General features: G+C 48.6%; 59 protein-coding genes (2 of these 59 cut by a window edge). 53 read left to right on the plus strand and 6 right to left on the minus strand.

What is annotated here, in order from left to right; genetic code table 11:
- The 11 genes from MUB35_RS21445 to MUB35_RS21495 form a co-directional block, all read left to right on the plus strand.
- Window positions 1-888, plus strand: partial view of an anti-sigma factor family protein gene (locus MUB35_RS21445; RefSeq protein ID WP_244806813.1) — the 3' portion only. It extends 72 nt beyond the left edge of the window; 888 of the gene's 960 nt are visible here — the last part of the coding sequence; its start codon lies beyond the left edge, outside the window; it ends in the stop codon at window positions 886-888.
- Between the two features lie 156 nt (window positions 889-1,044).
- Window positions 1,045-1,296, plus strand: a complete 252-nt coding sequence (locus MUB35_RS21450) for a hypothetical protein (protein WP_156120809.1) — start codon at window positions 1,045-1,047, stop codon at window positions 1,294-1,296.
- Window positions 1,293-1,784 (plus strand): DUF3990 domain-containing protein, encoded by a 492-nt coding sequence (locus tag MUB35_RS21455; RefSeq protein ID WP_033139915.1) that lies wholly within the window; start codon window positions 1,293-1,295, stop codon window positions 1,782-1,784. Before MUB35_RS21450 ends, MUB35_RS21455 begins: the two co-directional genes overlap by 4 nt.
- Window positions 1,784-2,023 (plus strand): hypothetical protein, encoded by a 240-nt coding sequence (locus MUB35_RS21460; RefSeq protein ID WP_033139914.1) that lies wholly within the window; start codon window positions 1,784-1,786, stop codon window positions 2,021-2,023. Before MUB35_RS21455 ends, MUB35_RS21460 begins: the two co-directional genes overlap by 1 nt.
- Before the next feature lie 2 nt (window positions 2,024-2,025).
- Complete coding sequence (locus MUB35_RS21465) at window positions 2,026-2,238, plus strand: DUF3791 domain-containing protein (protein ID WP_033139913.1); 213 nt, start codon at window positions 2,026-2,028, stop codon at window positions 2,236-2,238.
- 189 nt (window positions 2,239-2,427) lie between these two features.
- Entirely contained in the window at window positions 2,428-2,724 is a 297-nt protein-coding gene (locus tag MUB35_RS21470) for a hypothetical protein (protein ID WP_033139912.1), read from the plus strand.
- A gap of 10 nt (window positions 2,725-2,734) precedes the next feature.
- Complete coding sequence (locus tag MUB35_RS21475) at window positions 2,735-3,517, plus strand: TatD family hydrolase (RefSeq protein WP_158587277.1); 783 nt, start codon at window positions 2,735-2,737, stop codon at window positions 3,515-3,517.
- 83 nt (window positions 3,518-3,600) lie between these two features.
- Window positions 3,601-4,188 carry a DNA-3-methyladenine glycosylase I gene (locus tag MUB35_RS21480; protein WP_033139910.1) on the plus strand — a complete coding sequence of 196 codons (588 nt, stop codon included), beginning with the start codon at window positions 3,601-3,603 and terminating at the stop codon, window positions 4,186-4,188.
- A 634-nt stretch (window positions 4,189-4,822) separates the two neighbouring features.
- Window positions 4,823-6,121, plus strand: coding sequence for an ABC transporter substrate-binding protein (locus MUB35_RS21485; RefSeq protein WP_103731004.1), 1,299 nt, complete (start codon window positions 4,823-4,825; stop codon window positions 6,119-6,121).
- 17 nt (window positions 6,122-6,138) lie between these two features.
- A complete protein-coding gene (locus MUB35_RS21490) occupies window positions 6,139-8,670 on the plus strand; it encodes a hybrid sensor histidine kinase/response regulator (protein WP_244806814.1) in 2,532 nt (843 codons plus the stop codon).
- The gene (locus MUB35_RS21495) at window positions 8,651-9,298 is read left to right on the plus strand and encodes a hypothetical protein (protein WP_244806815.1); all 648 of its coding nucleotides are present in this window, start codon (window positions 8,651-8,653) and stop codon (window positions 9,296-9,298) included. Before MUB35_RS21490 ends, MUB35_RS21495 begins: the two co-directional genes overlap by 20 nt.
- Window positions 9,299-9,339: 41 nt before the next feature.
- Here MUB35_RS21495 and MUB35_RS21500 read toward each other — a convergent pair whose 3' ends face one another.
- Both MUB35_RS21500 and MUB35_RS21505 read right to left on the minus strand, forming a co-directional pair.
- Window positions 9,340-10,656, minus strand: coding sequence for a sensor histidine kinase (locus tag MUB35_RS21500; protein ID WP_244806816.1), 1,317 nt, complete (start codon window positions 10,654-10,656; stop codon window positions 9,340-9,342).
- A complete protein-coding gene (locus MUB35_RS21505) occupies window positions 10,650-11,330 on the minus strand; it encodes a response regulator transcription factor (RefSeq protein ID WP_103732589.1) in 681 nt (226 codons plus the stop codon). The genes MUB35_RS21500 and MUB35_RS21505 overlap by 7 nt, the downstream gene beginning before the upstream one ends.
- A gap of 185 nt (window positions 11,331-11,515) precedes the next feature.
- On the opposite strand from MUB35_RS21505, the gene MUB35_RS21510 reads away from it, so the two are divergent.
- Genes MUB35_RS21510 through MUB35_RS21530 form a run of 5 tightly spaced genes read left to right on the plus strand, consistent with a single transcriptional unit; the run spans window position 11,516 to window position 17,977 of the window.
- Window positions 11,516-13,765, plus strand: coding sequence for an ABC transporter substrate-binding protein (locus tag MUB35_RS21510; RefSeq protein ID WP_244806817.1), 2,250 nt, complete (start codon window positions 11,516-11,518; stop codon window positions 13,763-13,765).
- Window positions 13,692-14,597 (plus strand): carbohydrate ABC transporter permease, encoded by a 906-nt coding sequence (locus tag MUB35_RS21515; RefSeq protein WP_227209726.1) that lies wholly within the window; start codon window positions 13,692-13,694, stop codon window positions 14,595-14,597. Before MUB35_RS21510 ends, MUB35_RS21515 begins: the two co-directional genes overlap by 74 nt.
- 31 nt (window positions 14,598-14,628) lie before the next feature.
- Window positions 14,629-15,435 carry a carbohydrate ABC transporter permease gene (locus tag MUB35_RS21520; RefSeq protein ID WP_052099068.1) on the plus strand — a complete coding sequence of 269 codons (807 nt, stop codon included), beginning with the start codon at window positions 14,629-14,631 and terminating at the stop codon, window positions 15,433-15,435.
- A gap of 2 nt (window positions 15,436-15,437) precedes the next feature.
- Window positions 15,438-16,937 carry a hypothetical protein gene (locus MUB35_RS21525; RefSeq protein WP_244806818.1) on the plus strand — a complete coding sequence of 500 codons (1,500 nt, stop codon included), beginning with the start codon at window positions 15,438-15,440 and terminating at the stop codon, window positions 16,935-16,937.
- Complete coding sequence (locus MUB35_RS21530) at window positions 16,934-17,977, plus strand: hypothetical protein (protein ID WP_227245785.1); 1,044 nt, start codon at window positions 16,934-16,936, stop codon at window positions 17,975-17,977. Before MUB35_RS21525 ends, MUB35_RS21530 begins: the two co-directional genes overlap by 4 nt.
- Here the strand turns inward: MUB35_RS21530 and MUB35_RS30905 are convergent.
- Complete coding sequence (locus MUB35_RS30905; RefSeq protein WP_244806819.1) at window positions 17,913-18,521, minus strand: maltose acetyltransferase domain-containing protein; 609 nt, start codon at window positions 18,519-18,521, stop codon at window positions 17,913-17,915. The two genes, MUB35_RS21530 and MUB35_RS30905, sit on opposite strands and share 65 nt — an antisense overlap.
- A gap of 21 nt (window positions 18,522-18,542) precedes the next feature.
- Entirely contained in the window at window positions 18,543-19,883 is a 1,341-nt protein-coding gene (locus MUB35_RS21540) for an MATE family efflux transporter (RefSeq protein WP_033139900.1), read from the minus strand.
- Between the two features lie 116 nt (window positions 19,884-19,999).
- Here MUB35_RS21540 and MUB35_RS21545 point away from each other — a divergent pair, with 116 nt between their 5' ends.
- The 22 genes from MUB35_RS21545 to MUB35_RS21650 all read left to right on the plus strand — a co-directional run bounded on the left by MUB35_RS21545 (window position 20,000) and on the right by MUB35_RS21650 (window position 41,983).
- A complete protein-coding gene (locus MUB35_RS21545) occupies window positions 20,000-20,950 on the plus strand; it encodes an AraC family transcriptional regulator (RefSeq protein WP_052099034.1) in 951 nt (316 codons plus the stop codon).
- A 155-nt stretch (window positions 20,951-21,105) separates the two neighbouring features.
- Window positions 21,106-21,297 (plus strand): hypothetical protein, encoded by a 192-nt coding sequence (locus tag MUB35_RS21550; RefSeq protein WP_033139899.1) that lies wholly within the window; start codon window positions 21,106-21,108, stop codon window positions 21,295-21,297.
- Window positions 21,298-21,345: 48 nt separating this feature from the next.
- Window positions 21,346-21,696: a PadR family transcriptional regulator gene (locus tag MUB35_RS21555; protein ID WP_033139898.1), complete on the plus strand. Its 351-nt coding sequence runs from the start codon at window positions 21,346-21,348 to the stop codon at window positions 21,694-21,696.
- Window positions 21,683-22,912, plus strand: coding sequence for a permease prefix domain 1-containing protein (locus MUB35_RS21560; RefSeq protein ID WP_244806820.1), 1,230 nt, complete (start codon window positions 21,683-21,685; stop codon window positions 22,910-22,912). Before MUB35_RS21555 ends, MUB35_RS21560 begins: the two co-directional genes overlap by 14 nt.
- Window positions 22,913-23,029: 117 nt before the next feature.
- A complete protein-coding gene (locus tag MUB35_RS21565; RefSeq protein WP_244806821.1) occupies window positions 23,030-23,248 on the plus strand; it encodes a hypothetical protein in 219 nt (72 codons plus the stop codon).
- Between the two features lie 115 nt (window positions 23,249-23,363).
- A complete protein-coding gene (locus MUB35_RS21570; RefSeq protein WP_033139895.1) occupies window positions 23,364-23,708 on the plus strand; it encodes a PadR family transcriptional regulator in 345 nt (114 codons plus the stop codon).
- The gene (locus tag MUB35_RS21575; protein ID WP_244806822.1) at window positions 23,705-24,406 is read left to right on the plus strand and encodes a sodium ion-translocating decarboxylase subunit beta; all 702 of its coding nucleotides are present in this window, start codon (window positions 23,705-23,707) and stop codon (window positions 24,404-24,406) included. Before MUB35_RS21570 ends, MUB35_RS21575 begins: the two co-directional genes overlap by 4 nt.
- A 278-nt stretch (window positions 24,407-24,684) precedes the next feature.
- Window positions 24,685-25,419, plus strand: coding sequence for a GntR family transcriptional regulator (locus MUB35_RS21580; protein WP_244806823.1), 735 nt, complete (start codon window positions 24,685-24,687; stop codon window positions 25,417-25,419).
- Window positions 25,397-26,176, plus strand: a complete 780-nt coding sequence (frlD, locus tag MUB35_RS21585) for a fructoselysine 6-kinase (RefSeq protein ID WP_244806824.1) — start codon at window positions 25,397-25,399, stop codon at window positions 26,174-26,176. The genes MUB35_RS21580 and frlD overlap by 23 nt, the downstream gene beginning before the upstream one ends.
- 1 nt (window position 26,177) lies before the next feature.
- A complete protein-coding gene (locus MUB35_RS21590) occupies window positions 26,178-26,894 on the plus strand; it encodes a GntR family transcriptional regulator (protein ID WP_244806825.1) in 717 nt (238 codons plus the stop codon).
- A 20-nt stretch (window positions 26,895-26,914) separates the two neighbouring features.
- Window positions 26,915-27,940 (plus strand): SIS domain-containing protein, encoded by a 1,026-nt coding sequence (locus MUB35_RS21595; protein WP_103731316.1) that lies wholly within the window; start codon window positions 26,915-26,917, stop codon window positions 27,938-27,940.
- Between the two features lie 281 nt (window positions 27,941-28,221).
- Window positions 28,222-29,247, plus strand: coding sequence for a LacI family DNA-binding transcriptional regulator (locus tag MUB35_RS21600; protein ID WP_033139889.1), 1,026 nt, complete (start codon window positions 28,222-28,224; stop codon window positions 29,245-29,247).
- 15 nt (window positions 29,248-29,262) lie between these two features.
- A complete protein-coding gene (locus tag MUB35_RS21605; protein WP_244806826.1) occupies window positions 29,263-32,379 on the plus strand; it encodes a glycoside hydrolase family 2 TIM barrel-domain containing protein in 3,117 nt (1,038 codons plus the stop codon).
- A 15-nt stretch (window positions 32,380-32,394) separates the two neighbouring features.
- A complete protein-coding gene (locus MUB35_RS21610) occupies window positions 32,395-33,288 on the plus strand; it encodes a carbohydrate ABC transporter permease (protein ID WP_103731314.1) in 894 nt (297 codons plus the stop codon).
- Window positions 33,285-34,124 carry a carbohydrate ABC transporter permease gene (locus tag MUB35_RS21615; RefSeq protein WP_081960153.1) on the plus strand — a complete coding sequence of 280 codons (840 nt, stop codon included), beginning with the start codon at window positions 33,285-33,287 and terminating at the stop codon, window positions 34,122-34,124. Before MUB35_RS21610 ends, MUB35_RS21615 begins: the two co-directional genes overlap by 4 nt.
- Window positions 34,125-34,165: 41 nt before the next feature.
- A complete protein-coding gene (locus MUB35_RS21620; protein ID WP_033139886.1) occupies window positions 34,166-35,461 on the plus strand; it encodes an ABC transporter substrate-binding protein in 1,296 nt (431 codons plus the stop codon).
- Between the two features lie 70 nt (window positions 35,462-35,531).
- Complete coding sequence (locus MUB35_RS21625; RefSeq protein ID WP_158587275.1) at window positions 35,532-36,890, plus strand: MATE family efflux transporter; 1,359 nt, start codon at window positions 35,532-35,534, stop codon at window positions 36,888-36,890.
- Between the two features lie 16 nt (window positions 36,891-36,906).
- The gene (locus MUB35_RS21630; protein ID WP_244806827.1) at window positions 36,907-37,947 is read left to right on the plus strand and encodes a M20/M25/M40 family metallo-hydrolase; all 1,041 of its coding nucleotides are present in this window, start codon (window positions 36,907-36,909) and stop codon (window positions 37,945-37,947) included.
- Window positions 37,948-37,954: 7 nt separating this feature from the next.
- A complete protein-coding gene (locus MUB35_RS21635) occupies window positions 37,955-38,833 on the plus strand; it encodes a DMT family transporter (RefSeq protein ID WP_033139884.1) in 879 nt (292 codons plus the stop codon).
- A 130-nt stretch (window positions 38,834-38,963) separates the two neighbouring features.
- Window positions 38,964-39,956 carry a LacI family DNA-binding transcriptional regulator gene (locus MUB35_RS21640; protein ID WP_244806828.1) on the plus strand — a complete coding sequence of 331 codons (993 nt, stop codon included), beginning with the start codon at window positions 38,964-38,966 and terminating at the stop codon, window positions 39,954-39,956.
- A 150-nt stretch (window positions 39,957-40,106) separates the two neighbouring features.
- Window positions 40,107-41,186, plus strand: coding sequence for a uroporphyrinogen decarboxylase family protein (locus MUB35_RS21645; protein WP_244806829.1), 1,080 nt, complete (start codon window positions 40,107-40,109; stop codon window positions 41,184-41,186).
- A gap of 311 nt (window positions 41,187-41,497) precedes the next feature.
- Complete coding sequence (locus tag MUB35_RS21650; protein ID WP_033139881.1) at window positions 41,498-41,983, plus strand: CarD family transcriptional regulator; 486 nt, start codon at window positions 41,498-41,500, stop codon at window positions 41,981-41,983.
- A 67-nt stretch (window positions 41,984-42,050) separates the two neighbouring features.
- Here the strand turns inward: MUB35_RS21650 and MUB35_RS21655 are convergent, their stop codons facing one another.
- Entirely contained in the window at window positions 42,051-43,049 is a 999-nt protein-coding gene (locus MUB35_RS21655; RefSeq protein ID WP_244806830.1) for a hypothetical protein, read from the minus strand.
- Window positions 43,050-43,190: 141 nt separating this feature from the next.
- On the opposite strand from MUB35_RS21655, the gene MUB35_RS21660 reads away from it, so the two are divergent.
- The 4 genes from MUB35_RS21660 to MUB35_RS21675 all read left to right on the plus strand — a co-directional run bounded on the left by MUB35_RS21660 (window position 43,191) and on the right by MUB35_RS21675 (window position 46,110).
- Complete coding sequence (locus MUB35_RS21660; protein ID WP_244806831.1) at window positions 43,191-43,682, plus strand: GNAT family N-acetyltransferase; 492 nt, start codon at window positions 43,191-43,193, stop codon at window positions 43,680-43,682.
- Between the two features lie 252 nt (window positions 43,683-43,934).
- Window positions 43,935-44,417: a DUF2975 domain-containing protein gene (locus MUB35_RS21665; protein ID WP_244806832.1), complete on the plus strand. Its 483-nt coding sequence runs from the start codon at window positions 43,935-43,937 to the stop codon at window positions 44,415-44,417.
- A 12-nt stretch (window positions 44,418-44,429) separates the two neighbouring features.
- Complete coding sequence (locus MUB35_RS21670; RefSeq protein ID WP_033139879.1) at window positions 44,430-44,636, plus strand: helix-turn-helix domain-containing protein; 207 nt, start codon at window positions 44,430-44,432, stop codon at window positions 44,634-44,636.
- A gap of 73 nt (window positions 44,637-44,709) precedes the next feature.
- Window positions 44,710-46,110: a DUF4153 domain-containing protein gene (locus MUB35_RS21675; protein ID WP_244806833.1), complete on the plus strand. Its 1,401-nt coding sequence runs from the start codon at window positions 44,710-44,712 to the stop codon at window positions 46,108-46,110.
- An 18-nt stretch (window positions 46,111-46,128) separates the two neighbouring features.
- Here the strand turns inward: MUB35_RS21675 and MUB35_RS21680 are convergent, their stop codons facing one another.
- Window positions 46,129-46,590 carry a hypothetical protein gene (locus MUB35_RS21680; RefSeq protein WP_244806834.1) on the minus strand — a complete coding sequence of 154 codons (462 nt, stop codon included), beginning with the start codon at window positions 46,588-46,590 and terminating at the stop codon, window positions 46,129-46,131.
- Between the two features lie 438 nt (window positions 46,591-47,028).
- Here MUB35_RS21680 and MUB35_RS21685 point away from each other — a divergent pair, with 438 nt between their 5' ends.
- The 11 genes from MUB35_RS21685 to MUB35_RS21735 all read left to right on the plus strand — a co-directional run.
- Window positions 47,029-47,697, plus strand: coding sequence for a response regulator transcription factor (locus MUB35_RS21685; RefSeq protein WP_244806835.1), 669 nt, complete (start codon window positions 47,029-47,031; stop codon window positions 47,695-47,697).
- Between the two features lie 3 nt (window positions 47,698-47,700).
- Window positions 47,701-48,681 carry a sensor histidine kinase gene (locus MUB35_RS21690; protein ID WP_103732577.1) on the plus strand — a complete coding sequence of 327 codons (981 nt, stop codon included), beginning with the start codon at window positions 47,701-47,703 and terminating at the stop codon, window positions 48,679-48,681.
- A 155-nt stretch (window positions 48,682-48,836) separates the two neighbouring features.
- On the plus strand, window positions 48,837-49,511 hold the full coding sequence (locus MUB35_RS21695; RefSeq protein ID WP_033139981.1) for an ABC transporter ATP-binding protein: 675 nt from the start codon (window positions 48,837-48,839) through the stop codon (window positions 49,509-49,511).
- 2 nt (window positions 49,512-49,513) lie between these two features.
- Window positions 49,514-52,198, plus strand: a complete 2,685-nt coding sequence (locus MUB35_RS21700) for an ABC transporter permease (RefSeq protein WP_244806836.1) — start codon at window positions 49,514-49,516, stop codon at window positions 52,196-52,198.
- 405 nt (window positions 52,199-52,603) lie between these two features.
- Window positions 52,604-53,092 (plus strand): RNA polymerase sigma factor, encoded by a 489-nt coding sequence (locus tag MUB35_RS21705; protein WP_033139874.1) that lies wholly within the window; start codon window positions 52,604-52,606, stop codon window positions 53,090-53,092.
- Window positions 53,082-53,711 carry a zf-HC2 domain-containing protein gene (locus tag MUB35_RS21710; protein WP_227209762.1) on the plus strand — a complete coding sequence of 210 codons (630 nt, stop codon included), beginning with the start codon at window positions 53,082-53,084 and terminating at the stop codon, window positions 53,709-53,711. Before MUB35_RS21705 ends, MUB35_RS21710 begins: the two co-directional genes overlap by 11 nt.
- A 209-nt stretch (window positions 53,712-53,920) precedes the next feature.
- Complete coding sequence (locus tag MUB35_RS21715) at window positions 53,921-54,961, plus strand: DctP family TRAP transporter solute-binding subunit (protein ID WP_244806837.1); 1,041 nt, start codon at window positions 53,921-53,923, stop codon at window positions 54,959-54,961.
- Window positions 54,962-54,978: 17 nt separating this feature from the next.
- Window positions 54,979-55,458, plus strand: a complete 480-nt coding sequence (locus tag MUB35_RS21720; protein WP_244806838.1) for a TRAP transporter small permease — start codon at window positions 54,979-54,981, stop codon at window positions 55,456-55,458.
- Entirely contained in the window at window positions 55,458-56,741 is a 1,284-nt protein-coding gene (locus tag MUB35_RS21725; RefSeq protein WP_054351468.1) for a TRAP transporter large permease, read from the plus strand. The genes MUB35_RS21720 and MUB35_RS21725 overlap by 1 nt, the downstream gene beginning before the upstream one ends.
- A 15-nt stretch (window positions 56,742-56,756) precedes the next feature.
- Window positions 56,757-57,614: a transketolase gene (locus MUB35_RS21730; RefSeq protein ID WP_103732612.1), complete on the plus strand. Its 858-nt coding sequence runs from the start codon at window positions 56,757-56,759 to the stop codon at window positions 57,612-57,614.
- 19 nt (window positions 57,615-57,633) lie between these two features.
- Window positions 57,634-57,671, plus strand: the start of a protein-coding gene (locus MUB35_RS21735; RefSeq protein ID WP_103732611.1) for a transketolase family protein. Its footprint extends 898 nt past the window's final position; only the first 38 of its 936 coding nucleotides appear in the window; the start codon lies at window positions 57,634-57,636; its stop codon lies off the right edge, out of view.

Genomic DNA, 57,671 nt, shown 5'->3' on the forward strand with positions numbered 1-57,671 from the left:
GCGATTGAGGAGCATTTGAAGGACTGCAGGGAATGCAGGGCGTATCTGGACGAGATGAAACAGGAAGTGCAGAAACCGGAAATGACAGAAGCGAATAAGAAGGCAATCCGACCGTTTAAGAAGGTAAAAAGGATAATCTGGAAGGCCGTCGGACTGACGGTTCTCATATGCGCGCTGATATTCGGCGGACTCAGTTACTATTACGGAAAGAGCTGGAATGTAAAGTCCGGGGACGTGAACCTTTCAAAAGAGTATGTTGGAAAAATTGTGACGATCAAGTTTGCGCCAAAGGATAAAAATATACGTCTTTATGCGGAGACAGAATCGGGAGATACCAATGTGATAACCGTCAGGGCTTCCCGAATAAACCCACTGAATAAATCCAATCACAGAAATGCATACTGCGGTTATACCTTTATAGATGAGGAGACAGTTCTTACACCGGAGGGAAAGGCAGAACAGATTTCAGAGGACGATGTTCTGCGGATAGAGTATGGGGATAAAACAGAAGAACTCAGCCTGAAAGAAATGGCAGAGGAGGCCTGCAGGGAGAAGCTGGCATCTTCTGAAGACGTGGAAATGACATACAATAAGATGGAGAATGGCATGGTGTCCATTGACTTCCAGCCAAAACTGATGGGGCTTACCCTGACAGCAGAAAAGAAAGGGGAATATGAAATAGCGATCATAGAGCACTATGATGATACCGGAAATCTTCCGGATAACAGAGGCGTATCCTGCAGCTATACATTTACGGATGGCAATACGATTCTGGGAGCAGACGGTGAGGAAATAAAGCTGACCGGACAGGAAGTGCTCACAGTGAAATACAGAGATAAGACAGAGGAGATTTCCATTAAGAAACTGGCAGAGGAAAATGCGCAGTAACATTCAGTGAACTGCAACTCAGGTGCTGCGGCTGTATAATTATATTTACACAACATCCATTGATATTCTGAGAAATGTTGGGTATAATATAGATGGGTGAAAAGAATGAATTTAATTATAAGTACATTGCTGCAGGAAAAGCAGCGGATTGATTATATGCTTGCAAAATACCAGGAGGCTCTTGCGGAATTGCCCAAGGGCACAATTTCTGAAAAGCAGGTCAAAGGTAATACTTACTACTACCTGAAATACCGGGATGGAAAAAAGATTATTTCCAAGTACGTTGGGAAGAAGGAAATTGAAACACTTAAACAGCAGATTGACAGGCGTCATCATATTGAGGCAATGATTAAATCACTGCTGGAAGAACAAAAACTTGCAGCAAAGGTATTGGAGGGGAATTTATGATTTTGTATCATGGAAGTAATGTGGTCGTTTCCGAACCGAAGCTGATTCAGCAGAACCGGTTTCTGGATTTTGGTTTTGGTTTCTATACCACCACAAACAAAAAGCAGGCCATAGGCTTTGCGGACAAGGTTTACAGGCGTAGAAAAAATGGACGCAGGATTGTCAATATCTATGAGATTGATGAACAGAAAGCCTTTGCAGAATGTTCCATTTTACGGTTTGATACTGCTGATGAGGCATGGCTTGATTTCGTATCGGATAACAGATCAGGCAGCTATGAGGGCGAAACATTTGAATTTATCTTTGGTCCTGTTGCTAATGATGATGTTTATACCACATTTACCCTTTATACTGCGGGAGTATTAACTAAGGAGCAGACATTGGAGGCTCTTAAAATCAAAAAGTTATATAACCAGTTAGTGCTTACCTCAGAAAAGGCGTTAAACTACTTAAAGTTTATCGGCACAGTGCCGGAGGGGGAATTTTAATGGAAAAGCAGAAATTTGAAGCTATGCTTATGCTTCTTGTACCGCAGGTGATTCACTTGATCACTGAGAATTATCCGTATGATGAAGTGTCTGCCACTAAAGAATTTTATGATTCTGAGGTATATTCCTTTCTGGAGCAGGAAGATACGAAGCTGTGGCATTTGAGCGCTCTAACCCTGTTTAATATGTTTGATGAAGAAAAAAAGACAGGTACATTTATATTTCCGGAGGAGGCATGATTATGAGTAAAGAAGGTAATTTTTTAATCTATTGTACCGAGCAGTATAAATCAGCAAAAGGCCTGACCGGAAGACAGATTTCTGAACTATTCACAAAATACCGAGTATGGGATTATATCTTTTCCTGTTTTGAAGCTCTGCATACAACCGGAGAAAAGTATATTGTGGAAGATATTGACCTGTATATCGAGGCAAGACAATCGACCATGATTTAATTGCCGGCGGAACTGCATTATTAGTAACCGGCAGAGAAAAATGCGCAGTAACATTCAGCAGGACAGAGAATATCACCGGTGGGATTTTGGCCGGTGATATTTTGCTGTTTAGAATCTGTAAATCTTTACATCAGATACAGCAAAATGTGATAGAATACTTGTAACAGAATATGAATGAGGAGGGGCAGCATGAACGATAACAGGATCACATTTGAGGAGGAGCAGACAGAACTTCTCAGAAAACAGTTGTTTGTATCAAGGATGATCGCTGTACTGCTTGGAATCATAGCAGTGGTGCTGATCACCGTGGGCGTGGTACTGGTCATCAATATATCGGGGCTTGTGACAGATCTGCGGCAGACCTTGAAGACCTTTAATGACTCTGTAGTACCCGCTCTGGAAAACCTGGATATAGACAGCCTGAACCAGGCAATCGAGAATCTGGGAGAGGCTTTGAAACCACTTTCCGGGCTGTTTGGAAGATAGGTGAGAAATATTGATTGATACGCACGTACATTATGATCATAAGAGGTTCGACTGCGGGAGATACAGTCTGCTGGAGGAAATAGTTTCTTCAGGGGTGAAAAAGGTTGTAAATCCTGCCATAACATTTGATTCCAATCATATGATGCGGAAATTTTTTGATGACTGTCCATGGATTTATTATGCCGTGGGAATCCATCCCAACTGTATCGGTGAAGAAAATGCAGAGCAGGATACAAAGTGGGAAACGGAACTCAGGGAACTGGCAGAAGATAGTAAGACAGTTGCCATTGGTGAAACCGGGCTGGATTATTATCGCGTTCAGGGCACAGAAATGAGAGCCAGGCAGAGAGTCTGGTTTCATAAACAGCTTGAAATTGCCCAGGAGATAAAGCTTCCGGTGATTCTTCATATCAGAGATGCGGATGACGAGGCTGTTCAGATATTAAAGGAACATCCTCTGCAGCATTCTGGTGTGGTACACTGCTTTGGCGGCGACATTGCCAGAGCGGCGGAATATATGGATATGGGACTTTTTCTCGGAATCGGAGGCAGAATTACATATCCGCAGGAGGAAGCAGTAAGAAATGCAGTCAGGCAGATACCTATGGAGGCGATTTTGCTTGAAACGGATTCCCCCTATGTAAAACCCAAAGAAGCCCCCGGGAGCAGAAATACTTCCCTGAATCTTATGGAAGTCGTAAAAGCAATTTCGGATTTGAAACAGTTAACTTATGAGGAAGTCATAACTATTACAACCGGGAATGCAGAAAGACTGTTTGATTTTCAAGATTAGCCCTCAAAATGCCGCAGGAGCAGATGTGGGAAAAAGGGAGAGCGGAACAGATACAGAATAAAAAGCACATATAAGGAGAAGGCATGAGCGAGAGATGTGATTGGTGTAAGGACAATGGGATTTTACAAAAATACCATGACGAGGAGTGGGGAATTCCCCTCCACGATGACAGGAAACAGTTTGAGTTTCTGATGATGGAGGTCATGCAGTGCGGGCTGAACTGGAATATGATGTTGAAAAAACGCCATATATTCCGCCAGTGTTTTGATGACTTCGATTACAGGAAGATTGCTGTATATGATGAGGGAAAAATACAGGAAATTATGGAGACACCCGGAATGATCCGTTCCCTCCGTAAAATTCAGGCAGTCATTAATAATGCGTGCAGGTTCCTGCAGATAATCGAAGAGTTTGGCAGCTTTGACACCTATCTGTGGTCCTGGACAGGGGGAAAGACACTTGTTTACAGAAGCCATCAGACTGAGGGTGTCGCGAAAAATGAATTATCCGACGCGGTGAGTGCTGATCTGAAGAAGAGGGGTTTTAAATATCTGGGCTCTATTACCGTGTACTCCCATCTGCAGGCATGCGGGATGATAAATGACCATGATGAGAATTGCTTTTTGTATGATGAGATATGTAGGAGATATCCGGTGGAATACAGGGAGTAAAATATTTACCATAGGGGAAATAGATACACATATTTCCATGCAATTAAGTACATATGATAATTAAATATTTGCAATAACAAAGAGAAAATAAAGATTAGTCTCTTGACATAAAAACTGCATTTGTATATAATAATAGTTAGAAGAAAAGCGTGCTTTTCTAGTGGGCTAACACTTAAATCTGAAATATTTGTCAATCATGTTCATATGATTGGCCGTTGGCGGACAACACTAAAATCCGATATGTTTACCAGTCTTTTACTGGTCGTTGGCAGACAACACTAAAATTAGCCATGAAAAGAGGGTATGTAACACAGTGGTGTTATTACTCTCTTTTTAAGTTTATGTGGCAAAAGGCCTGAATCTTAATCATATTATTCTGCCGGATAAGATAAAGGCGAAAATATGCCTTAATGATTATATTTATAAAGGCAATGAATTATAACGCAATCGATTCAAGCGGACCGGAAACGTTCCTGCAGTCACCTTTCTTCATTCTATAAAGAAACTTTATATTCTTCACTCATATCGACATATCCCCCCATAAATGTTAAAATAAATATAAATGGTTTAGTGTCCTCACAGTTACAAATAAATACAGATTAAAAAGCAGTCCAAAGGCGGGGTGAAAAGGTATATGAAAAAGGGAGTCCGAGTCCTGGCAGTTATGGGACTGGCCATGGTTTTATCAGGCTGTGCGCAGAGCAGGCAGGCTCACACAGAAAGCGCAGCAGCCTTTGACGAGCCCCAGTATGACTGGGGCAGCATCAGCGGCGAAAAGCTGGTGATCTGGGGAATCTACCCGGAGATGGAGCGCAGTTACATAACAAAAGCCTTTGACCGCTATCAGGAATTCACGGACAATGAGCTGGAAATTGTCCAGATACCAAAGGAAGAATTTGAACAGCAGGTTCTGGCAAGCGTGGCGGGGGAGATTGAGAAGCCGGATATTCTTTTAAGTTACGGCGGAACCAATATTGAAGCCTTTCAGCCGGATGAGAACTTTTACGACTTTTCCGATGCCGTCTGGGTGGATGACCTGACCGATACCTCCATTAACCAGACAGTATACAACGGGAAGATCATCGGTCTTCCCCACTGGGAGGCGTCGGTTTCCGGCACCTTATACAATAAAGAAATCTTTGAAAAATATAACCTGGAAGTCCCCGGTACGCAGGAAGCGTTCCTGCAGGTCTGCGAGACCCTTATGCAGAACGGAATTACCCCTCTGTATATGCCCGGAAAAGAGATTTCCATGCTTCTCTACCAATTTCCTATGGATTGTCTGGTGGAGGATACGGACATACTGAATGGCCTGAACGACGGCACTCTGGGCTATGACGATCTGCCTCAGATGAGAGAGGTGGCAGACTGGTACAAAAACATGGCGCAGAAGGGTTATCTGGGAGAGACTTACCGGACAGATGACTGGAACGGAATGAGCGAAGCCATGGACAGCGGAAAATACGCCATGATGCTGTGCTGGGATACCTGGCTGTATACGGATTTTACAGGGGATGCCTCCCAATTCGGAATCATGCCTGCTTTTGTAGGGATACCGGAGGAGGGAACCTTTGAGGGACCGAATCTTGGCCTTTTTATTGTAAATAAGAACAGTGAACGGCTGGATGCCGCATTGGATTTTATCACATTTCTTGCGGACCCTTATAATTACAATGCTGTATTCGAGGGAATATACACAGCGCCTGTGTTCAAAAATCAGGTGGCCAGTATTTCCACGCCGCAGTATTTGGAGGCGGAGCGCCTAATCGAGCGGCATTACCGGGATTCAACCGCATGGCTGCGCATACGCGGGTTCTCCCAGATGGATGCCTCCTGTATTCTGGAATATATGGATGCGGATGGGAAGGAAACCGCGGAGGAATGCCTGGCAAAGATGGAGGCGCTTAGGCAGGAACGGCTGAAATGTAAATGAAGTGAGGGGGAAATCCCGTGGGAAAGAAAAAGACAGAGGCCCGGAAACGGATGCCGTTTGTGGCTGTATTGGCAGCTTTGCTGGCAGTGATTCTGCTATTTGCAGCATTTGCCGCAAGCTATATCAGAAAATTTGACAGTACCATCAAAGAAGAGAACCGGGCACATCTGGCAGAGACGGCGGACCACATTGTCTCCTACATACAAAACGTGGTGCAGGATACTCAGGTTTCCCTGGAGACCGCCGGGAACGCACTGCCTGCCATACCGGAGGAAAAACGGCTCCCTTATCTGCAGGATATTGCCAGGAGACATAAGTTTGCCTATGTGGGGTACGCGGAGGCAGACGGTATGCTGAAGGCCACGGAATCTTCCAGGGATGGGGACGTATCCGGAGAAGCCTATTTTCAGGCAGCCATGGAAGGGGAGAGCCAGATCAGCGGTCTTGTCAGGCATATCCTAACGAACCGGGCTGTATCCGGTATTATAATGAGTGTTCCTTTGAAGGACGAAGCAGGAAAACCGGCAGGCGTTCTGGCCGCCATGCTGGAGGCCTCAAAGCTTCAGGAGGTGCTGGGCATAGAGAGCTACGGCGGGGAAGGCTATTCCTACATCATAGACACGGACGGCAGTCTGGTTCTGCATAATAAGAGCATGGATTACAATAACTTCTTCCGGGTCCTGCAGAATGCGGAGATCAGGGAGGGTGCAGACCTCTCCCGGACGGAAGCAGATATAAAGGCAGGAAAATCCGGCATGATCCTCTATGAACAGTTTGGAAGCAGTCGGTATGCATATTACTGTCCCCTGGGAATACATGACTGGACGGTTGTGAATATTGTCTCCAAAGAGGCTATCACCGCCAAGACAGATCTTTTGACAAAGGAGCTTGCCACGATCAGCATCACGGCGGGAGTGGTCTTTCTGGCGCTTCTGGCTGCTGCGGCTGTGCTGTGGGCGCTCTCCCAGAGCCAGAGACATGCGGCGCAGGCCAAGTCAGAATTTCTTGCCAACATCAGCCATGAGATACGGACTCCCATGAATGCCATTGTGGGAATGGGGGAACTTCTGATGCGCACTGCCCTGGACGGCAAGCAGAGGGAGTATGTGCGCAGTATCCTGAACTCCGGTAAAGGTCTGCTGGCGATCATCAACGATGTACTGGATTTTTCAAAAATAGAGTCCGGAAAATTTATAATCCGGAATGAGGAATATGAGCTGGAGGATATTCTTTACGACCTGATCTATATGGCTGCCATTAAAATAGATGAAAAGCCTGTCCGCTTTTTTATGGATGTGGATGAATCCGTTCCGGCCCGTCTGACCGGTGATGCCGCACGTGTCCGGCAGATCCTGGTGAACCTTGTGGGAAATGCCGTGAAATTTACGGAAGAGGGACATATCCGCCTGACTCTTTGCTGCCGGCAGGAGGGAGAAAATGCGTTCCTGACCATGCGTGTGGAGGATACCGGCGTGGGTATCAGAAAACAGGATATGGACAAACTGTTTGTGAGTTTCAGCCAGGTGGACAGCAAATACAGTCATAATGGGGAAGGAACCGGATTGGGTCTTGTCATAACCAGTGCTCTGTGCAGAATGATGAACGGTCATATTTCTGTGGAGAGTGAATATGGAAAAGGTTCCGTGTTCACAGCCTGCATTACGCAGAGGGCAGAGAAGAAGGGGACCTCCCTTCTGGAACCGGGGTTTCCCCAAAAGAGAAGTGTGCTGATACTGGAACCGGACTCCCTGATGAGGGAGTATTATGAAGAATGCCTGAAACGTATGAACATGTCTTACAGAATCTGCACAGATCATGAAACGTTTGTGCAGGAGCTGCGGGCGGGGGAATACAGATATGCCATGGCAGACAGAGAGACCATACAAAATCTGGACCGAAAGGAAGTGCCGGCCCAGGTGTCCCTGATCACTTTGCTGAAAATGAAGGAACATACTCTGATGTCAGTACAGGCACAGGATCTGACCATATTTGTGCCTCTTTTCAGTATACAGGCTGCAGCTCTGCTGAAAAAACTGGAAGCATCCGGTCCTGCAGCCGGAACCGCATTATCCACGGAGACGGCCCCGGACTATGCGTATACCAGGGTGCTGCTGGTGGATGACAATGATTTAAATCTGCAGATCGCAGAGGAGCTTATGAAACCCTACGGCATGCAGGTGGACTGTGTACACTCCGGTCAGGAGGCAGTGGATGCGGTCAAAAAGGAAAGGTATGATCTGGTCTTCATGGACCACATGATGCCCGGAATGGATGGTGTGGAGGCGCTGAAAAAGATACGCGCGCTGCCGGACAAGAACTGCTGCAGCATTCCCGTAGTAGTGCTTACAGCAAATGCGTCCGGCAGTGCACAGGCCATGTATCTGGCAGAAGGATTCAGCGACTTTCTGGCAAAACCCATTATGCTCCAGAAGCTGAGTGAGATTTTGAAAAAATGGCTGGCACCTGTGGACGAGAAGAGAAGGAGAGAATATAGAAACCGCCGGAACCAGAAAGCAGATGGAGGACAGGATGAGAAACCGGGGAAGTGAAACGAAACGTAAACCGCGTGCTTTAAAGTCATATATTCTTATGGCAGGGCTGGGATGTCTGGCAGGAATCCTGACCAGACTTACGGATTTTTTTCCGTATGACAGTTTATGGAGCCTGAGTTCCATCGCAACGTTGTTTGGCTTCTGGATGGTAACGGTTACCCTTGTGGTGCTTTTCAGCCGTTCCAATCGGAATGCCGCGGTGAATGTGATGCTGTACCTCACGGCTATGAATATCAGCTTCTATTTACTGAAATATATACTGGGTCTGTTTCTTCCCATGTTTGACAATGAGGGATTCCATTGGAATCTGCTGGTACTTTATACGGCGCTGGCGTGCCTCTGCAGTATAGGGGGATTTGTACTGTACTTCTGGAATAAAGGGGGAAGCCCCGGCAGTTTTCTGTACGGCCTGCCCATTGGAGGGCTTGGAGCTGAGACTGTGGCGGTGGGAATATATCTGTTCCATAATAAGACATTTCTTTTTCAGTTCCTTTTTGATTTGGCCGGGATGGCTGCTATCGGGTATGTATTTTGGAAAAAGGCGGAAAACAAAATTCTTTATACAGGAACTGCAGTTGTTGTGGCTGCAGCAGGTTATTTTTGTTTTTACAGGCTTTTTCTATGAGAGGAAGCTGAAAAGATGCACAGAAAACGGGAACCAGAGCGTTAAGAGCTGCTGGTTCCCGTTTTCGTCAATTCTATTCGGAAACAGGCACCACCTCCCGGGGTGTCCAGGACCGTAAGGCGGCATTTTAGCTGGCGGGCCAGTTCACTGGCAATGGACAGGCCCAGTCCGAAATGTTCCTTTTTGCTTCGGGAGGGGTCCCCCCTGTAAAATCGGCGGAATACGGCCTCCTTTTTTTCATCCGGAATGCCCGGTCCGTGGTCAGTAACGGACAGGGTGATATGCCGTCCGGACTGATGAGCAGACAGTTCTATCACGGGCTTTTTCCCGGAAGGCGGTATGCCGTAGGTTATGGCATTTTCAAGCAGAATGGACAAGAGCTGGTACAGATACGCCGGGTCTGAGAGGACCGGCGGCAGAATATCATCCGGCATATGGAGTTTGAGGGAGATATCCTTCTGTCTGCAGACTGTTTCATAGGATTCAAACAGGCGGAGAAGCAGGGCGTCTGCCTCCACCTCCTCCAGTTTCCTGGAGAGCGTACCCGAATCTGAGGAGGCCAGAAGCAGCAGGTCACGAATAAGCTTCCCGGAACGGCTGCATTCCCGTCGTATGATTCGGGACATGGCTGCTGCCTGTCCCGGGTCGTCCTCTATGACAGAAGCGCTGGTCTGGATGACGGTGAGCGGGGAGCGCAGTTCATGGGAGGCAGCGGAAATAAAGTCAGTCTGTCTCTGCTGGTATTCTGCGATCGGCTGCATGGCACGCCCAAGGATCAGTCGGGCCGCCAGAAAAAGTGCGGCAAATCCGGCCAGATCCAGCAGCAGAAAGAAAATACCCAGGGAAAGCTTTCGCTGCCTCATCTCCGTAATATCCTGCAGAAGTATCAGGGCCTTTGAGGTACTGCCTGAGGGCATCAGGAGGGCTGCCGCCTGGTAGATATCCCCCTTTTCCCCCTCAATCTGCATGACAGAAGTCTTCCTCATGGAGGTAGTGAGGGGAGGGCGGCTGATATCCACCTGCTCATCTAAGGCTTTTTTTCTGGCCTTTTCAATCAATTCGCTGCGGCTGGATGCCGGTTCCCAGGAGCCGGGGAAAAACAGAGGAACGCGGTTCTCTTCTATATGAATGATCAGACGGTTCTCCGCCTCCATCAAGGCGAGCCAGTTATCTGAAAAATGAATATCAGCTTCCAGCTTAGTGGAAAGTTCCAGAAGATAATTCTGAAACAGATTTTCCTGCTGTGCCTGGTACAGATGGTTCTGGTACACCCAGACAATGAGGAATATGACAGTCAGGATCAGGCTGGTGGTCCCGGCAAAAAGCAGGGTCAGCCGTCTTCGGAAGGTTGTCAGCATGGCGGGCACTCCAATCGGTAGCCGATTCCGTGTGCGGTTGTGACCTGGACACGGCTTTTCAGCTTTTTGAGAATTTTGCGGAGATAATAAATATAGGTATCCAGATTTCCGTCCTCCACCTCCCCGTCAGGCCCCCATACCCGGGAATACAGCATCTGTCTGGAAATGGTCTGGTCCGGATTCTGCAGAAAATACTCCATAAGCATGGATTCCCTGCGGGAAAGCTGCTGTGTCTGCGCTCCGCAGGTGAGTTTTAAGGTGGCAGTGTGGTAGGTCAGATCCCCGTATTCCATATTTTGGTGGTCTTCCATGGGTTTCGGTCGTCTGATAAGCGCCCGGATACGTGCCATGAGTTCCTCTATATCATAAGGTTTCACAATATAATCGTCAGCACCGCAGTCCAGGCCTGCGATCCGTTCCGGTACAGCATCAATGGCGGTTGCCAGAATAACAGGGGTGGCAATATCACTGCTCCTGATCAATTTTAAGAGGGAAAGCCCGTCCATGCCGGGAAGCATACGGTCTAAAATGATCAGATTGTAAACCGGCTGCAGGGCATAATACAGCGCATCGGTTCCGGTCAGGCAGATATCCGTCTGATATCCGGCCTTCTCTAAAGAAATCTTCAGCACATGGCAGAGTTCCTGGTCATCCTCTATCAATAAAATTCGCATGGGTAATCATTCCTTTCCTTTTTAAGTACGTTTCTTTTCTCTCAAATATTATACCATTCATTTCTCAAAAAAATCTTTAAAAATTCTCACAGGCTTTAAATGTCTTTTTGAGATTTATCTGATATCCTAAATGATGAAGGGGCCGGGTAATCAGACAGAATCACCGGCAGAGAGGAGTTTTTAATATGAAGTGGAGAAAAATATTGGCCGCAGGAATGGGCCTTGTGATGGCAGCAGGCCTGATGTCAGGATGCGGCGGACAGACAAAGGAAGCGGACAACAATAAAAAGGACAGCCAGGAGAAGGCCATGGGGCGCTATGTGGAGGAGGATTTAAAGCCGCCTGTACAGGATGGGGAAACGCCTGTGGGGGCATATGAAAAGGATGGAACCCTCTGGCTGTATACTTCCAGCGGAAATGCGGAAACAGGTATGAAGTATTATTTCTATCAGTATCAGGATGGAAAATGGTCTGAAGCCCAGGAGGAAACAGGGCTGACATCTGCAGAGATGTATGTAAACCATATTGAGTATGGACAGGACGGAAACCTGTATGCAATGGGAACCCCCACGAATACATCTGAGGATGTTCCCTATGGCTGGCATGTATTAAAAAATAATTCGGATGGGGATACATGGGAAGATATTACCCCTGAAAATCTGCTGAAAGCAGATGAGAGCGGGTATACAGCCATGCTGGTAGATATAGATGCGCTGGCAGACGGAAGTCTGTGTGTGGGAAATGGCAGTTCAGGGCAGGCTGAGATTTACAAAGACGGTGAAAAAGTTTTTTCGGCTGATATGGAACCCATGATGTCAAATTATCAGAATACGATCTGTGCATCACAGAACAGACTGGCCGTGACGGCAAAGGATGGAAAGAGTGTTGATTTCTATGACACAGAGGATTATTCAGCGGTGGGAAATGTACCGCTTGAAGAGAAAGGGGAGTCTTATAATATTGCCGCCGGATCTGACGGGACATGGTATTCACTGACCGAGAAAGGGCTTATCCGCTTTCAGGAAACAGGTGATTTGATAGAGACACTGCTTGATGGGTCTTACGGGAAAATGGGGGCATCAGAGGTTGGTGTTTCGTCATTTTTCTGCGGGGAGGAAGATGATTTTTACGCTCTGTACAACGAGTATGACAAGGGCAGACTGTATATGGCACATTACACCTACAACAAGGAAATGCCTGTTTCAGCGGAAAACACACTGACCGTTTACAGCCTGAAAGAGAACAAAACCGTAGAGCAGGCCATAAGCCTGTTCCAGACCCAGAACCCGGATATAAGAGTGGACTACAGCTACGCGGTCGGACAGTATGAAAAGCCAAATTCGGATGATATCCGCAGCCTGAACACAGAACTTCTAAACGGTGAGGGTGCTGACGTGCTGATCTTAGACAGACTTCCGGTGGACTCCTACATAGAAAAGGGAGTCCTGATGGATATAAGCGGTCTCAGGGACGAGCTGGTAAAAGACAGCGGTATGCTGGAGAATATCGGAAAGGCGCTTGACAGAGACGGGAAGATCTACGGCATTCCGGCCCGTGTGGGACTTCCGATTATGGCCGCCAAGGATGACAGCGGCAAAGCTCTGGAGAGTCTGGAATCCCTGACTTCTTATCTGAATGAGAATCCGGATGCCCAGGTTCTGGGAGATTCGATACACACCCCTGCTGCGGAGTCACTGCTTTCTATCATGTATCAGGACCTCGTAAAAGAAGATGGGGGCATTGATGAGGAGAAAATGACACAGTTTTTAGATGACTGCTTAAAGATTTTTGAAAATATGGATACGAAAATGCTGGAGGAAGCTTACGGATATGATCCGGAGGAGAACGAAGACAAGAATGTGTATTTTTCAGCGGGTTATTTCAGCGCATTAAAGGATGGAAGGGTATCATTATATGAATTACAGGGTTACAGCAGTATGATGTATCCTGCCTACAGCATCAAGAAAGCAGGGATTGAACCACAGACTATCCATAACTGTTATGTGCCGTACACCATTGCGGGAATCAACGCATCGTCCAAGCAGCAGGAGGCAGCAGAGTTATTTATAAAAGCGCTTCTGGCGGATGATGTGCAGGGCAGCGAGACAATGGACGGCTATCCCGTTACAGAGAGCGCATTTAAGAATATGCTGGCATACGCAGATACAGAAGCTGCGCAGCAGGACGTTGTAAGCAGTTCCTTCAAAGATCCCAAGACAGGGGAGGAAGTCATGGAGGAATACGGGAATGCCGATAGTCAGACCCTTCAAATCTATCTGGATTTGATCCGTACACTGGATAATCCTTTCATTCCAAACCGGACACTGTATGACACAGTTATGGAAGAAGTGGAGAAATGTTATGAAGGTACAGAGACATCCGCAGAAGCGGCAAAGGCAATTGTCCAGAAAATGGACACCTACCTGTCAGAATAAAACAGCATACGCATTTCTGGCACCCAGTCTGCTGGGCCTGCTGGTCTTTGTCCTTCTGCCCTTCGCAGATGTGATACGCCGTTCCTTTTTTCAGGCAGTGGGCGGGCTTTTTGTGGGGATGGATAATTACAGACAGGTGCTGGAAAACGGTGCTTTCAGACAGGCACTGGGCAATACAGTGCGGTTTCTGTGCATCTGTCTGCCTCTGCTTCTGGCATTGTCATTTGTGACGGCGGTTTTCTTAAACAGCATCACCGGGTTTGCCAGGGTACTGCGGGCAGGATTTCTCCTGCCCATGGCAATTCCGGTGGCTTCCGTGGTAGTTTTCTGGAAGCTTTTATTTGACCAGAACGGCGCTGTGAATCAGATGCTGGAAATGCTGCATCTGACCGGGCAGGACTGGATGAATACAGGATATGCCTTCTGGATCCTGGTGGGGTCTTATCTGTGGAAGAATATGGGGTATGATATTGTGCTGTGGATCGCCGCACTCTCGGCTATTCCGGAGGAGCAGTATGAGGCGGCCAGAGTCAGTGGTGCCGGGGCATTCCAGTGCTTTCGGTACATTACGCTGCCCCAGATGAAGGGCAGTATTTTCCTCATAGGGGTCCTGTCCTTTGTAAATGCCTTCAGGGTGTTTCGGGAGGCGTATCTGATCGCGGGGGACTATCCCCATGAGAGCATTTATATGCTGCAGCACCTGTTCAATAACTGGTTTACCAAGCTGGATATACAGAAAATGAGCGCTGCGGCAGTTTTAATGGCAATTGCGGTGAGTGTGATACTGGTATTGGTGGAATGGTGGAACGAAAGGCAGGAGAGCAGTGAATAAAAAAAAGACAGTGCGCACGGCAGTGCTGGCCATGTTCTGCCTTCTGTTCTGGGTGCCGGTGCTGGTCATGTTTCCAAACTCATTTATGGGACCGGAGGAACTGAAGGCAGCCTACGGCGGGGTGCTGGGCGGAGGCGGGCAGGCGGTTCAGATGGAACTGCTGCCTGTCTATCCCACGTTAAGACCCTATGTGGAATTGCTGCTGGATTCTCCGGATTTCTTCGTGATGTTCTGGAATTCGGTCAAACAGGTGGTACCTATTCTGCTGGGGCAGGTGCTGGTCGGTATGCCGGCGGCGTGGGCATTTGGCAGATACCGTTTTACAGGGCGGAGAATTTTATTTTTATTATATATGATCTTAATGATCATGCCCTTCCAGGTCACTATGGTATCCAGTTATCTGGTGCTTTCCAATTTATCGCTCATGGATACCCACCTGGCGATCATTCTGCCCGGGGTTTTCTCGGCGTTTCCGGTGTTCATCATGCAGAAGTTTTTTCATTCCATACCGGATGCCCTTGTGGAGGCAGCCATGGTGGACGGAGCCGGGCAGCTTAAGATCTTTCTTCATGTGGGAGTGCCGCTTGGGATGCCGGGAATCATGGCATCAGTGCTGCTGAATTTTCTGGAATACTGGAATGCCATTGAGGCACCTATGACATTTCTGAAGACAAAGGCAAAACTGCCCCTCTCCCTCTATCTTCCGCAGATCACGACGGATCAGGTGGGAAGTTCCTTCGCGGCGTCTATTGTGATGATGCTGCCGGCAGTGCTGATCTTTTTATGGGGGCAGGAGTATTTGGAGCAGGGAATCGTGGCATCGGGGTTAAAGGAGTAGTTATGAGAAAAAAAGCGGGAAAAGCAGTGATATATTTTTTAGTGCTGATGCTGTGCTGCACTGTGGTGGCAAGGGCAGCCTCCTCCATAACCGTTGCTAAGGTAAAGACAGCCAAGGTAGGGAAAGGGGTGCTGACCCAGACGGTGACGGGCAGCGGAACGATCACAGCAAAGGAAGAGTACAGCCAGTCTCTGCCTGAGGGACAGAAGATAAAAGAGATCCTTGTGAAACCACAGACAGCAGTGGAGGAGGGGCAGGCACTGGTACAGTTGGATATGGATTACCTGGCAGAGAAGATAGAGACAAAGAACAGGGAGATCGAAAAGCTGAATCTGCAGCTTGAACAGCAGAAGCTGGCAGGACAGGAGGATGCCCGTACACCGGAGACTGCCCAGGCACAGATTTTCCTCAATAATGCCGAGGAACTGCTGGCCCAGGCCCAGGCGGCCTACGATCAGGCAGCCGCAGAGTATGAGGAGCTGGCAAATAACCCTCCGCCTGCCCAAACCGGCAATATACCGGACACTCCTCCGGCTGCAGACAGCGGTACAGAGGGAGATGACAGCCGGAATGATGCCCAGGGAGAATATCCCGATACGGGAACCGGAGCGCCTCAGAATGAGGACACTTCTGTGTCGGAATACGCACAGTGGGAACAGAAAGTGCAGGCAGCAGAGGAAAAAATGCAGGGTGCGGCAGACGCCCTGAACAATCAGGTCATCTCCTATAACCAGGCGGTTGAGCAGTATGATCTGGCCAGCCAAAATGAAGCCAACGCGCAGCAGAATGAAGAAAAGAAGAAAAAGTCAAACAGCCTCAGTGTGGAAGGAATCCAGGTGGATATCCAGGGCGCAGAAGCGGAACTGAAAAAGCTGACAGATATCCAGAGCGCAGAAGGAGTTGTAAGTGCCGGTGCCTCCGGTATCTTCCAGTCAGCAGGTGCGGCCGGGGGTGCTGTGACCACCGGTACGGAACAGATCATAATTGCGTCTGAAACCATGGAGGCAAAAGGTCAGATCGCACCTGAAGATGCAGGTAAGATACAGGAAGGTGATAAGATCAGCGTCAAGCTTTCGGGGAGTACGGAGGCTGTGACAGTGAGGGCAGAGCGTTTTGAACAGGCATCCTCTCAGAATACAGCATCCCCGGCAGGAGAGAACCAGACAGAATCCGGCGGAATGGTCTGGTGCGGACAGATAGAAGGAAAACAGCTGAAGCTTGGCACAGCCTTCACGTATGAGGCATCCAGGGAATCCGGTTCCTATGAACAGGTGATTCCCCTTGGCAGTCTGCATGAAGCACAGGGACAGGCATTTGTGCTGACAGCAGAGGTAAGAGACGGCATCCTGGGCAAGGTTTACACCGCAGTGTCCGTTCCGGTAACTGTTTTGGACAAAGACGATAAAAATGCGGCAGTGAAGTCAGCAATAGGCAGAAACAGCCTTATCATAACAGAATCCAGTAAATATGTGGAGGAGGGGAATCAGGTACGGTTAGAGTGAGAAGAAAAGATATAAGTTTTCTGCTGGCGGTTGTCATCCTGGTATGCTTCGCGGGTATGGGCCTCTCCTGCAGCAGCGGCCTTAAAAAACATGCCGCCGGGGAGCTTGGCCTTGTGTACCGCAATGCGCCCATAACCAGAGAGCAGATGGAAACCTGGTGGAAGAACGCCGGAGAAAATGAGAAGAGATATATAAAAGATATAACGCTGTGGAAAGAGCCGGAGGAAGTGAGTGCGGCAAACGCGTCTTTGGGACAGAGGACAGAAGCGCAGCTTATCAGAGCAGCAGGCAATATGAATTTGATCATGCCCGGAAAACTCTGTGCAGGAAGCCTGGTATCCTCCGGTGACCGGGCCGGATGTGTGATCAGCAGGGGACTTGCCGGGAAGCTTAACCTGGATGGAACCGGGGGAGTGTTACAGGTACTGGGAAGAGAATACCAGATCAGAGGAATTCTGGATGTGACAGATGCTGTATGTATCATTCAGGGAGACACCGGAACACAGTACAGCAGGGTGCAGGTGAAATATGAAAATATGCCTGCGTCCGGTGCGCTGCAGACGCTTTTGGGGCTTCTTCCGGGGGAACCGGAAGTGAAGTCAGAGGGTGATCTGTTCTGTGGTCTGGGGGGCCTGTTCCTCATGGCTCCCCTGTGGGTCTTATTTGTACTGGCCGCAGCCAGGCTTCGGCGGACATATCGCAGTGCAGAGTGGAAGAGCTGGGTAAAGGAAATCTGCAGTATCTGTTTTCCTGTGGCAGTGATTGCCGGAATCAGCATTCTGGTGTTTTTCAGTTTCCGCTTTTCCGATGATTATATACCCGGAGCCTGGTCAGACTTTTCTTTCTTTGCCAATCTGGCGGCAGAGAAGGCCGGGGATATCAGTAAGCTTATGACCCGGGCCCTTGACTGCCGCGACAGGGAGATGCTGCTTCAGACAGCAGGCTGCATGCTTTCCGGCAGCGCCTGTTCTGTGATTATTCTGAAGTTTCCTCGTCCACCCTTCGGTTTTTATAATAATAGATCAAATCGTCATCCGTAATTTCCCGCAGAACTCTGCATGGGTTTCCCACAGCAATGCAGTCTGCGGGAATATCTTTTGTCACAATGCTTCCGGCTCCGATGACCGAGTTATTGCCAATGGTCACTCCCGGCAGGATAACAGCACCGCTTCCGATCCATACATTGTCCCCGATGGTAACAGGGAAGGAGTACATTTCTCCGTGGGTGCGCAGTTTATGGTGTACGGGATGTCCGGTTGCGCTGATGGTTACATTGGGGGCAAAGAGCACACCGCTGCCTATTTTTATGGTATAGTCATCCACAAGAGTCAGATTAGAGTTGATATATGTGTTGTCTCCGATGGAAACTGTCTTGCCAAATGCCAGGGTAAGAGGCGGTTCGATCCATACGCCTTTTCCCAGAGATCCAAAGATCTGCTGCAGCAGTTCCATTCTTTTTTCTTTTTCCTCAGGTCTTGTGTGGTTAAAGTCATAAACCAGTCCGCGGGCTCTCGCCTGGGCTTCCATGGCCTCCGGTGTGTCTGTCCAGAGCAGTCCTTTTGCTTTTCTTTCTTCCATTGTCATGGTTGTATATCCTCCTTAAAATTAAATAGTAATATTTTTCAGCCATTTTCTGCCCTTATAATGTTTCAGGACAAACGGCGTTTTAACCAGTTCGTGCAGATTCATAATTATGTAAACTGTGACCGGCGGCAGTTTCCAGACAAATCCCAGAAAAAGTCCGATCAGTACAGAATAACCCCACATTACAAGAAAATCACAGTACAGCCCGAACTTCGTATCTCCTCCGGCACAGAAAATGCCGCAGATGGCGGTATTTGTGAAGGAGGCCAGCACTGCGTTTAAAGCCTGCAGCAGATACATACTGTTCAGATAGATGAGGGCCTGGGGTGACAGGCGGACCATATCTGTGACCAGTGGTTTTAAAAGGAGCATGAGCAGAGCGCCGGCAAGACCGCTCAGCAGGGCAGCCTTCATAAGCTTTGACGCATCGGCGCCTGCTTTCTGATAATTGCTTTTTCCCAGTTCTTTTCCAAGCAGAACCGCACCGCCCTCGGCAAACCCGAAACATACCACAGTAGCCAGTCCCTGTACCACAGAGGCCACGGAGTTGGCAGCCACAATGTCAGAGCCGAGATGTCCCATGATAGCGGAGAGGACAGCAGTGGCGCCGCCCCATACAAAGCCCTCGGCTGTGACGGGAAGAGAATATTTCAAAAAGTTTTTAGTCAGAACAGCGCCTGCGTCGTGAAAATCCGTACGGGAAAGGCGGATCTTCTTTACCGGGCCCGCATCCACTGCGCACAGACCGAGCTCCGCTGCTCTGGAAATGACCGTGGCTATGGCAACTCCTGTCACCCCAAGTTTGGGAAATCCCAGGAGTCCGAAGATAAAGACTGCATTTAGTAATACATTGGCAGCCAGTGTGAAAGAACCGATGACAGCGCTTCTACCCACCTGCTGGATGGATTTCAGGACGCAGAGATAGATCTGTGACATTCCCATGAAGAGATAGGAGAAAGCAATAATGCGCAGATACTCTGCCCCTGTCCGGATCAGCTCCGGCTCTGATGTGAAGATATGCATAAGCTGCCTTGGCATACAGAAGGCCAGCAGAAAGAAGAGCAGAGAAACGCCCATGGAAAAGCGGAGTACAACCAGGGTAAGGCGCCGTATGGAAGCTGTGTCATGCCTGCCCCAGTATTGGGCTGACATGGCCGTTGTGCCTGTCCGAAGCCCCACGTAAACCAGATTCAGTACAAATTGTACCTGGTTGGCCAGTGAAACCGCAGAGAGAGCAGTTTGATTGACATAACTAAGCATCAACACATCAGCCGAGCCTACGGCCGTGGTGAGCAGACTCTGCAGAACAATGGGAAACGTGATAAACAACAGGGATTTTATGAAATCATCTTTTATTTTCAATGTTTGCTCCTTGTGTAAAAAAATATTTATAGATATAATTATATTAACTTTGCATATGAAAAACTTTAAAAATATCGGTTATTTATTGCAAAATATTGATGAAAAGAGGAAAAATCATGTTGGATAAAATCGTACCTGTGGACAAGGATCTGTGTTCCACGCTTCTGCTTGGCACATACTCCTTTCCGGCTGAAATTTTCTATGACAATCTGGATGAGTATGCCAATAATTTTGTGAACTGGCACCAGCAGAAGCAGGTGGAGATATCGCTGATCCTGGAAGGGGAGGCAGAGGTACAGGTTCTGGAGAAAAAGACAAGACTTAGGGCAGGGGAGGCCTTTTTGATATTTCCGGATGCGCTCCACACGCTGAAAAAGGGAAGCGGGCAGACGGTCAGATACCGCACCATTATATTTGATCCGGTTCTGCTGTATGGGTATAAAGGGAGCTTTTATTATGAAAAGTATTACCGGACATTTGAGAAAGCCCGGCCCTTCTATCATTTTGCCGATACGGGAGAATGCTGGGAAAAAGAGGCAGTGGAGAATCTGTCCTGGATCTTTGCCCATTTCGGAGAGGCCTCCCCGCACAGGGAGCTGCTGGTCTGTGAGCATCTGCAGCGTCTGTGGCTGCTGCTGTGTGAAAATCTGTTTGATGCCGGGGGGAAGATTGATTACAGCGCGCAGGAACAGCAGCGCACAGCCGTACTGCTCAATTTCCTGCATGAACATTACAGGGAGAAATTCACCCTGGAGCAGCTTGCGGCCTCTGCCCATATCAGCAAAGGGGAGTGCTGCCGTTTTTTTAAGAAGATGGTGCACATGACTCCCTGGGAGTATCTGCTGGAATACCGGCTTTCCCGGAGTATGGAACTTCTGGAAAAGAAGGATTTGAATATATCGGAGATCGCGGAGATGACAGGGTTCTGTACAGTCAGCTACTATATTACGGCTTTTAAGCGAAAGACCGGGGATACGCCTCTTGAATACAGGAAAAAAAGAAGCATATCTGCACTATCGCAAAACGTGCTGCCGGGTACGGAGCGAACAGTGACGCTGACAAAATAGTTTTGTGTAAAAATGAAGCAGTGGGGCTTTACAAGAGGGGCGGATAGTGATACTATATAGATGAACGATATATAGATTATCTATATAGTGACGGACAGCGACAGATCTTCATTTCTGCCTCTGCAGTCAGGGTTGAAGAAAGGGGATGAATGCTTATGAAAACCAGGACGGGAAAAATCATATTGAGTGCAGCCGCTCTCATCTTCAGTATTTTGGCGGCGTGTATCGGAATGGGACTTCTGGCAGACTCGGGCCTGACATTTGTGATGCGGCTGCTGTGCGGCCTTTGTTTTATGTGGGTGCCCATATTCGTGGCAGCTATGATCGCCACTCTGTTCAGAAAGTGAGTATTGCGGCGCTGCAGACGGCATCATCTGCTGAGAGGAGGAACGGTAATGGAAGCAAATAAACTGGATAAAAGCCTGCTGTCAGGCAGTACAACGCTTTTGCTGCTTCAGCTTTTGTCGGAGCGGGAAATGTATGGATATGAGATGATCGAAACGCTGAGGGACAGGTCGCAGAATGTATTTGAACTGAAAGCAGGCACCCTTTACCCGCTTCTTCACGGACTGGAGGAGAAGGGATTTCTGGAGGCATACGAGAGGGAAGCAGGCGGAAAGACAAGAAAATACTACAGGATCACAAAAAAAGGGCACAGACATCTGGACGGAAAAAAGGAAGAATGGGAGACATACGAAACGGCAGTCAGACGTGTACTGGGAGGGCCGGCCTATGAAGGTTCATGAGTATCTGAAGACTGTGGAAGAGCAGATCCGCTGCAAGAGTATATGGGAAGATATCAGAACGGAGCTGCTGGGACATATTGAGGAGGATACGGAATATTTCCGGAGAAAGGGAATGAGCCGGGAGGAGGCTGTGGAAAGGGCCGTGGAGGAGATGGGCGACCCGGTGGAGACGGGGATTGAGCTTGACAAGGTGCACAGAACACGGCTGGATGTAAAGCTTCTGCTGTTTTTTATAGGGATCGACCTGCTGACTGTAGTGCTTGCGATTGCGTATTTTAAGGGTGAAATGCCGGACGACGTTTCTAGGTATATGCTTTGGCGCGGTACCGGGCTGTTTTTTCTGCTCATGTTCTCTTTTGGCGGTTACAGGAAGGAATATTTCTCCAAGCCCTATCAGCTCTGGCTTCTCTTTTTTATAATCAGTGCCGTATTTATGATGATAAGTGTCTTCGGCGGTGCGGCTGTTGAGGATTCAGGCTTTCATCTGACCGACACGGCATATCAGACCATGCTGTTCAGTAACGTGGCCGGATTTGGCGGGCTGGCATTTTATTACCGGAAGGGCGGATATGGTGAAGTGCGCCGGCTGCTGGCAATTGCCGGTGTGGTGTGTCTGCTCAGTATGATTTCCCGGCAATACTTTTTTACATTCATGATCGTACTGGCGCATGTGATCATCTTAACGATTGCTGTCCGCAGGGGATGGTTCCGGATAAAAAGGCGTGAGTTCCTTATAAAATTATGGAGTCTTCCCGGGCTGCTGGCGCTTTTTGGGATTCCCATGGTATACAGGGCCATCCGGGACCACAGGATCGCACAGAGTGTCCGAAAATACCTGGATATGGATGATACCCCGGGAATGCTTCTGCGGTTATTCGGCAGTGCGGGAATATTGGGGATATTTGTTATGATCCTGCTGATCATCGGTGTTTTTATGTGGATGCTGTATGATATCAGGAAGCTGACGAACCAGTATTGCAATATCATATGCACCGGTGTGCTGACCGCTTTTAGTATGATGGTATTATATTCTCTTCTGGCGATGATGGGATTTGGGGATATCAGTCAGGTGTTTTTTCCGTTTTTTTCTGTCAATAGGTTCAGCAATGGGGGTGCCCTCTATCTTTATTATATTCTTCTGGGGACGTTTCTTCATATGCACAGGCACGATAAGGTACTGCCTAAGGCGGAGCTGCCCACAAAGAGAGCAGCTTGACTGCGCAGTATACGGCAACAGCCCGGGATGTTCGGAAAGAGACATGCCGGGCTGTTTCTTTTTGACGGGGGATTTGTTATACTGTGATTGACAGCAGATACTTAGCAGGAGGTATGAATGGACAGAAAAAATATCTATAAAGTATTTTATGGTTTTGCCGTGCTGCTGGCAGTGGGGTTCTGTGTGGGAAGCAGTGTGGATTTTTATCAATATGATGAGATGAGTAATTCCGCTCCGTTTCGTCTGTTCGTGGCTGTAAGGGGGATTGAGTTCCTTTTGCCTGGGCTTATTTTATTCCTGGTGGGCAGGGCAGTTAAGCGGAAATATAATAAGTAAGAGCGGGCAGCAATTTCAGAAATTTGAGCGTGTCAAAATATAATGATTGACATGAGATAGTATTAGTATATAATAGTATTTAGTAATACTAAGTATTATAAAAAGGAGGACAGGTATGGATAATAAGTTTGCGCAGCAGCTTAAAAAAGGTGTCCTGGATATGGTGGTCCTCAGATTGGTGCAGGAGAAGAGCACTTACGGATATGAAATTCTTCAGAACCTGGAACAGAGAGGAGAAGGATTTTTTGATTTGAAGGAGGGTACCCTGTATCCTGTTCTCTACCGTCTGGAAGACAGCGGACTCATAGAATCTTTCTGGCAGAACGGAGAGGGGAGAGCGGCGCCGAAGAAATATTATACCATAACAGAAAAGGGCCGGGAGACATACGGGGAGTACAGAAATTTGTGGACCCATTTCCAGAGCTGTATCACAAAATTATGCGGGGAGGGAGACGAATGACAGAAGACCAGAAAAAAATCAAAAAGTATGTAAACGCAGTGGAGCGAAAACTGAAGGTTCCTTTGAAAATGAAAGTCAGGATCAATGCGGATCTGGGCACGGATATCCATGCCAGAATGGAAGCCGGCTGGTCCGTGGATAAGATACTGGAGGATCTGGGAAGCCCGAAAGAGGTGGCGGATCGGTTTAACGCGGAGCTGGGAGCGGAGAGAAAACCCGGCGGTTTCAGGTATATATTTTTAGTGCTCGGTGCAGCGGCGGCTGTTTATGCGGTATATATCCTTGCTATGAATCTTTATATGAAGAGTATGGTTCAAAGACAGTTCAGGGAGTCTGTCAGTCTGATTGGCGGTGCGGATGGCCCCACTTCCATATTTGTCAGCTATACGGTAGGCATGATTGGAAATTGGATGATGTCAGGTGGTTTTGTTCTGGCATGTCTGGATATGTATCGTTTTCTGGGAAGCAGGAAGACAAACAGCCTGCTCTTATCCATAATCTCTGCAGGACTTGCTGCTGCCGGGACTGTCTCCTGGATTTATAACAACGGAGAGATTTTCAGATACTGGGAATTTACCTGGGAGTTTCATTTCCCTGCCCTTATCATGCTGGCTGAGATTGTATTGCCATTTGTATTGCTTGCGCTTCGTTTCAGAAGAAGGAGACAGGAAAAAGAGGAACAGAGGGGGATGCTGTGAGACTGCACAGCATCTCCCTTTTGGCATTGGTTTATTTCCTGCAGTGATCAGTTCAAACACGCTCTGGCGGGCGGCGAGACCTAAAAGTAAATTCTTTTACCACATCTGAAAATATGATACAAAAATCCCACCATCCATTTATATAAGAAGAAATAATCACGTTTACTATGCATATTCACGATATTCCCCTCCCCCTCTTGCTCCTCTGTGTTTTAGCGTGTATAGTCTGCAGTATAGAAAAATAACTAATTGGTATACATACTGAAAGGGGGAATACAATGCGCCGAGACAGGTTTTATCTTTCAGACCGAATCCGGATGTATATAGAGAACAGCCATCTGGAAGGAGGCGGGCGTCTGCCGTCCAATGAGGAACTGGCAGAGCGGTTCAAAGTACAGAAGGGGACTGTGCGGGCAGCGCTTGAACGGCTGAAGGAGGAAGGAATCGTATACAGTGTAAAAGGTGTGGGAACCTTTGCCGCGGAAAAGAAAATACTCAGGCACATGGAGCGTTTTGAATCTTTTTCCCAAATGGCACAGGAAAACGGAAGTACCGTGACCACAAAGCTTCTGTCCTGCAGGGTGATTCCGGCAGGGAACGCGCTGACGGAGGAATTTGGGCTGACGCCCCGGTCAGATATCACAGAGACCGTCCGCCTGCGCAGCGTGGACCGGGAGGCGGCAGCCCTTGAAATCTCCTATATTCCCGTCTGCATTGCCCCGAATCTGCAGACAAAACCATTGACCGGTTCCCTGTACCGCCTTCTGGAAGAGGAGTACGGAATACACTTGATCCGGGGAAAGCAGACTATGAGCGTCAGGGCAGCCGATGCAAGGGAGGCGGGGATTTTAAACTGCAGCCGGGGAGATGCCCTGGCAGTGATGGAAATGCGGGCATTTGATGAAAACGGAGTTAAGGTGGAATATGCCTGCTCCCTCACAAAAGGTGACAGATGCAGATTTACCAGTATTTTAAGGATGGAGGAAGATTATGAGGCTGGCAGCGATCGGTGACAACTGCGTGGATTTCTATGAGCGGCAGGGATGGGCCTATCCCGGCGGAAACGCGGTGAATGTGGCTGTCTACGGACGGCAGCTTGGCATGGACACCGCGTACCTGGGCTGGATCGGCACAGATACCTTTGGTGACATGATGCAGGAAAAGTTAAAGGAGCAGGGGGTGGAGACTGTCCGTATGCAGAGAAAAGAGGGGAAGACAGCAGTCACATACATAGAACTTGTGGATGGAGACAGAAAATTCGGGGAGGACTTTCTGAATGTTCTGGAGGGATTTGTGCTGTCTGACGAGGATCTGCAGTATCTGGCGGGCTTTGACTGTGTACATATGGCAGTCTGGGGACAGTGTGATGCCTGTCTGGGCAGACTGCCGTCCAAAGTAAAAACATCTTATGATTTCTCAAACAAATATGACGCCCCTAAGATAGATTCTCTGGCTCCATATATAGATTATGCCTTCTTCTCCTGCCGGGAAGACAACACATTTACCAGAAACCTTTTAAAACGCGTAAAAGAACAGGGGGCAGGCTGCGTAATAGCAACACTGGGAGAGAACGGCAGTGTTGCCTACGACGGAAAAGAATACACAGCCATTGGCATTACGGGCGCGCAGGCGGTGGACACCCTGGGGGCGGGAGATTCCTACATTGCGGGATTTTTAAGCAGAGCATTAGAAGGTGAGCCGCTGAAACGCTGTATGCAGGCCGGGGCAGACAAAGCAGCCCTCACGATCGGCCACTTTGGAGCCTGGTGATATGGCGGGGGGTGACCGTTTCGTATACGCCGGCATAGCCGGGGCTATCCGAAAGAAAATAGAAGACGGGGAATATCCGCTGGGCAGCAGACTCCCTTCAGAGCGGGAATTAGCGGAAGAATTTTATGTAAACCGAATGACCATACGCCGCGCGCTTGCCGTTCTGGAAAGTGAGGGCATGATAAAGCGGAGACACGGTTCCGGAACTTATGCCTCCTCAGTTCCCAGAAAAGGGGATGTGTGCCGCCTCTGCGGATTTACCCAGACAATGAGAGAACAGGGCAGAAAGGCCGGCAGCAGGATTCTTTCATGGAGAATGCTGTCCTGTGCGCCTCTGTATTCCCATATGGAGATGCCTGCACAGGGCGGGGGAATCCATGAGATCGTGAGGCTCCGTCTGGGGGACGGCCTTCCCGTCTCTGTGGAATACACCTATGTTCCGGAAGAGATACTGGGGGAGGTCCGTTCCTGCAGTCCGGAGACGTCTTCTCTGTATGAGATTATGGAACAGAGAGGCGTCCGGCTCCACGAATCCAGACAGGAAGTAACGATTGTTAAAGCAGGGAAAAAAGAGGCAAAATGGCTTGAGATACCGGAGGGCAGCAGTGTTTTTCTCTTTACGTTCCAAACATATGACAGGCAGGGAAAGGTGGTGGAATACTGCAGGGCCTATATGCGGACGGACAAAGTGAAACTGGAAATAGAACTGATACAGTGACTGAAGAAAGGAAAAGAGATATGTTGAATCTAAACAAAGAAGAGGTACATTTTTTAGTAACAGCAGACATGAAAAAAGAGGTGGCGGATTTTCTGGAGACAGCGGACGCTAAAATAGCCCCCATTCTGGCTTATATCAAAGAGAATCAGGTGGAGCGTATCTGTTTTGTCGGCTGCGGAAGCTCCAGCGCTGCCGGCAGTACAGCAAAATACCTGGCGGACAAATACACGACACTGGCAGTAAATGCCTACACCGGGTGGGAATTCATAGATTCCATGCCGGTCTATGGTGACAGAAAAATGCTGGCGGTATTCATATCCCAGTCAGGCACCACGGAAGAAATCGTAAAAGGACTCAGAAAAGCCGGAAAGCAGGGAATCATGACAGTGGGTGTCTGCAATCAGAGGGAGGAGAATCCTCTGGGTCAGGAGGCAGACTTTGTGGTGGATTATCACGCAGAGGCCATGTGGGAATGCCAGCTTGCGGCGCTTTACACCCTGATCGCCCGCACTGCCATAGACCGCGGCGAGAGCACAGAGGTTATGGAAAAAATACTGTCCGATATGAAGCGCCTGCCCGAGGTGCTTGGATACCACATTGAAAACTTTGAAAAGAAGGCCCTGGAAATGACAAAACCCCTGCGAAGTCTGAAGGGATTTTACACAGTGTCAGCCAGCTCCATGGTCCCTCTTGCTTATAAGGAGGGCGTTATCACCGGCATGGAATTTCTCTGGTCTCACGGGGCGGTGATCCAGGCCGGTGAATTCCGTCACGGTCCCCTGGAGATCGTGGAATCAGGCGTTCCGTTTTTATTTTTGGTTCCCACAGATTCTGCCAGGGAGATCACACAGAGGGCACTGCAGTTTGTGGAGCGGTGGAAAGGAACCGCCATTGTGCTTGACTACGCGGATTTCGCTATGGGGCTTCACCCGGATCTGGCACCCTTTGTCATGTTCGTGCCGCTGGAGTGGTTCTGTTACTATTTCTCCGTGGTGAGGGATCACAATCCTGATGACCGGAGATATTACGGTGTGGTGGAATACTGATATAGTAAATAAATTTACTAACTGCATAAGAAAAGGGCTGTTTACCATGGAAAACAGCCCTTTTCTTTTATGTATATTTACTAAATATATGGGGTAGGAATTTATATAAAAGTCATAAAAATATCAGATATGCACAACAAATGCGGGAAAATACGAAATATATTGTTGACAAACCCCATTAATTCAAGTATTGTGAGGATGTAAGGAAGATACATATATTTACTAAACAAATAATATATTAACTAAACAAAACAGGCGTTAAGTAAATAAGAGGTGGGGATATGGCTACAATACGGGATGTTGCACAGAGGGCCGGAGTATCAGCCGCATCCGTATCCAGGGTTTTGAAAAATGACACTACTTTCTCGGTCTCACAGAAGACCAAGGAAAGAATCCTGGAGGCGGCAGGCGAGCTGGGATACAATCGGTGTTTTGAATATTCCGCCATCCAGGGCACGAGAGGCACCATAGGCGTCATGCTCCTGTACGGCGAGACAGAGGAAGTGGAGGATAGGTTTTACCAGGTCATCCGCATGAACATTAAAATGGAGCTGGAGAAAAACGGTTTCAAGGTAAAAGAGGTGTTTGAGCCCATGCTGGATGCCAATGCATCCAGGATTTCAGGGTACCAGGGGCTTGTCTTTGTGGGTTACTCAACGCTCTGGTATCAGAAAAAGATATTCCGCCGGGCTGTGCTGGACTCCGGGCTGCCGGTGGTATGCGCTGACTTTCAGCTCAAAGACGAGAAGCTGGAAGCCGACTGTGTGGTAAATGATTTTAAACAGGCTGTGAAAAAAGCGCTGGACTTTTTTCTGAAAAAGGGATTTGACACCATTGGATATATGGGTACTTATGGGCTTGAAGTCAATGGAAAGCTCCACAGGGATGAACGGTTCCTGTATTTCCGCCAGATCATGAAAAGCCTGGAAAAATACGATGAAAAATATATTTACCTGGCCCAGTCCAATCATACCCAGTTCGGTTACCGTCTGGGAAAAGAGATCATCCGGAAGGGAAGGCTCCCCAGAGCTGTGTTTGTGGAGAACGACACCATGGCGATCGGCTTTTTAAAGGCTCTGGAGGAAGAAAAAATAGCAGTTCCGGGTGACGTGGCGATCATCGGCTGTAATGATGACCAGGCAGCGTCCTTTGTGACACCGGCTCTCTCCACAGTGAAGCTGCACAATGACCTGATTGGTATGATGGCAGCCAAAACACTGATGGAATGCCTTTGGACCGACAGGGAGCGGGGCTTGAAAATAGTGGTCCCGAATCAGTTGATACTCAGGGAAAGCTGTCCTGAATAAAAGAAGGGGGAAGAAATGGAATACTTATACAGACACAGGGATTGGAGCAATGTAGAGGTTCTTGGCAGGAACCGCCTTCCGGTCAGACCGTTTTACTGCGGTTATCCGGACAGGAAATCAGCCGTGAAAGGAAAGAGAGAGGAGAGCGGAAATTTCCGTCTGCTGAACGGACAGTGGAAATTCGCATATTATGAGTCTCCTTTCTATGTACCTGAAGAATGTGTGGAGGAAACTTATGATGACCGGGAATTTGCATTTATGCCGGTTCCGGGACACTGGCAGTTAAATGGCTGTGATTTTCCCCATTACAATGACGCCATAGCACTTTTTCCTATCCTGGATGACCCGGGGATACAGGCGGACAATCCCACAGGCGTCTACCGCTATACCTTTTGTGAAGAGAAGCAGAAGGACAGGGAATATATCCTGCGGTTTGACGGTGTGGAGAGCGCTTACCATGTATGGCTCAACGGCATTTTTATAGGATACAGTCAGGGCTCCCGCAATACGGCGGAGTTTGATGTGACCGAGGCCTTAAAGGACGGGGACAATGTTCTGGCAGTAAAGGTTTACAAATTCTGTGACGGCAGCTATCTGGAAAACCAGGATATGTGGTGGTTTGCCGGAATCATCAGGGATGTATCTCTGATCAGCAGGCCGAAAATACACATGCTGGACTGCCGTATCACATCAGAGCTGCTGACGGAGCAGCAGGACACCTGCAGTGTGCCGGGAAAGAGAGGGAAGTTCCGGCTGGAGGCTGTCTTTGAGAACCATACGGAAGATGAGACAGAGCTTTCCGTAGAGACAGAGCTGCTTGACGGGGAACAGGTTATTTTTAAAGACACCCGCCGGATACGCGGCAGCAGAGGAGAAACAGACTATCTTGCAGAGGCCGGACCGGACAACATACGGCCTTGGTCAGCGGAACAGCCGAATCTGTACCGGCTGGTCATCACGCTTAAGAGAGAAGATGAGGTGGTGGAATCCTACGGCGAATGGGTGGGATTCAGAACAATCTGTCTGAGGGACGGCCTGTTCTGGGTAAACGGCAGAGCGATCAAATTAAAAGGCATAAACCGGCATGACTGGAATGAAAAGACAGGCAGATGCATTACAAAGGAAGATATGCTGGCAGACCTGTATCTGATGAAACAGTATAACATCAATGCCGTACGCACGGCTCATTATCCGCCGCACCCGGACTTCCTGGATCTGTGTGACCGTCTCGGCTTTTATGTCATGGAGGAGGCTGACCTGGAATGCAACCAGATGGCTTACACCAAAAACATGAACCGGATCAGTGATGATACCCTGTGGGAGAAGAGCTATGTGGACCGGGCTGAGCGCATGGTGAGAAGAGACAAGAACCATCCCAGTATCCTGTTCTGGTCACTGGGAAATGAATCGGGATTCGGAAGCAGCTTTGTTGCCAGCGGAAGGTTTATAAAAGCGTATGACCCCACCAGACTGGTGCACTATGAGGAGGACAGGGATGCCTCCATTGCAGATGTTTACAGCACTATGTACACCAGGCACAAAGCGTTGGAAGACCTGGGAAGAGACACTACCAGGAAGAAGCCGCATGTGGTCTGCGAATATGCCCATGCCATGGGAAACGGCCCCGGCGGGCTGAAGGAATACTGGGAGATCTTTGAGCGGTACCCAAGGCTGCAGGGCGGCTTTATCTGGGAATGGATCGACCACGGAATCAAAAAATATGACAGGGAAGGCAAAAGCTGTTTTACATACGGCGGAGACTACGGGGATTATCCAAACAGCGGCGCGTTCTGCTGTGACGGCCTGGTGCAGGCAGACAGAAGACCGACTCCGGCTGTCCTGCAGGTGAAAAAGGTGATGGAGCCGGTGACCTTTTCCGGGTTTGATAAGGACACCGGAGAGATCACAGTACACAACAAATACGATTTTACGGATCTGTCCCATCTGGAAGGAACCTTCCGGGTCCATACACTGCAGGGAGTTCTATTGGAAGGAAAAGCAGATCTGGGCGGAATTGCCCCTCACGGCAGCAGGCACATTGCGCTGTATGACCCGCAGACTGCAGAGGACTGGACAGAGACACAGGATATCTGGCTCACAATATCCGTACGCTTCAGAGAAAAGCAGGAGTGGACCGAAGAAGAACACTACGAAGCAGCCTTCCATCAGGAGTGCATAAAAGAGGCAGAACCGGCAGCACATCCAGTTTCGGAGGGAACAGAATCCGGCGGTCTTTGTCTCACGGAAAAATGCGGAACCATCTATATAGAAGGGAAAAACTTCACCGCCGAGTTTGACAGAATCCACGGATATCTCAGCGGCTATACAGTAAACGGGGAGCGCCTGATCAGAAAGGGACTTGGCCTGAACTTCTGGAGAGCTCCTGTTGACAATGACAAGAACGTAGCACAGATCTGGGAAAAAGGCATGCTGAAATCTATGACGAACATGGTGGAGAAGGTGACGGTGAGAGAACAGGAACAGGCTGTTTCCATCCTGGTTTCCCAGATATACGCGCCCATTACCGTGGACTGGAAAGTGATCGTGGAGGCGGAATACCGCATCACACCGGACGGACTGGTGACCGCCAGATACAGCGGTGTTCCCACAGGTGTCCAGCTTCCGGAGAGTTTCCCGCGGATCGGCATGCGGTTCGTGCTGGACAAATCCTGTGAGCAGGCTGTCTGGTATGGAAGAGGACCCCTGGAGACATACCCGGACTGCAGGGATGGAAATCCGGTGGGCTTATGGGAAAAACAGGTGGAGGATTTTTACTTCCCCTACGTGGTGCCCCAGGAGACAGGAAACCATCAGGATACCCGCTGGGCCGCGTTTCTCACAGATTCAGGCAGCGGAATCTGCATAGCATCAGAAGAAGTATTCTCCTTTGGCGCACTGCACTACACCCAGGAAGATCTGACACAGGCCTCCCACACAAACGAGCTGCACAGGACAGAACATATCCAATTGTCCGTAGATTATGCACAGCATGGGCTTGGAAGTGCGAGCTGGGGCGCTGAGTGTCTGGAAAAAGACAGGCTTTATCCCGAACCCTTTGCATTTACCTGGAAGATTTTCGGAGCAGAGCGGGAAGGCCTTGCTAAGAAGGCGGAGCAATACAGGAGAAGGTAAGAAAGGAAGAGAAAAATGGCTGGGGGAAAAGAAAGAAGAAGAAACTTTGTGAACAAAAAAACGGCGCCGTACATATTTTTACTGCCGATGATAGTCCTGTTCGGGGTGTTCATGGTCTATCCGGTGATCAAATCGCTGGCGCTGAGCTTCTATGATTTTGAGGGCGGGGAGTACCTGTTCTGCGGAATCAACAACTATGTGACCATGTTCAGGGATCCGGTGTTCTGGAAGTCCCTGGGCAATACATTTATCTATCTGGCGATCCAGGTGCCTGTTATGGTGATCCTGTCCCTGATCCTGGGAGTTCTGGTGGAAGAGAATTTCCTGAAATTCAGGACCTGTTACCGAATCAGCGTGTTTCTGCCCTCTGTGACAGCACTGGTTGCCTATGCTATGATCTTTAAACTGCTGTTCAACACCGATTTCGGTCTGGTAAACCATTTTCTCCGCTCTGTAGGATGGAGCGGTGTGGACTGGCTGAATTCCGTGTGGGGCGCAAGGGCTGTTGTCATTATGGGCATCACCTGGAGGTGGACCGGCTATAACACCATTATCATGATCGCCGGGCTGAAGGGAATCCCCACAGAGCTTTACGAGTCAGCGGATATGGACGGGGCCTCTTTTTTACAGAAGTTTTTCCGGATCACCATTCCCATGGTAAAATCCATCATCCTGTTTGTAAGCATTACCTCCACGATCGGAACCCTGCAGTTGTTTGATGAGTCCTTTGTACTGACAAAAGGAGGGCCGGACAATGCCACCATAACCATTGGGCATTACCTGTACAACACCGGATTTTCGTATTACAAATTCGGGTATGCGGCAGCACTCAGCTATGCCCTGGTGATCATTATCGGCATACTGTCCTTTGTCCAGTTCAAGGCTACAAATGGAGGTGACAATTCGTGAAAACAACAGGAAAGAAGATAAGCGGACGCAAGGTTTTCACCTATGTGTTCCTGACCATAGCAGCACTGATCTCCCTGTTTCCCTTTTATTTCATGTTCGTGTCAGCCACGAACACCAATGCGGAGATCCTGAGCGCAGCGCCGAAACTGTTTTTCGGCTCCCATCTGGCAGAGAACTTTGCGAACCTGAACAAGAAAATGGACCTTGTGAGGATCCTTACCAATTCCACCATCATGACAGTCAGCTACACGGCCCTTGCCATAGTGCTGCACTCCATGGCGGGATATGCGCTGGCGAAGTTTGAATTTAAGGGAAAGGGCCTGTTGTTCGGCCTTATCATGATAACCATGATGATTCCCGCACAGGTAATGTATGTGCCGCTGTTCACGCTGATGAACAATATCGGCTGGGCCAATACCTATCAGGCGGTTGTGCTTCCCGGTCTTGCCGGAGCCTTCGGTATTTTCCTGATGCGGCAGAATATGCTGGCGTTCCCAACCTCCCTTATTGAGGCTGCCAGAATAGATGGCTGCGGGGAGATTGGTATTTTCCTGAAGGTGGTGCTCCCCTCACAGAAACCTGCGGTGGGTGCCCTGGGAATCTATATGTTCATGAGTATGTGGAACAATTTTATGTGGCCTTTGATCATTCTCAGCACAAAATCCATGTACAACTTCCCTGTAGCCCTGGCTATGCTGGATGGTGTGGCGTGGAGAAAAGACTACGGTGTGATCATGCTGGCGACCGTCTGCGCGGTTCTGCCTATTATGATCATCTTCCTGGTATTCCAGAAGCAGTTCGTGGCAGGCGTCATGGGCGGTGCGGTGAAAGAGTAGTGTATTTGATTCTGTAAAAAAATTTAAGGAGGAATAAAGAAATGAAAAAGAAACAAGCAGCGGCATTGGTAACAGCAGCAGTGATGGCATTGTCCCTGACAGCCTGCGGCGGGAGCGGCGGAGCGAAAAAGGAGGCTTCCGGTGATAAGGAAGGCGCACTCTCCGGTGAGATCACGATCTGGAGCTGGGACGTGGCACTGGCCCATCTGGAAGAGTGGGCGGAAAAGTTCCAGGAGGAAAACCCGGATGTGAGTTTTAACTTTGAGGAGATGGGCGTAGACCAGGTGTATCAGAAGATGACCACATGCCTGCAGTCAGGTATCGGACTTCCTGACATTGTGTCCATTGAAGGCGAACAGATGGCAAAGTTCGGAGAGAAATTCCCGGGAAAATTTGAAGAGTTCACAGATATGATCAACCCCGATGATTTCTTCCCCATCAAATTGTCAGAGTGCACGGTTGACGGCAAAGTTATTGCCTATCCCTGGGATTCCGGCCCGTGCGGCATGTTCTACAGAAGTGATCTGTTCGAGCAGGCAGGGATCAAGGCAGAGGATATTGTGACCTGGGACGATTTCATTGAAGCAGGAAAAGTTTTAAAAGACAAGACAGGAGCTGACATGCTGTGCATGGCGGAATCCAGAAATGATACTACATACAGGCTTCTCATGATGGAGGGCGGCGGCTTCTACTTTGACAAGGACGGCAACACGCAGGTGAATTCAGAAGCTTCCATCCAGGCTATGGAGACCTGTAAGAAAATGTACGACGCGGGCATTACCTTCAACAACTCCTCATGGGATGACATGGTAGCCGGCATGGGCGCAGACAAGTTCGCATGTATCGCAGACGCTGTCTGGATGGTTGGTTCCATCAAGGATGCGGTTCCCGACCAGGACGGCAAGTGGGCAGTTATGCCGCTGCCGAAGTTCCAGGCAGACTCGGAAAGCCAGGGCGCGTCAAACGGCGGTTCCGTTCTTGCCGTGCCTTCAGCCAGCAAGAGCGCTGAGGCGGCAAAGGCATTCGTAAAATACGTTATGGAGGACGTGGATGCCAATGTGGAAGGATTCCAGAATTACGGCCTGTACCCCTCTTACTTAAAAGCGCTGGAATCTGACGTGTTCAAAGAGGGAGATGAGTTCTTCGGAGGCCAGAAGATCTTTGACCTGTTCACAGAGATAGGAAAGACTGTCCCACAGGTAAATTACACAGCCAACTTTGCGGAGGCATTGGAAATGTCCAAGAACTCCATGGCAAAGGTTATGCTGAACAACGGTGACCCCACAGAAGTTCTCAATGCGGAACAGGAGGAAATGAAAGCAAAATTCGGCAAATAAAAGAATAGACAGCACATAAACTGGAAACGGGTGCCTTATGACACCCGTTTTCAAAAGGATGGAGGTTTCTGTGTACGGAAAAAAGGCTATAAAACGGGAAATTTATCAAATCATTATTCCGATGATACTGGAAAACATACTTCAGATCTCAGCTAACCTGGTGATCACGGCTATGGTGGGACGACTGCTTGCAAACGATATTTCCGCACAGGGAATCTGTATCCGGATCACGGATACCTTATGGTGCTTTTACAAGGGCGTGGCAATCGGTGCCACGGTCCTGATCGCCCGTGCATACGGCGCGGGGAGACATCAGGAGTGCAGGAAGATCGCGGAGCAGACCATGCTGACAGAGCTGATCATTGTACTTATCTTTCAGGTGGTGCTGTATTTTCAGGCACCGCTTTTTCTGGGATTTTTCTCAAAAGATGCCCAGATTCTGTCCCTGGCTCAGGGATATATGAAGACCATTGTGTTTGGATTTCCCTTTGTGGTGATCATGACCGTGGTAACGGCATCTTTCCAGGGGTACGGCAATACCAAGGTGCCCATGTATATTGCGGTGCTCATGAATGTGGTCAACATTGTGTGCGGATACTGCTTTATCTTCGGCGCTTTCGGCGTTCCAGGCATGGGAATCAAGGGGGCTGCGGCTGCCCTTGTGACTGCTCAGGCGGTGGGGGCGTGCACCGGGCTTTATCTGCTGTATAAAAAGAAGGGCGGGCTGTTCCGGAAAATGCCTGCAGCGCACCGGTTTTTCAGCTTTGACAGAAGGTGCATTTATGACATATACACAACAGGGATTCCGGCAGCGCTGGAGAGTATGTTCTGGCAGTTCTCTGCCATTATTTTAAGCAAGGTGATCCTGTTTTACGGAAATCAGGCGTTTGCCGCATACCAGCTCGGCATACAGGCAGAGGAGATCACGGAGATGCCGGCCATCGGCTTCAGCACAGCATCCACCACACTGGCAGCGAGAGCCATCGGCAGGCAGGATGAGGAACTGCGGAAAATATATTTCAAAGAACTGCTGAAGGTCGGGGTTGTGATCAGTTCCATCACCTCCCTACTTCTCATTTTCCTGCCCAGGTTCTTTATGACGCTGATGACAGACAAGCCGGAACTGCAGGCCATTGGCGTTGTGTATGTGTTTGTCATGGGATTTATCCAGATTCCCCAGAACCTGTCCAGGATATACAACGGGACCATCAGGGCCATGGGCTACAAAAATGCCCCCATGCTGGTGGCGGGATTCGGTATCTGGATCGTCAGGATCCCGCTGTGTATGCTGGCGGCCTATGTGTTGGGACTGCCGCTTACGGCTGTCTGGCTGATCATTGCAGTGGACCAGGTATCCAGATTCCTGCTCAGTGCAGTCCTGTATTACCGGATCAATAAAAAGCGGGAGCGAGCGCTTCAAACAGTGTAGAGGAAAGGAGGAGAAAATGAGCAGAGAATTTTTATATGAGCTGCTTTCAACAGCATCCGTCTCAGGGTTTGAGGAGGATATACAGAGAAAAGTTATGAAATACGCGGAGGGATTTGCGGATGAGATCTATACGGATGAGATCGCCGATGTGGTGAGTGTCATCAATCCGGCATCCCAAATTAAGGTCATGCTGTCCGCCCATATGGACGAGATCGGCCTGATGGTATCACATATAACGGAGAAGGGAATGCTCCATGTATCAAAAGCCGGGGGTATCTATCCCGGCACATATCCGGGGCAGAAAGTCAGAGTCATCCATAACGGAAAAGTTGTTTTCGGCGCAGTCCGCAATCACAGCTCCCTGAACAAGAAAGAGCCGGAGATCACGGATCTTATCATTGATATCGGAGCGGTTTCCAGGGAGGACGCCATGGAGGCGGCAGCACCGGGGGATCCGGTGATCTTTGACACAGATTACAGAGAGCTTCTGAATGACAGGCTCTGTGCCCGCGGACTGGATAACCGGCTGGGCGGGTACATTATACTGGAAGCAACCAGAAAGGCAAAAGAAAAGGGCTGTACATGCGGCGTCTATGCAGCGGCCACGGTGGGTGAAGAGCTTACAAAACACGGCGCTTCCTGGTGCGCATCCCGGATCGCCCCCACTCTGGCGGTTGCGGTGGATGTGACATATACCAGCGACTATGAAGGGACAAGGGCCATTGAAAACGGAGAGATCGGGCTTGGGGGCGGACCTGTATTTCTGCAGAACTCCTTCAGCCATAAAATGTTGGTGGGGCGCCTGAAAAAGGCGGCGGAGAATCTGGATATAAGCTGCCAGTGGGAGAACGGCTGCGGCAGGACCTGCACAGACGCGGATGCCATCCACGTTGCCGGAAGGGGGATACCGACTACGGTTCTGTCCATACCCCTGCGCTACATGCATAATCCGGCAGAGGTGTGCAGTATGAGTGATGTACAGGCATGTATTGACGTGCTGGCGGAATTTTTATGCAGTATCGGGCCGGATATCTGTCTGAAGCCCCTGGAGGCGTGAGGCTGTTATGAAGAAATACATGGCAATTGCAGGACTGATCGTAGTCACGGTCATCTGGGGCGGTGGATTCGTAGCCAGTGATATGGCCCTTGACAGCCTTCTGCCTTTTCAGATCATGGCGATCCGTTTTCTTCTGGCCTCTGTGCTCATGGGAGGGATCAGCATCCGCAGCCTGAAAGGTGTGAAAAGGGAAGAGTTAAAGGCAGGTGCGCTTATGGGGACTGCGCTTTTTCTTGGATTTTCCCTTCAGATCATAGGGCTTCAGTATACCACGCCGTCAAAGAATGCGTTTCTGACTGCGACGAATGTGGTGATCGTACCGTTTATCGCGTTTTTGATCTGCAGAAAGAAGGTGGGGCTGAAGGGGATAGCAGGCGCAGTGCTGGCAATTGCGGGGGTTGGTCTTCTGTCCCTGGATAAGGACTTATCCCTGGGACTGGGGGACGGGCTGACGCTGATATGTGCAGTGGGATTTGCTTTCCAGATTTTCCTGACCAGTATCTTTGTAAAGAAATACAGGGCGTCTGTGCTGAATTTTGTTCAGATGTGTACAGCCGCTGTTTTGTCCCTGGTATTCATGGCAGCCTCCGGGCAGGTACAGTTTCAGGTCACTGCAAAGGGATGGGGCAGTGTACTCTACCTTGGGATCATAAGCACGACCATATGTTATCTTCTTCAGACCGCGTGCCAGAAATATGTGGATGAGACAAAGGCGGCCATTATCCTGTCCATGGAATCTGTCTTCGGAACCTTATTTTCCGTAATCATTCTCCATGAGAGCATTACCCTGCGCATGATACTTGGATGCGTCATAATCCTGGGGGCTGTCATACTTGCGAATTCCGCAGGGGAGCCGGAGATGCCGGCAGAGGCGCGGGATATGTGAGAGGAATCTTCGTGAAGTGTTCCGTCGGGTACGGAGGGAACCGGATAAATCCATTGCGGGCTTTCGGGCGATATGGTAAGATGATGTTAGAGCGTGTTTGAAAATTGTATCATGCAGAGAGGTAACTAAGATGGCTACAATAAAAGACATCGCAGATCGGACCGGATTTTCCACAGCAACTGTTTCCAGGGTTTTGAATTACGATGATACACTGAATGTGCAGGAAGAGACCAGAAAGAAGATATTTGAAACGGCCAGGGAACTGCAGTATCAGTTAAAAGAGAGAAAGAGCAGAAAGCGCCGCCTTGCGGTGGGAGTCTATTACTCCTATACCAGGGAGGAGGAACTGCGGGATATCTATTATCTTACCGTCCGTCTTGCAGTGGAGAGAAAGCTGGAGGCGGAAAATATAGAATACCGCCAGATACAGAATCTGGAGGAACTGAAGGATTTGGCGGGGCTTGACGGGCTTCTGTGTCTGGGAACATTCAGCAGGAGCATGGTAAGGCAGATTGAGGTGTTTGGAAAGCCCACCGTATTTTTGGACGCCATGCCAAAGTCGGACAGGTTTGACTGCGTCGTCAATGATCTGGCAGGGTCTGTGGAAGCGGTCCTGGACTATCTGACCGAACTGGGCCACAGAAAAATAGCGTTCATTGGCGGTTACGAGGTGGACAGGGACGGCGAGGAAGTGTATGACAGCAGAATTGTGGCCTATAAAGAATATATGGAACGGACAGGTGAATTTCGGGAGTCTCTTGTGAGACTCGGGAGATTTACACCTGAGGACGGTTATGTGCTGTGCCGTGAGCTTCTGGAGGAGAAGGAGAGGCCAACGGCTGTATTCGCCAGCAATGATGCGCTGGCAGTGGGGTGTTATCGGGCCATAAGCGAAAAAGGGCTGCAGATTCCGGGAGATATGAGTGTGGTGGGATATAATGACATATCCGTAGCCAATTATCTGGTTCCCTCCCTTACCACCGTGCGGCTTCACATGGAACTTTTAGGTGAGGAAGCAGTGCGTATCCTGGAGGAACACATAGCCTCCGGCAGAGAGATCGGATTGAAAATCATTGTGCCCGCCAGGCTTATCGTGCGCGGCAGCACAGGCAGGGTTAAATAAAAAGGTTGGTATGCTCCATACAAAAATGCAGTTTTCAAATTTTCCATTTTTGTAATGCAGTGCTCTATCATCTTCTGTCCTGATTGACTACAATAATATTATTAAGAGAGAAGTGTATTATTGGTGTAAAAAGGACAGGAGGTATTTTGTATGGTATCGAAATTTATGCAGACAGCGGCAAACAGGGATTATTCCAAACATTGGCAGGCAGAGGGAAGTTTTCCGTGGATTTTCCAGCAGCCGAAGCCACCCATTGAGAAACGGCCTATCAGCGTGAGGGAAAACTATATCCGGTGCGTAAAAGGGGAAGAGCCTTACTGGATGCCGGCGTATTTTTATGAATCCAATACAGTTTGGCCGGACGCCATGGAGGAACACCCGGTTCCGGAGGTGGATGGTTATGACTGGTGGGGTGTTGACTGGTTCATGGTGGAGGGAATCAACGGTATGATCACCCGTCCCGGAACCCGTACCATCTCTGACTTTGCAAAATGGAAGGAAGAGCTTTCGTGGCCGGATCTGTCAGTTGTGGATTTCAAGGCTGACGGCGAGAAGCTGCAGAAGGCATTGGACCCTGACAGGCCTCATATTTACGAGTGCGTGGAAGGTGTTTTTGAGAGGCTGCATGAGCTGATTCCTTTTGATGAATCCCTGGTGGCTTTCTATGAGGAGCCGGAGCTTCTGGAGGAGTTTTTCCAGAAAATGGCGGACTATAAGATCGAGAGTACAGAGCAGATCTTCAAATATTACGGCAGAGTGGACGGCGTTCTCTATCACGATGACTGGGGAACCCAGCGGAGCGGATTTTTCTCCAACGAAATGTTCCGGGAACAGCTTATGCCGGCTACATCCCGTTATCTGAAATTCGTAAAAGACCAGGGCAAATTCATAGAACTGCACTCCTGCGGACGCAATATGCAGTATGTGCCGGAAATGCTGGAGATGGGCATTGATATGTGGACACCTCAGGCAAACGCAAATGATCCGGATTTCCTGCACAACACCTATGGAAAACAGATGACCTTCTGTTTCCCCGTCAATATCGGTGCGGACTGGGATGAAAAGCAGATCCGTGCGGCAATCCGCGACTATGTGGATCACTTCGGAGAGAACGGCAGAATGATGGCGTGGATCATGACAGAGACCCCGGACCCTGTAAAAGAAGAGATTGCCAGAGACGAGCTGTATCACTATTCTCTGGAGTATTATAATAAGCTGTACCACAGATAAAATGAGATTACCCAGTGGCAGGAAGCGTAAATCCAGGTTTTGGATTTACGCTTTTTTAGTTTGCCAATGCGCCGCTCTCCGGAAGCCTGGGCAGGCGGACAGGTCACAGAGAGGGGCATATGTGTGATTTGTACAAGCTAAAACTGCCTTTCTATTGGGAGAATCGCTGAAAATTGTCAATACATTAAAATAACACTTACAATAATTTCTGAAAGGTGCTATACTAAGACTGTAGGAACTCGCATTGATAAGCCTTGTCTTGCCCTTTTCGGCAGGTCAGGGCTTTTCTGGATATGGAAGGAGCGTGCCGTATGATACAGGAAGGCGATATTGTAGTTTTTAAATGCAGGGGATTGTATAAGGTTCAAAAAGTGGGAACTCTGGATTTTTCGGGGGCTGACAGGAAGAAAATATACTATACCATGCAGTCTGTGGATGATGAAAAGGAGAAGGCATACATCCCTGTGGAAGGTGAACACAATATCAGAAGACCTGCGACAAGAGAAGAGGCACTGACATTGATTGACGAGATGGATGACATTGATATTCTCTGGGTTACAAATGAGCGGATGAGGGAGCGGGAATACAAGACCTGCATTTCAAGCTGCGAATGTGAAGCATGGGTGAAAATTCTGAAAACACTGTACCAGAGAACCACGAAGAGAGGCTCTATTACCAGCATGGATAAAAAGTACCGCCAGATAGCGGAGAAAGCGCTGTACAGTGAATTCGCATATGCGCTGGACATTTCCGCTGATGAAGTGGATGGCTTTATAAAGGACAGAAAAAATTTATAATAACAGACTAGATGAAGTAAAATTCCTGTGCGCCTTTATGGTGCACAGGAATTTTACTTTGCGGAATTTACCAGCAGTTTTTACATCTTTCATACCGGCCCTCGGCCTGGGAAAGCGGAACCTGGCGGGCATTGTCGGGATTCATATTGCCGCAGTTGGGTATGCTGTGGTATTTTTTTCCGGTCGCCGAGAGCCAGACCATCTGCTCTACGGGCTGGGCTGCAGCGGCCTCTGCCTCCTGGGCTGCAGCTTCTGCTTCTGCCTGGAGTCTTGCCTCCTCAGCCGCCTGCTGCTGGGCTTCGGCTTCCGCCTGGAGCCTTGCCTCCTCCTCAGCCTGCTGCTTTGCGGCAGCTTCTGCCTGGAGCCTTGCCTCTTCCTCAGCCTGTTTTTTGGCCTCGGCTTCTGCCTTTTGTTTAGCCTCTTCTTCGGCCTGTTTTTTGGCGTCGGCTTCGGCTTTTTGTTTTGCCTCTTTCTCGGCCTGCTTTTTGGCCTCGGCTTCTGCCTTTTGTTTAGCCTCTTCCTCAGCCTGTTTTTTAGCCTCAGCCTCAGCCTTTTGCTGTGCCTCGGCTTCGGCTTTCTTATCCGTAACAGAGATATGTATGGCGTTGCTGCTTTTGCCGTCCTCTGTCTTTAGATAGACATTGCTTTCCCCTGTTTTCCCTGAGCTTTTGATCACTCCGGAGGTCTCGCCCTTAGAATAATCAAGGGTCAGAAGGCCGTTATCTGTTACCAGTTCAAGATTTTTGAGGCGTGCATCCTCAGGCTGGACCTGAATGTTGATCGGATATTCTGCATTCACATCCATCTCATAGTTGGATGTGGGAGATATGGATATCTTTTCAACCGCAGGGCCGGATGCCTGGGCGTAGCCGAAGGTACCAAGTGACAACAGAGAAAGAACGCCCAGTGCCGCAGTGTATTTTTTCTTCCTGAGCGGTTCCTCCCTGAATTTTCTCCGGTACAAAAAGACTGCCGGGATCAGCAGTATCCATGCGTAGGGCAGCAGACTCAGCAGCACCCCGAGAAATACCAGTACTAAAAATATTTTTACCAGTGTTTTGCCCATAAAATTCCCCCCTTTTATTACTATTCTAACACAAAAATATAATAAAAAAAGAGTTGTAATGCAGGAAATATAGGATTTATGGTTGACAGGGATTGTATAATAAAATTACGGATAAAAATGAGATACAGAGGTGGAGAATTTATGGATATTAATGTCCGAAAGTTTGAGGAAAAAGACATAGAGAGTATGATTTCCATATGGAACGAGGTGGTGGAGGAGGGCGTGGCTTATCCGCAGTTGGATTTGCTGGATGAGAAAACGGGCGCGGAATTTTTCTGCTGCCAGACATACTGCGGGGTGGCGGAGGACGCAGGGACAGGTGAGATTCTGGGACTGTATATTCTGCATCCGAACAATGTGGGCAGATGCGGCCATATATCCAACGCCAGTTATGCGGTGAAGTCTGCAGCCAGGGGAAAACACATCGGGGAGATGCTGGTAAAGGACTGTCTCATACAGGGCCGCATGTGCGGATTCCGGATTCTGCAGTTTAATGCTGTTGTGAGGACTAACAGGGCAGCACGGCATCTGTATGAAAAACTGGGATTTAAACAACTGGGCGTTATTCCCGGCGGTTTTCTGATGAAGGATGGGCATTATGAAGATATATGTCCATATTACAGGGAATTGTAAATGAAAAAGGGAGCATCTGTCAAAAGGAGTCAGGCACACCGGTGCCTGGCTTTTTTTCTGCTGCTGCTCGGGAGAATTATTTTGGGTTTTGCTGTACGGAAAACCCTGTCTGTAGAACGGATTTTAATCCAATACAAATAAAATTTATCGTAAAACAATAAAAATATATTGACTTTCCGATTCGCAAGCAATATAATGGAGCCAGAAAGGACAGAAATCATTTATCTATTTTGAAACTGCAGGAGGAGAATCATGAAGCAATCAGAAATGTCAAAGTATTTGAAATTAATAACAGCCGGAACCGGAATCCTGTTTCTGGCGCTGGTGGCGTGGTTTTTGCCCTCGGTACTGAGGCAGGTGCTGGACGGACTGGCGGGAAAAGGTGTGTATTGGGGAACCTGTATCTTCATCTGGATAACAGCGATTCCCTGCTTCCTATGTCTGGCCAAATTCTGGGGCGTATGCAGCAGGATCGGAGAGAACAAGTCTTTCTGCCGGGAAAACGCAGAGGCGCTTAAGCAGATGAGCCACTATACACTGGCTGACAGTGTGCTTTACGCCCTGTTTCTGGCAGTGTTCTGTGTTCTGGGGTGGTATTCTCTGGGAATCGGCTATTTATTCGGCATTGTTTTGATTTTGTTTATCTGCATTACACTCACAGTCCTGTGTGCTGCCCTGTCCCATTTGGTCTATAATGCAAGCCAAATACAGGAAGACCAGGATCTGACCATATAGGAGGGACAGAAGATGGCGATTATTATTAATATAGATGTTATGCTTGCGAAGCGGAAAATGAGCGTCACGGAACTGTCTGAGCGTGTGGGAATCACAATGGCCAATATTTCGGTATTAAAAAACGGCAAAGCCAAAGCGATAAAGATCAGCACATTAAACAGTATCTGCAAGGCCCTGGAATGCCAGCCCGGAGATATTCTGGAGTATGTGGACGATTAATATATGGGTAGTTATCAAACGCTCACGGCAGTTTGGGGTTAAAAAATCAGAAGTGAGAAAGGAGCAGTAAAATATGAATACGGAAAAACAAATGCCGGCAGGCAGTGAGAACGGTCTGCCCTGTGAAAGTGCGCCTGTTTTTGAGGAAAATGAGTGGATAAAGGCAAAACCCATAGAGGCGGATGGAAAAGATAAATGTTTTGCCTGGCTGTATTTGCTGGTGGGATATGGGTTTGTATATACCTTTACCAGCATGGATTTCGGCAGTCATCTGGCATTTTATACTGCTGCATATGCGGCTGCAGTACTGGCCTATATTTTCCTGAAGGGGGGACGTCCGGGACGGGAGAGCTGGTTCTGGATGGTCATTATGCTGGGCGTTGGAGTACCGTATGCCTTTTGGAGCGCCATGCCGTTTCTGCAGGTCCCAATGCTGATCGTATGTGCGGCGTACTGGACACTGCTTATATCCGGCAGTCTTCTGGAAAAGGATAAGACGTCGGAGTGGGTTGTGTTTGACGGATGGAATGCATTGCTGCGGGTGCCTTTCGGTAACTTCGGATGTGGTTTTAAGATTATAACGGGAATACACGAGGACAGGGATACGGACGAGGAGCTTCAAAAGAAGGGCAGAGGGAAGGATATCCGCTATATTATCCTGGGCATTATCATAGCTGTCCCTGTTCTGCTCCTTGTGCTTCCCCTGTTGTCCAGTGCGGATGAAGGGTTTCAGAGGCTGATGCAGAACAGTGGTTTGTATATCCAGGAGCACTTTTTGTATACTCTTGCCAGGATGATACTTTCCCTGCCTGTTTCGGCATATTTATTCGGACTGATTTACGGTGGAATCCATAAGAGAAATACGGACTGCATTGACAAAGAGGAGCTCCGGGAAACCTCCCGCTCTATCCGGATCGTGCCCAATACGGCCGTCACTACAGCCATACTGATCGTATGCGCCATTTATCTGCTGTTCATAGGGCTGCAGGGAAAATATCTGTTTTCCGCCTTTGCCGGAATCCGGCCGGAGAACTTTACCTATGCGGAATATGCCAGGAGAGGATTTTTTGAACTCTGCCAGATCGCTGCGCTGAATCTGGTCCTTCTGCTGGGAGCCAATTTGTTTTCCAGAAAAGGAAAAGAGAGCAGTGCAGTGCTGCGCTGGCTCAATGTCCTTCTTTCTGTACTCACTCTGCTTCTTATACTGACTGCCATGAGTAAAATGGTGCTTTATATAGCCGCCTTTGGCTTTACCATCAAGAGGGTACTGACAATGGTGTTTATGATCTGGATGGCAGTGGTGTTTACACTGGTTATTGTGCGCCAGTGGAGAACGTTTCCCATGGTACGGATCAGTGTTATAACGGGAGCCGTTTTATACTGCATGCTCTGTGTACTTCCGGTTGAATATATGATGGATTCTTATAATCAGAAATATTTTCCGGAGCAGATAACAGAAGAAAACATATATTAGACATGAATATCCCTGCGCTTATAATCTTTTAGATTGGGAAGGTGCAGGGATTTTCAGCCTGAGAAATGTAAATGACGGATATGCTAATTTTTGATTTGATTTAATGCAGCTACGGGCAGGCCTGTTTTTGCGGAGATTTCTTCCGGGCTTTGGCCTTTTAGAAGCAGTTTTAATGCGAGTTTTTCCTGTTGGGCTCCCTGCCCCATACCGTTTTAGAAACCTGGCTATGTGATTGATATATTTCACTTTGCTTAGCTCCGTGTACTGGCTTTCATAGTCGATTAGTGCCACAGAATGATCTTCCAGCTCAAAGAGATTATCCGTATTGAGTTCGCTGGCCTCGATTGCCGGCAGGTTCACCGGAAGGACATTCACAACCCGGGACATAGGAATGCCATAGACCTCAAGGGATTTTTCCTTCAGCCCGTGACCGAATATTTTTGATACGATATCTTTATTTTGATATGCAATATCACTCATGCATTATATTCTTTTATTTTAGCAAATTATAACAAGATATTCAATCGAAAATTATGTCAAAGGCAGCACCACGCTTTCAAACAGACACGGCAAAATAGTGACATAAGTTCCGCATCCGGATATTTTGTTTTCATAAATAAATTGAGATTTTTGGCGAAACGCCGGAATGCAGGAAAGCCTGCTAAGATGAATGATCTGGCTGCAAATGAGCCATACCCGTATCGGGCAGCCTGCCTTATAGCCCGCTATATACTGCAGGGTTAAATAACAGATAGTGACAAGATACAGCATTCGGATTGTTCTGTCAATGGGTTATAAAAATTTTATATTTTGGCTCCTGCTATTTGCAACAGACCAAAGGTCGAGATAGTTCCCTCTGTTCAGAATCTCTGCCATTTGTTATAATTTCAGGATAGATAACGAAAAAAAGGAGTACAGATGAAGAAAATAGCAGTGATTGAAGACGACGAACTTCTGAATAAGGCCCTTGTCATCACTCTGAAAAAAGAGGGGTATCAGGTAACCGCCGGAAAATCATGCAGGGATGGGATCGCTCTGCTGCAGGATAACCCTGACCTGATGTTGGTTGACATAAATCTGCCGGATGGGAATGGAATCTCCATCTGCCGGGAGGCGGAACGCTTTAGTAAGATACCGGTTCTTTTTCTGACTGCCAGGGATGAAGAGCGCGATATGCTGGAGGCATTCGAGGCCGGATGTGATGATTATGTGGTCAAACCTTTTCAGATGAGTGTGCTGAAAAAGCGGATTGAGGCCATTCTGCGCCGAAGCGGCGGGGAGGAAGACAGTTTTCTGTTTCGCGGCCTCAGGATCAATTGGAAGAAAAAACAGGTGTTTTACCAGGAGCGTCAGATAAATCTCACGGCAAAGGAGTACAGTCTTCTGGAACTTCTGGTCCAAAACCGCGGACAAATTCTGACAAAGGAGACCATACTGGAGAGGATCTGGGATATTGACGGTCAGTTTGTGGTGGAAAATACAGTGAGCGTCACCGTCAACCGCCTGAGAAAGAAAATAGAACCGGACAATGCCCATCCCATATTTGTGAAAAATGTATTCGGCCTGGGATACACTTTCGGAGATTAGCCTATGAAGAAAAAGATATATTACACTGCAGGAATCCTGCCCATTGCCGCGGGGATTCTGGCTTCCTTTCTGACCGCGGATGCCGGATATCTGCTTCTGACGGCCTGTTTTCTCTGCTGTTATCTCCCGGTGTTTTCAGGTATAAGAAAAAAATACGAGGATGATCTGATACAGATATCCGATATTCTGGAACAGCTTATTCAGGGAAACGGCAGCCCTGTCACAACAGAAACCGCTGACAGCCTGGTATCAAAACTCCAGGCACAGACTGTAAAAATCCATGCCATTGTGACAAAATACAATGAAAAACTTTTGGAAGAACAGGAGGAGGTCCGCCGCTTTCTGTCAGAGATTGCCCATCAGATCAGAACCCCTCTCACCAATATGGAGACCTACCTTTCCCTTCTGCGTGAACAGGAGCTGACAGCAGAGGAGCAGGATACCTGCATCCGGGCAGTGGAGCAGTCAGAGCGGAAGATAAAGTTTCTCACAGAGAGCTTCATTTCCGCATCCCGCATGGAACACCGCATTATCCAGATCAGAAAAGAGAGACAGAACCTCAGAAAGACCCTGGCAAAAGCCATTTTCCAGGTAAGGAGGAAGGCAGAGGAAAAACACATGGAAATAACTCTGGATTGTCCGGAAAACATCTCTCTTCCCCATGACAGAAACTGGATCTCCGAGGCAGCAGCCAATCTGCTGGACAACAGCATTAAATATTCCCCTGAAAATTCAGAAATCATTGTCCGGGCAGTGAAAAATGAAATGTTCACACAGATTGAAGTCCGCGATTTCGGCATGGGGATCGTTGATGATGAAAACCGCATCTTCTGCCGTTTTTACAGGGGGAGCAATGTGAACAGCCAGGAGGGATTCGGTATAGGACTGTATATCACAAGAGAGATCGTGAAACAGCATGAAGGGTTTTTGAAAGTGAAAAGGGAAGCGGACGGTACTTCCATCTCCATTTATCTTCCCTGTTAGAAGATTGTTAGATTTACCTGCTATCCTCATATCATGACAGCAGAAATAACAGAGAAGCCCGCATGAGGTGTGTGCATTTCCTGTTAAGCACGACAGGCACACAGCAGGAATGCCTTAACCGGCACAGCCTGCGGCGGGCAGGCAAGGAGGAAAGTATGGAAATATTAAGGACAAGAGGCCTTGAGAAGATTTACAAAACAGGGGAGCTGGTAGTCCGGGCGCTGGACGGCGTGGATATAGATATCAGTGAGGGAGAATTTATCGCAGTCATAGGCTCCTCCGGGTGCGGCAAGACCACTCTCCTCAACATGCTGGGAGGTCTGGACTATCCCACCACCGGAAGCGTGATGGTAAGAGGATATGAGCTGGCAGCCATGGATAACGATGAACTGACCGTATTCAGGCGCAGGAACATCGGCTTTGTTTTCCAGAATTATAATCTGGTTTCCGTGCTCAATGTGTATGAGAATATTGTTCTGCCTTTGAAGCTGGATGGTGTGAAGATCAACAAAGAATTTGTGGACAGGATCATTCATTCCCTGGGCCTGGATGAGAAGGTGCACCAGATGCCGAACACCCTTTCCGGCGGGCAGCAGCAGCGAGTCGCCATAGCCAGGGCGCTGGTGACAAAACCGGCCATCGTTCTGGCGGACGAACCCACCGGAAACCTGGATTCCAAAACCGGTCTGGAGGTAATCGGTCTGATGAAGACCATGGCGGAAGAATATTCCCAGACCATAGTTATAGTCACCCACAATGAGGAGATTGCCCAGATGACCGACCGGATGATCCGGATGGAAGACGGGCGGATCTGCAGGAGGGAGGAATGACTATGGAATTAAGGAATAACAACAGGGAAGTCATCCGGGAGCTTGCGCGGGCCAATTACAGGAAGAACAGGGGGAGAAACCGTGTCCTGACGCTGGCAGTTGCCCTGGCTGTGTTCATGGTATTCGGAGCATTCAGCATTGCCAGGGGGAAAATGGAGGCAGACTATCTCTTATACGCCAGAAATGACGGCAGCGTTGCCAGCCTCTCCCTGGAAGACGGCTCAGAAAAGCAGTATGAAAAAATAAAAACACTGGAATATGTGAAAAATACAGGCCTGGAAAAAGACTTTGCCGTCTGGTATAAGGGCGGAGCGCCTGTACTGGGCTGTACGGTTCTCGACAATACGGCATTTGAAAAACTGATAAGACCGGCCTACACAGATGTCACAGGCCATTACCCGGAAGAAGCGAATGAAGTTATGCTCCCCCTTCGTGGATTGGAGCAGCTTGGCATTGAAAATCCCCATATAGGAATGACGCTGGATGCAGAACTCCGGTTTCAGGAGAACAGGGATGCTATAGAGAGCAGTTTCGTCTTATCCGGTTATTATAAAGATTATGTAAACCCCATATTGAATGCCCCTGTGGCCTACTTCTCTGAGAAATATCTGGAAAGTCTGGGGATTCCCCTATTTCCGGCCAGCTATATTCTCATGGAACAGAACGGTTTTTTTGCAGACGGTGAACTTATGGAGGCGAAACTTTATGAGGATGTGTCCACGGAATCTGTTGCCCAGCAGTTTATTGGGATGAATTCCCTGGCATTTACGGTGGTGGAGGATTTTATCGGCAGCTATATGGTGGCATTTCTCTGCAGTGTTATGATTCTGGGGGGAGCCTTTCTGCTGATTTACAATGTAATGTCCATCACTCTTGGCAATGATATCCGCCAGTATGGTCTGTTGAAAACCATTGGCACGACCGGCGGACAGATCAGAAAGATCGTGTTCTGCCAGACCGGGAGAATGATTCTTGCAGGATGCCTTTTAGGGGCTGCTGCCGGTTCTTTTGTGGTGAAATTTTTGCTTCCGGGGACGCTGGGAGAATTATATCTCCACGGAATGGGAAGTGCCGGAGGGATGGCTGTGTTTTATCCCGCATTTCTGGCAGCCAGTGTGGTGTTCGTAGGACTGACAACGCTTCTGGCTGCAGGGATCGCTGTCAGAAAAGTGGTGAAGTTCAGTCCCATAGAGTCTGTCCGTTACGAGGAGACTGCATCTGCGGCAGCCAGCCATACCTACCGCCGTCAGAGATGCACCCGGCAGCCGCGGAGCAGTATCCTGCAGAGACGTGGAAGCAGGAAACACTGCAGTGACGGGGCATCCATTGCAGGGATGGCATGGCGGAATATCACACGTTCCGGGAGAAGATTTGCAGTCACCCTGCTGTCCCTGAGCATGGGGTGTATCTGTGCGCTGGGAGCAGTAGTCATAAGCAGGGGGACGGATATTACAAACAGTATTGAGGAGCGGCACGACTTTGAAATCAGTACTTTTACAAACATTGACCGCGACGCGGGATATGCATCATATGATTGGGATGATAACACACCGGTCATTACAGAAGAGTTAAGAGACAGAATACTTGCAGTTGATGGTGTGTCTGAAGACAAAATGGGATATACAAAAGGCTGCTTTGCCATGATCAATATGCCCTCTGAGACAAACGGAACAGAGGAGGGAGGGGACGAAGCCCTTCTGCCCCGTTTGAAATCTGTATACGGCACCACAGCCGTAAGTTTTTTTGCCACGTTACAGATTGTAGACGATGCGTTTGTTGAAGAACTGAGAGAGTATGTGGAGGAATATGGGATAAATGCGGATGTGGACAGCCTGGAAAACGGTACAGGCACCATGCTTCTGCATACGCATGAGCTGTCAAAAGAATTGCAGGAAGATGGTGATGAAACGATTGGAATGCCTCTGCATTTTTACAGCCTTTCACTATTTGAGAATAAAGTGGATGACAAGTATCTGAAAGGGGAACTTTCCTGCGCCGGATACCTGGATATATCAAAAAAACACTTTCCCAAACTGAATATGACAACCCACGGAAGCGGGATCAATTATTTTATCATGACGGAGAAGGCTTTCAGGAGCCTGAATTTCAAGGATAAAATCTTCGGTATACAGATTGATGTGGACAGGCAGAAGGAACCGCTTATCAAACAGGAGATTACCGGAATTATACAGCAGGACAACAGGACCAGAGATGAAAAGCACTACATCTATATGAACAGCAAATCAGATGCCCTGAATGACGCCTCCTCCTATATCCGCGCTAGCCGGATTGTTATGGGGGTACTGAGCGTTCTGCTGATGGTGATGGGAATTGCAAACTATTTCAATACACTTTATACAAGTCTGTCATCCAGGCAGAAGGAACTGGCTGTTATGGAGAGCGTGGGGATGACCAGAAAACAGCTTGGCAGGCTGGTGGTCCTGGAAGGTGCATTCTATGGCCTGAGTGTGATTGGGATGCTTCTTACGCTGGGCTCCGCTGTCCTCTGGTTTCTGGGAAAGGCCATAAAACAGGACCTGCTCTATTTTAAATTCTATTATCCCTGGGCATGGACGGCAGTAATCGCGGCAACCCTGCCTGCAATCTGTATACTGACCGCAGTCTTCATGTACAGACGGATGACGGGAAAGAGCATAACGGAGCGTCTGCGGAGATATGCGGACTGACGCTGCCTGCAATTTATGCAGATAATCTGCAGGTTTCATTAATATAGCCCGTTACGCCCTGGCTTTGAAAGGTTGATTGCACTTTTCAAAGCTAAGGTGTAACGGGCTGTGCTGAATCATCAGGGTTTTATTGACACTATTATTTGATTTGTCATTGACTTAACATAGAAAAACCACCCGAATACTTGGCCAGTTGAGGGTGGTTTTTCTTTCCTTTATTTCCTGGTCAACCCACCTTGTGGGCGGTTGTTCCTTTTATATTTTTATCATAACAGATTCAAGATATTAATTCAAGATATACTTGTCTTGTTTATTACCACAATTTACAACTAATAAAATATAAATTTTAAAATTATCTGTAACGAAAGAAACGCTGGCAACTCTTATGGATAAGGAGGACGAAAGATGCAGGATATAGAGCAGATTTACACAAAGTATGCTGTCCAGGTATACAAATACTTGTTCAGCCTCTGCCATGATCCCCATACTGCGGAAGAACTGACGCAGGAGACGTTTTTCAGGGCCATGAAATCCATAGACAGCTTCCGGGGTGACTGCAGACTCTATGTCTGGCTCTGCCAGATTGCAAAGAACCTTTGGATAAAAGAAGTGAAACAGTCACAGAGGACAGCAGTGTATGAGCCGGAAAAGGAAATTCCCTCAGATGCCATGCAGCCCGATGAGGAGTTGATAGCCAGGGATGAGAGGCTGTACCTGTATAAGAGACTGCATCAGCTTCCGGAACCTGTACGTGAGGTCATGTATCTGAGAATCAGCGGGGATTTCAGTTTCCGGGAAATCGGGGAGATACTGGGCAGGGACGAGAACTGGGCGCGGGTAACATTTTACCGGGGCAAGCAGAAAATCAGAGAGGAGAACAGGCATGAAATGTGATGTAGTACAGGACCTTCTGCCTTCCTATGCAGACGGACTGACCAGCGAGGAGAGCAATAGAGAAATTGAAAAACATTTAAAGACATGTGAAAAATGCAGTAAATATTACCGGGAGATGACCGGGGAAGTTCCTGAGATCCTGCCGAAAGCGGACGTGACGGATGCAGCTCTGATCGTGGGAATGAGGAAGAAGAGGAAAAAGGTACTGATCGCTGCGGCGTTTGCTGTCATAATTCTGGCCGCGGCCCTGGTCTGGACTTTTACAGGGTACAGCATGGGGAGCAGAAATGTGCTGTCCAGTGATGTAAAATTGTCTTACGGCCTGAAGGAAAACGGAGCATATCTGGAGCTGACGCCAAAAGGAGGCGAACTGGAATTCAATGGAATGACAGAAAATATAGAGGACAGCAGCGGCAACATCATCGGCACCCGTACCTACCTGAAGGCCCTGCGCTTTAGAAAAGGACTCTTTGTCAAAGGCAGCATGGGATGGGAAAATGAGATGGCAGGCGATGCTTACATCTGTGAATGGGTCCTGGAGTTTTCCGATAAGACCATCACGATCAGAAACGGAGAACTGATCAGTGAAGAGAACACATCCTCTTCAGAACAGAATTAGAAGATAAGAACAGATTGCAGCAAAGGAGAATCAGGGGTATCTGCTTCTCTTTCTGTGCATAATGTACAGAAAATAGAGATGAAAATTGTACATATAATGGAATCTACCGAAAACAGTTGACTTTTAGAACATGGGATGTTAGGATGTAATCATAGAAAAACAACCAACGTAGGATGTTAAAAAACGGGGGAACACTAAAGGAGGTATTTATGAAAGCTAGGGTGTTAAGCCTGCTGACTGCCGGAGCCGTTATGACAGGGCTGCTTACGGGGTGCAGCGGCGGAACGAAGAATGTGGGGGCTTCCGGGGAAGCCGGAAAAGGGTATCAGAAGATTGAACTGGTCATGGCAGTGAACGGAACGGACATTCAGATTGACTCCAGAGTGGCGGACAAATTTGCGGAACTGGTGGAGGAGGCATCCGATGGAAATGTGACCATAGCCGTCTATCCCAACGACCAGCTTGCAGGAGGAAACTCCACAAAGGGAATTGAGATGATCGCAGGCGGAGGCGTGGATCTGGCAGCCTATGCCACATGTGTTATGGCAGTCATTGACGAACAGCTTTCCGTGGCAACGATCCCGTGGATCTTTGATGATTACCAGCATGCCAGAGAGATCATTGACAACACCGGAGGGGAATACTACGCGGAGCGGCTGGAGGCAAAGGGAATCACCTATCTGGGCTCTTTCCACAACGGTTTCCGCCAGATCACCAACAGCAAGCGTGAGGTCCGTACACCGGAGGATGTGAAGAGACTGAAGATCCGTGTGCCGGGCAGTGAAGTCTATATGAAATTCTTTAAGACCTTAGGGGCAGATCCGGTAGCCATGAGCTGGAGCGAAGTCTTCACAGCCATCCAGCAGGGAACCATCGACGGACAGGAGAACGGTATCTGCATTACAGAGTCCGCCAAGATGGATGAGATCCAGGACTACCTCACTTTATGGAACTATACATATGAGAACGACCTGTTTGTAGCCAACACAGAGATCTGGGAATCCCTGGAGCAAAAAACAAGGGACCTTCTCCAGGAGAAGGCAAAGGAAGCCTGTGAGTGGGGAAGAGATACTGTGGAGCAGGAGGAGGCTGACATTGTGGAGGAGTTCAGATCCGAGGGTATGACCGTGACAGAACTGACGGAGGAAGAACTGGATGCTTTCAAGGAAGAGATCAGCGGCGTGAAACAGGAATTTATTGAAAAATACGGCGAGAAAGCCTGCGAAGCTTTCCGGATAGAGAGCGAATAGGAGAGGGAGGAAATAAAATGCGGATATTTGACAAGATAGAGGAGATACTGGCGGCGGCCTGCCTGATCGTTATGACGATCCTCACATTTGCGAACGTGGTTGCCAGATACCTGTTCAGTGCATCCTTTTCTTTCTCGGAGGAGATCACCACATATCTCTTCGTACTGCTGAGTATGCTGGGTACAGCCATAGCGGCAAAGCGGAGAGCGCACCTGGGACTGAGCATTGTGACCGACGCGGTCGGGCCGAATGCAGAGAAGGTGCTGAAGATTATCGGTTACTTTGTGGCAGTTTTGTTTACCGGAGCTATTTTCTACTATGGAATCCTTATGGTGAGGAATCAGAGGATTCTGGGACAGGTTACAGCAGGCATGCAGTGGCCGGAATGGATCTTCGGTTCCTTTGTACCGATTGGTGCATTCTTTGCGACAATACGGTTTATACAGGTTCTGATAGAAGAGATTAAGAGAAATCCGGAAGAGGAGGTAAGCAAATAGTGGTAGCAGCAATTCTATTTATCAGCTTCGCCGTACTGCTTCTCATGGGAGCGCCCATAGCTGTGTGCCTCGGTACCTCCAGCGTGGTAGCTATGATTGCCCAGGGGGCAGGAAGACCGCTGGATACGGTAATGAGCAGTCTTCCCATGATCGTGTCGGCGTCAACCAGCAAATTCGTATTACTGGCAATTCCTTTCTTCATCCTGGCAGGAAACATCATGGAGAAAGCGGGAATATCTGAGAAACTCATCAAACTGGCCGAGGCCTGTGTAGGACATATCAGAGGCGGACTTGCCATTGTATGTGTCATCGTTGCCTGCTTCTTCGCGGCAATTTCCGGTTCAGGTCCGGCAACCGTGGCGGCACTGGGAGTTATCATCGTGCCGGCCATGATCAAATCAGGCTATAAACCTGCGTTCTCCGCAGCGTTAATGGCAGCGGCCGGAGCCATAGGGGTCATCATTCCTCCCTCCATAACCTTTGTGGTATATGGCTCCATCGCCGATACATCCATCGGGGACCTGTTTATCGCAGGACTGGTACCGGGTCTCCTGATGGGATTCGCACTCATGGTAGTGGCGCTTCTGGTAGGAAGAAAATCCGATCTGAAGACACTGCCGAAGGCCAGCAGAAAAGAGCGCTGGCTGGCATTCAAGGATGCTTTCTGGGGACTCATGATGCCGGTTATCATCCTGGGCGGTATCTACGGCGGTATCTTTACCCCCACAGAGGCCGCGGCGGTATCTGTGGTATACGGTCTGTTTGTAGGAATCTTTATTTACAAGAAAATAAGGCTGAAAGAATTTTATGCCCTGCTTCTTGATACCACATCCACAACAGCCACCGTCATGTTCATCACAGCGGCAGCCAGCCTGTTTGCCTATGTGCTCACAAGGGCAAGACTCGACGTGGCAATCAGTTCCGCACTTCAGAATGCCACAGGCGGAAATGTAATTGTTTTCTTTATTATAGTAAATATTATCCTGTTGATCGCAGGATGCTTCCTGGATTCGACCTCAGCGTTATATATCTTTACCCCGCTGTTCGTACCGGTGGCACAGGCGCTGGGCGTGAATCTGATCCACCTGGGCGTTGTGATGATCGTCAACCTGGCAATCGGACTTTTCACACCTCCGGTAGGTGTAAACCTCTATGTGGCCTGCGGTGTGGGAAATGTAAATCTGAAGCAGATATCAAAAGCAGTTGTATCACTGATCATAGCGGCATTGATCGTACTGCTGTTAGTAACCTATATACCTAAAATCTCATTATTATTCTTATAAAAAGGAGCGAGGAATATGAAAAATGTAAGTGTTGAAGAACTGGAGAGACAGAGTATTGAACTGAGGAAAAAGGTGATCACCATGATCCACAAAGCAAAATCCGGACATCCCGGCGGCTCCCTCTCCGCTGCTGACTTTGTGACAGCCCTGTATTTCAGGGAGATGAATCTGGACCCGAAGAACCCGAAATGGGAAGACAGAGACCGCTTTGTATTGTCAAAAGGCCATGTATGCCCTGTACAGTATGCGGCTCTGGCAACGCTTGGATTCTTCGATGAATCCGTGCTTGGCACCCTCCGCCAGGAAGGTTCCATTCTGCAGGGCCATCCGGATATGAAAAAATGTCCCGGCATTGATATCTCCACAGGTTCTCTCGGCCAGGGACTTGCCTGCGGCGTAGGAATGGGAATCGCAGCGAAAAAGGACAACAGGGACTACCGTGTATTCGTAGTCGTGGGTGACGGCGAATGCCAGGAAGGTGAAATCTGGGAGGCAGCCCAGACTGCGCACAAATACGAGCTGGATAACCTGGTAGTATTCGTAGACAACAATAATCTGCAGCTTGACGGCACCACAGATGAAGTCATGCCCAACATCAACCTGGGTGATAAATTCAAGGCATTCGGATTCGATACCTATGAGATTGACGGACACGATATGAAGCAGATCGTGGACACTCTGGACAGAATCCGCATGAGAAAGAACGGAAAACCAAAATGCATCTTTGCCAACACAGTAAAAGGAAAAGGCGTTTCCTTTATGGAGAACCAGTGCGGATGGCACGGAGTGGCACCAAATGATGAGCAGTATGCGCAGGCAATGAAGGAGCTGGACGCGCAGCTTAAAAAACTGGAAGTCAGAAAATCAGCATAAGCGGATGGAGGATAAGAATATGAGCGAAGTAAAGAAAGCGACCAGAGATGGCTTTGG

The organism is Blautia sp. NSJ-175 (assembly GCF_022867815.1).
Lineage (GTDB): Bacteria > Bacillota > Clostridia > Lachnospirales > Lachnospiraceae > Blautia > Blautia celeris.

Excerpts from the sequence above, each read along its gene's own strand:
- frlD (WP_244806824.1), top strand. The coding sequence starts at position 25,397 with ATGAGGCTGGCAGCGATCGGTGACAACTGCGTGGATTTCTATGAGCGG.
- MUB35_RS21610 (WP_103731314.1), top strand. The coding sequence starts at position 32,395 with ATGGCTGGGGGAAAAGAAAGAAGAAGAAACTTTGTGAACAAAAAAACG.
- MUB35_RS21495 (WP_244806815.1), top strand. The coding sequence starts at position 8,651 with ATGAGAAACCGGGGAAGTGAAACGAAACGTAAACCGCGTGCTTTAAAG.
- MUB35_RS21695 (WP_033139981.1), top strand. The coding sequence starts at position 48,837 with ATGGAAATATTAAGGACAAGAGGCCTTGAGAAGATTTACAAAACAGGG.
- MUB35_RS21525 (WP_244806818.1), top strand. The coding sequence starts at position 15,438 with ATGAGAAAAAAAGCGGGAAAAGCAGTGATATATTTTTTAGTGCTGATG.
- MUB35_RS21460 (WP_033139914.1), top strand. The coding sequence starts at position 1,784 with ATGGAAAAGCAGAAATTTGAAGCTATGCTTATGCTTCTTGTACCGCAG.
- MUB35_RS21630 (WP_244806827.1), top strand. The coding sequence starts at position 36,907 with ATGAGCAGAGAATTTTTATATGAGCTGCTTTCAACAGCATCCGTCTCA.
- MUB35_RS21555 (WP_033139898.1), top strand. The coding sequence starts at position 21,346 with ATGGAAGCAAATAAACTGGATAAAAGCCTGCTGTCAGGCAGTACAACG.
- MUB35_RS21500 (WP_244806816.1), bottom strand. The coding sequence starts at position 10,656 with ATGCTGACAACCTTCCGAAGACGGCTGACCCTGCTTTTTGCCGGGACC.
- MUB35_RS21645 (WP_244806829.1), top strand. The coding sequence starts at position 40,107 with ATGGTATCGAAATTTATGCAGACAGCGGCAAACAGGGATTATTCCAAA.
- MUB35_RS30905 (WP_244806819.1), bottom strand. The coding sequence starts at position 18,521 with ATGACAATGGAAGAAAGAAAAGCAAAAGGACTGCTCTGGACAGACACA.
- MUB35_RS21470 (WP_033139912.1), top strand. The coding sequence starts at position 2,428 with ATGAACGATAACAGGATCACATTTGAGGAGGAGCAGACAGAACTTCTC.
- MUB35_RS21620 (WP_033139886.1), top strand. The coding sequence starts at position 34,166 with ATGAAAAAGAAACAAGCAGCGGCATTGGTAACAGCAGCAGTGATGGCA.
- MUB35_RS21660 (WP_244806831.1), top strand. The coding sequence starts at position 43,191 with ATGGATATTAATGTCCGAAAGTTTGAGGAAAAAGACATAGAGAGTATG.
- MUB35_RS21665 (WP_244806832.1), top strand. The coding sequence starts at position 43,935 with ATGAAGCAATCAGAAATGTCAAAGTATTTGAAATTAATAACAGCCGGA.
- MUB35_RS21580 (WP_244806823.1), top strand. The coding sequence starts at position 24,685 with ATGCGCCGAGACAGGTTTTATCTTTCAGACCGAATCCGGATGTATATA.
- MUB35_RS21515 (WP_227209726.1), top strand. The coding sequence starts at position 13,692 with ATGAAGGTACAGAGACATCCGCAGAAGCGGCAAAGGCAATTGTCCAGA.
- MUB35_RS21465 (WP_033139913.1), top strand. The coding sequence starts at position 2,026 with ATGAGTAAAGAAGGTAATTTTTTAATCTATTGTACCGAGCAGTATAAA.
- MUB35_RS21650 (WP_033139881.1), top strand. The coding sequence starts at position 41,498 with ATGATACAGGAAGGCGATATTGTAGTTTTTAAATGCAGGGGATTGTAT.
- MUB35_RS21455 (WP_033139915.1), top strand. The coding sequence starts at position 1,293 with ATGATTTTGTATCATGGAAGTAATGTGGTCGTTTCCGAACCGAAGCTG.
- MUB35_RS21565 (WP_244806821.1), top strand. The coding sequence starts at position 23,030 with ATGGACAGAAAAAATATCTATAAAGTATTTTATGGTTTTGCCGTGCTG.
- MUB35_RS21485 (WP_103731004.1), top strand. The coding sequence starts at position 4,823 with ATGAAAAAGGGAGTCCGAGTCCTGGCAGTTATGGGACTGGCCATGGTT.
- MUB35_RS21705 (WP_033139874.1), top strand. The coding sequence starts at position 52,604 with ATGCAGGATATAGAGCAGATTTACACAAAGTATGCTGTCCAGGTATAC.
- MUB35_RS21545 (WP_052099034.1), top strand. The coding sequence starts at position 20,000 with ATGTTGGATAAAATCGTACCTGTGGACAAGGATCTGTGTTCCACGCTT.
- MUB35_RS21730 (WP_103732612.1), top strand. The coding sequence starts at position 56,757 with ATGAAAAATGTAAGTGTTGAAGAACTGGAGAGACAGAGTATTGAACTG.
- MUB35_RS21595 (WP_103731316.1), top strand. The coding sequence starts at position 26,915 with ATGTTGAATCTAAACAAAGAAGAGGTACATTTTTTAGTAACAGCAGAC.
- MUB35_RS21590 (WP_244806825.1), top strand. The coding sequence starts at position 26,178 with ATGGCGGGGGGTGACCGTTTCGTATACGCCGGCATAGCCGGGGCTATC.
- MUB35_RS21450 (WP_156120809.1), top strand. The coding sequence starts at position 1,045 with ATGCTTGCAAAATACCAGGAGGCTCTTGCGGAATTGCCCAAGGGCACA.
- MUB35_RS21550 (WP_033139899.1), top strand. The coding sequence starts at position 21,106 with ATGAAAACCAGGACGGGAAAAATCATATTGAGTGCAGCCGCTCTCATC.
- MUB35_RS21675 (WP_244806833.1), top strand. The coding sequence starts at position 44,710 with ATGAATACGGAAAAACAAATGCCGGCAGGCAGTGAGAACGGTCTGCCC.
- MUB35_RS21715 (WP_244806837.1), top strand. The coding sequence starts at position 53,921 with ATGAAAGCTAGGGTGTTAAGCCTGCTGACTGCCGGAGCCGTTATGACA.
- MUB35_RS21640 (WP_244806828.1), top strand. The coding sequence starts at position 38,964 with ATGGCTACAATAAAAGACATCGCAGATCGGACCGGATTTTCCACAGCA.
- MUB35_RS21680 (WP_244806834.1), bottom strand. The coding sequence starts at position 46,590 with ATGAGTGATATTGCATATCAAAATAAAGATATCGTATCAAAAATATTC.
- MUB35_RS21520 (WP_052099068.1), top strand. The coding sequence starts at position 14,629 with ATGTTCTGCCTTCTGTTCTGGGTGCCGGTGCTGGTCATGTTTCCAAAC.
- MUB35_RS21635 (WP_033139884.1), top strand. The coding sequence starts at position 37,955 with ATGAAGAAATACATGGCAATTGCAGGACTGATCGTAGTCACGGTCATC.
- MUB35_RS21685 (WP_244806835.1), top strand. The coding sequence starts at position 47,029 with ATGAAGAAAATAGCAGTGATTGAAGACGACGAACTTCTGAATAAGGCC.
- MUB35_RS21510 (WP_244806817.1), top strand. The coding sequence starts at position 11,516 with ATGAAGTGGAGAAAAATATTGGCCGCAGGAATGGGCCTTGTGATGGCA.
- MUB35_RS21655 (WP_244806830.1), bottom strand. The coding sequence starts at position 43,049 with ATGGGCAAAACACTGGTAAAAATATTTTTAGTACTGGTATTTCTCGGG.
- MUB35_RS21575 (WP_244806822.1), top strand. The coding sequence starts at position 23,705 with ATGACAGAAGACCAGAAAAAAATCAAAAAGTATGTAAACGCAGTGGAG.
- MUB35_RS21690 (WP_103732577.1), top strand. The coding sequence starts at position 47,701 with ATGAAGAAAAAGATATATTACACTGCAGGAATCCTGCCCATTGCCGCG.
- MUB35_RS21670 (WP_033139879.1), top strand. The coding sequence starts at position 44,430 with ATGGCGATTATTATTAATATAGATGTTATGCTTGCGAAGCGGAAAATG.
- MUB35_RS21720 (WP_244806838.1), top strand. The coding sequence starts at position 54,979 with ATGCGGATATTTGACAAGATAGAGGAGATACTGGCGGCGGCCTGCCTG.
- MUB35_RS21600 (WP_033139889.1), top strand. The coding sequence starts at position 28,222 with ATGGCTACAATACGGGATGTTGCACAGAGGGCCGGAGTATCAGCCGCA.
- MUB35_RS21710 (WP_227209762.1), top strand. The coding sequence starts at position 53,082 with ATGAAATGTGATGTAGTACAGGACCTTCTGCCTTCCTATGCAGACGGA.
- MUB35_RS21480 (WP_033139910.1), top strand. The coding sequence starts at position 3,601 with ATGAGCGAGAGATGTGATTGGTGTAAGGACAATGGGATTTTACAAAAA.
- MUB35_RS21560 (WP_244806820.1), top strand. The coding sequence starts at position 21,683 with ATGAAGGTTCATGAGTATCTGAAGACTGTGGAAGAGCAGATCCGCTGC.
- MUB35_RS21605 (WP_244806826.1), top strand. The coding sequence starts at position 29,263 with ATGGAATACTTATACAGACACAGGGATTGGAGCAATGTAGAGGTTCTT.
- MUB35_RS21700 (WP_244806836.1), top strand. The coding sequence starts at position 49,514 with ATGGAATTAAGGAATAACAACAGGGAAGTCATCCGGGAGCTTGCGCGG.
- MUB35_RS21570 (WP_033139895.1), top strand. The coding sequence starts at position 23,364 with ATGGATAATAAGTTTGCGCAGCAGCTTAAAAAAGGTGTCCTGGATATG.
- MUB35_RS21505 (WP_103732589.1), bottom strand. The coding sequence starts at position 11,330 with ATGCGAATTTTATTGATAGAGGATGACCAGGAACTCTGCCATGTGCTG.